This window comes from Streptomyces sp. NPDC020917 (assembly GCF_044333795.1).
Lineage (GTDB): Bacteria > Actinomycetota > Actinomycetes > Streptomycetales > Streptomycetaceae > Actinacidiphila.
Window position 1 is genome coordinate 73901 of sequence record NZ_JBIRRR010000019.1, and the last position, 55977, is coordinate 129877.

General features: G+C 74.1%; 46 protein-coding genes and 1 pseudogene (1 of these 47 running past the window's edge). 21 read left to right on the top strand and 26 right to left on the bottom strand.

The window, feature by feature from the left end:
• Window positions 1-118 precede the first annotated feature (118 nt).
• On the bottom strand, window positions 119-700 hold the full coding sequence (locus ACH4TG_RS31440) for a hypothetical protein (RefSeq protein WP_398245997.1): 582 nt from the start codon (window positions 698-700) through the stop codon (window positions 119-121).
• Window positions 701-840: 140 nt separating this feature from the next.
• Here ACH4TG_RS31440 and ACH4TG_RS31445 point away from each other — a divergent pair, with 140 nt between their 5' ends.
• On the top strand, window positions 841-1338 hold the full coding sequence (locus ACH4TG_RS31445; RefSeq protein WP_398246090.1) for an inorganic diphosphatase: 498 nt from the start codon (window positions 841-843) through the stop codon (window positions 1336-1338).
• 46 nt (window positions 1339-1384) lie between these two features.
• Here the strand turns inward: ACH4TG_RS31445 and ACH4TG_RS31450 are convergent, their stop codons facing one another.
• The 6 genes from ACH4TG_RS31450 to ACH4TG_RS31475 are packed head-to-tail and all read right to left on the bottom strand — an operon-like array spanning window position 1385 to window position 7851.
• The gene (locus ACH4TG_RS31450) at window positions 1385-2290 is read right to left on the bottom strand and encodes a hypothetical protein (RefSeq protein WP_398245998.1); all 906 of its coding nucleotides are present in this window, start codon (window positions 2288-2290) and stop codon (window positions 1385-1387) included.
• Between the two features lie 33 nt (window positions 2291-2323).
• Window positions 2324-3292: an SCO2521 family protein gene (locus ACH4TG_RS31455; protein ID WP_398245999.1), complete on the bottom strand. Its 969-nt coding sequence runs from the start codon at window positions 3290-3292 to the stop codon at window positions 2324-2326.
• Between the two features lie 3 nt (window positions 3293-3295).
• Window positions 3296-4258, bottom strand: coding sequence for an SCO2522 family protein (locus tag ACH4TG_RS31460; protein ID WP_398246000.1), 963 nt, complete (start codon window positions 4256-4258; stop codon window positions 3296-3298).
• On the bottom strand, window positions 4255-5172 hold the full coding sequence (locus ACH4TG_RS31465) for an SCO2523 family variant P-loop protein (RefSeq protein WP_398246001.1): 918 nt from the start codon (window positions 5170-5172) through the stop codon (window positions 4255-4257). Before ACH4TG_RS31465 ends, ACH4TG_RS31460 begins: the two co-directional genes overlap by 4 nt.
• Before the next feature lie 3 nt (window positions 5173-5175).
• The gene (locus ACH4TG_RS31470; protein WP_398246002.1) at window positions 5176-7020 is read right to left on the bottom strand and encodes an SCO2524 family protein; all 1845 of its coding nucleotides are present in this window, start codon (window positions 7018-7020) and stop codon (window positions 5176-5178) included.
• Window positions 7021-7077: 57 nt separating this feature from the next.
• Window positions 7078-7851, bottom strand: a complete 774-nt coding sequence (locus ACH4TG_RS31475) for an SCO2525 family SAM-dependent methyltransferase (RefSeq protein WP_398246003.1) — start codon at window positions 7849-7851, stop codon at window positions 7078-7080.
• A gap of 226 nt (window positions 7852-8077) precedes the next feature.
• Here ACH4TG_RS31475 and ACH4TG_RS31480 point away from each other — a divergent pair, with 226 nt between their 5' ends.
• From ACH4TG_RS31480 to ACH4TG_RS31505, 6 genes are all read left to right on the top strand, one after another.
• A complete protein-coding gene (locus tag ACH4TG_RS31480) occupies window positions 8078-8611 on the top strand; it encodes a GNAT family N-acetyltransferase (protein WP_398246004.1) in 534 nt (177 codons plus the stop codon).
• A 127-nt stretch (window positions 8612-8738) separates the two neighbouring features.
• Complete coding sequence (dxr, locus tag ACH4TG_RS31485) at window positions 8739-9947, top strand: 1-deoxy-D-xylulose-5-phosphate reductoisomerase (protein WP_398246005.1); 1209 nt, start codon at window positions 8739-8741, stop codon at window positions 9945-9947.
• 305 nt (window positions 9948-10252) lie between these two features.
• Window positions 10253-12139 carry a hypothetical protein gene (locus ACH4TG_RS31490; protein WP_398246006.1) on the top strand — a complete coding sequence of 629 codons (1887 nt, stop codon included), beginning with the start codon at window positions 10253-10255 and terminating at the stop codon, window positions 12137-12139.
• A 144-nt stretch (window positions 12140-12283) separates the two neighbouring features.
• On the top strand, window positions 12284-13231 hold the full coding sequence (locus ACH4TG_RS31495; RefSeq protein WP_398246007.1) for a helix-turn-helix domain-containing protein: 948 nt from the start codon (window positions 12284-12286) through the stop codon (window positions 13229-13231).
• A complete protein-coding gene (locus ACH4TG_RS31500; protein WP_398246008.1) occupies window positions 13218-14081 on the top strand; it encodes an oxidoreductase in 864 nt (287 codons plus the stop codon). Before ACH4TG_RS31495 ends, ACH4TG_RS31500 begins: the two co-directional genes overlap by 14 nt.
• A 363-nt stretch (window positions 14082-14444) precedes the next feature.
• Window positions 14445-16190: a SpoIIE family protein phosphatase gene (locus tag ACH4TG_RS31505; protein ID WP_398246009.1), complete on the top strand. Its 1746-nt coding sequence runs from the start codon at window positions 14445-14447 to the stop codon at window positions 16188-16190.
• A gap of 50 nt (window positions 16191-16240) precedes the next feature.
• Here ACH4TG_RS31505 and ACH4TG_RS31510 read toward each other — a convergent pair whose 3' ends face one another.
• Window positions 16241-17644, bottom strand: coding sequence for a DUF2254 domain-containing protein (locus ACH4TG_RS31510; protein ID WP_398246010.1), 1404 nt, complete (start codon window positions 17642-17644; stop codon window positions 16241-16243).
• 256 nt (window positions 17645-17900) lie between these two features.
• Between ACH4TG_RS31510 and ACH4TG_RS31515 the strand changes: the two genes are divergently transcribed.
• Window positions 17901-19808, top strand: a complete 1908-nt coding sequence (locus ACH4TG_RS31515) for an alkyl/aryl-sulfatase (RefSeq protein WP_398246091.1) — start codon at window positions 17901-17903, stop codon at window positions 19806-19808.
• 32 nt (window positions 19809-19840) lie between these two features.
• On the opposite strand, the gene ACH4TG_RS31520 is transcribed toward ACH4TG_RS31515, so the two are convergent.
• From ACH4TG_RS31520 to ACH4TG_RS31530, 3 genes are all read right to left on the bottom strand, one after another.
• A complete protein-coding gene (locus tag ACH4TG_RS31520) occupies window positions 19841-21499 on the bottom strand; it encodes an acyl-CoA dehydrogenase family protein (RefSeq protein ID WP_398246011.1) in 1659 nt (552 codons plus the stop codon).
• Window positions 21500-21521: 22 nt separating this feature from the next.
• Entirely contained in the window at window positions 21522-22136 is a 615-nt protein-coding gene (locus ACH4TG_RS31525; RefSeq protein WP_398246012.1) for a TetR/AcrR family transcriptional regulator, read from the bottom strand.
• Between the two features lie 113 nt (window positions 22137-22249).
• Window positions 22250-22840 carry a TetR/AcrR family transcriptional regulator gene (locus tag ACH4TG_RS31530; protein ID WP_398246013.1) on the bottom strand — a complete coding sequence of 197 codons (591 nt, stop codon included), beginning with the start codon at window positions 22838-22840 and terminating at the stop codon, window positions 22250-22252.
• A gap of 234 nt (window positions 22841-23074) precedes the next feature.
• On the opposite strand from ACH4TG_RS31530, the gene ACH4TG_RS31535 reads away from it, so the two are divergent.
• A complete protein-coding gene (locus ACH4TG_RS31535; RefSeq protein ID WP_398246014.1) occupies window positions 23075-24019 on the top strand; it encodes an alpha/beta hydrolase family protein in 945 nt (314 codons plus the stop codon).
• A gap of 7 nt (window positions 24020-24026) precedes the next feature.
• Here ACH4TG_RS31535 and ACH4TG_RS31540 read toward each other — a convergent pair whose 3' ends face one another.
• Window positions 24027-24521 carry a GNAT family N-acetyltransferase gene (locus tag ACH4TG_RS31540; RefSeq protein ID WP_398246015.1) on the bottom strand — a complete coding sequence of 165 codons (495 nt, stop codon included), beginning with the start codon at window positions 24519-24521 and terminating at the stop codon, window positions 24027-24029.
• 145 nt (window positions 24522-24666) lie between these two features.
• Here ACH4TG_RS31540 and ACH4TG_RS31545 point away from each other — a divergent pair, with 145 nt between their 5' ends.
• Window positions 24667-25941 carry an amidohydrolase family protein gene (locus tag ACH4TG_RS31545; RefSeq protein ID WP_398246016.1) on the top strand — a complete coding sequence of 425 codons (1275 nt, stop codon included), beginning with the start codon at window positions 24667-24669 and terminating at the stop codon, window positions 25939-25941.
• A gap of 18 nt (window positions 25942-25959) precedes the next feature.
• Here the strand turns inward: ACH4TG_RS31545 and ACH4TG_RS31550 are convergent, their stop codons facing one another.
• The 4 genes from ACH4TG_RS31550 to ACH4TG_RS31565 form a co-directional block, all read right to left on the bottom strand.
• The gene (locus ACH4TG_RS31550; protein ID WP_398246017.1) at window positions 25960-27279 is read right to left on the bottom strand and encodes a phospholipase D-like domain-containing protein; all 1320 of its coding nucleotides are present in this window, start codon (window positions 27277-27279) and stop codon (window positions 25960-25962) included.
• A 92-nt stretch (window positions 27280-27371) separates the two neighbouring features.
• Window positions 27372-28454, bottom strand: a complete 1083-nt coding sequence (locus tag ACH4TG_RS31555) for an LLM class flavin-dependent oxidoreductase (protein ID WP_398246018.1) — start codon at window positions 28452-28454, stop codon at window positions 27372-27374.
• A gap of 516 nt (window positions 28455-28970) precedes the next feature.
• The gene (locus ACH4TG_RS31560) at window positions 28971-30860 is read right to left on the bottom strand and encodes a protein kinase (protein WP_398246019.1); all 1890 of its coding nucleotides are present in this window, start codon (window positions 30858-30860) and stop codon (window positions 28971-28973) included.
• Window positions 30861-31191: 331 nt separating this feature from the next.
• Window positions 31192-31815, bottom strand: a complete 624-nt coding sequence (locus tag ACH4TG_RS31565; RefSeq protein WP_398246020.1) for a TetR/AcrR family transcriptional regulator — start codon at window positions 31813-31815, stop codon at window positions 31192-31194.
• A gap of 161 nt (window positions 31816-31976) precedes the next feature.
• On the opposite strand from ACH4TG_RS31565, the gene ACH4TG_RS31570 reads away from it, so the two are divergent.
• Window positions 31977-32960, top strand: a complete 984-nt coding sequence (locus tag ACH4TG_RS31570) for a zinc-binding dehydrogenase (protein WP_398246021.1) — start codon at window positions 31977-31979, stop codon at window positions 32958-32960.
• A 113-nt stretch (window positions 32961-33073) separates the two neighbouring features.
• On the opposite strand, the gene ACH4TG_RS31575 is transcribed toward ACH4TG_RS31570, so the two are convergent.
• The gene (locus tag ACH4TG_RS31575) at window positions 33074-36262 is read right to left on the bottom strand and encodes a lectin (protein ID WP_398246022.1); all 3189 of its coding nucleotides are present in this window, start codon (window positions 36260-36262) and stop codon (window positions 33074-33076) included.
• A 451-nt stretch (window positions 36263-36713) separates the two neighbouring features.
• On the opposite strand from ACH4TG_RS31575, the gene ACH4TG_RS31580 reads away from it, so the two are divergent.
• Entirely contained in the window at window positions 36714-38540 is a 1827-nt protein-coding gene (locus ACH4TG_RS31580) for an adenylyl cyclase (protein WP_398246023.1), read from the top strand.
• Window positions 38541-38627: 87 nt separating this feature from the next.
• On the opposite strand, the gene ACH4TG_RS31585 is transcribed toward ACH4TG_RS31580, so the two are convergent.
• The 3 genes from ACH4TG_RS31585 to ACH4TG_RS31595 form a co-directional block, all read right to left on the bottom strand.
• Entirely contained in the window at window positions 38628-39605 is a 978-nt protein-coding gene (locus ACH4TG_RS31585; RefSeq protein WP_398246024.1) for a LuxR C-terminal-related transcriptional regulator, read from the bottom strand.
• 146 nt (window positions 39606-39751) lie between these two features.
• Window positions 39752-40315: a PadR family transcriptional regulator gene (locus tag ACH4TG_RS31590; protein WP_398246025.1), complete on the bottom strand. Its 564-nt coding sequence runs from the start codon at window positions 40313-40315 to the stop codon at window positions 39752-39754.
• 40 nt (window positions 40316-40355) lie between these two features.
• Window positions 40356-42389, bottom strand: a complete 2034-nt coding sequence (locus ACH4TG_RS31595) for an FAD-dependent oxidoreductase (RefSeq protein WP_398246026.1) — start codon at window positions 42387-42389, stop codon at window positions 40356-40358.
• Window positions 42390-42559: 170 nt separating this feature from the next.
• On the opposite strand from ACH4TG_RS31595, the gene ACH4TG_RS31600 reads away from it, so the two are divergent.
• Entirely contained in the window at window positions 42560-43210 is a 651-nt protein-coding gene (locus ACH4TG_RS31600; RefSeq protein WP_398246027.1) for a TetR/AcrR family transcriptional regulator, read from the top strand.
• 106 nt (window positions 43211-43316) lie between these two features.
• On the opposite strand, the gene ACH4TG_RS31605 is transcribed toward ACH4TG_RS31600, so the two are convergent.
• Window positions 43317-45731, bottom strand: coding sequence for a SpoIIE family protein phosphatase (locus ACH4TG_RS31605; protein ID WP_398246028.1), 2415 nt, complete (start codon window positions 45729-45731; stop codon window positions 43317-43319).
• A gap of 234 nt (window positions 45732-45965) precedes the next feature.
• On the bottom strand, window positions 45966-46961 hold the full coding sequence (locus tag ACH4TG_RS31610) for a phosphotransferase (protein ID WP_398246029.1): 996 nt from the start codon (window positions 46959-46961) through the stop codon (window positions 45966-45968).
• Window positions 46962-47392: 431 nt separating this feature from the next.
• Between ACH4TG_RS31610 and ACH4TG_RS31615 the strand changes: the two genes are divergently transcribed.
• From ACH4TG_RS31615 to ACH4TG_RS31625, 3 genes are all read left to right on the top strand, one after another.
• Window positions 47393-48442 carry a family 2 encapsulin nanocompartment cargo protein terpene cyclase gene (locus ACH4TG_RS31615; protein ID WP_398246030.1) on the top strand — a complete coding sequence of 350 codons (1050 nt, stop codon included), beginning with the start codon at window positions 47393-47395 and terminating at the stop codon, window positions 48440-48442.
• Between the two features lie 138 nt (window positions 48443-48580).
• A complete protein-coding gene (locus tag ACH4TG_RS31620; RefSeq protein ID WP_398246031.1) occupies window positions 48581-49447 on the top strand; it encodes a geranyl diphosphate 2-C-methyltransferase in 867 nt (288 codons plus the stop codon).
• 118 nt (window positions 49448-49565) lie between these two features.
• Entirely contained in the window at window positions 49566-49754 is a 189-nt protein-coding gene (locus ACH4TG_RS31625) for a hypothetical protein (protein WP_398246032.1), read from the top strand.
• Between the two features lie 23 nt (window positions 49755-49777).
• On the opposite strand, the gene ACH4TG_RS31630 is transcribed toward ACH4TG_RS31625, so the two are convergent.
• Both ACH4TG_RS31630 and ACH4TG_RS31635 read right to left on the bottom strand, forming a co-directional pair.
• Window positions 49778-50116 (bottom strand): YciI family protein, encoded by a 339-nt coding sequence (locus ACH4TG_RS31630; protein ID WP_398246033.1) that lies wholly within the window; start codon window positions 50114-50116, stop codon window positions 49778-49780.
• A 77-nt stretch (window positions 50117-50193) separates the two neighbouring features.
• Window positions 50194-50655 (bottom strand): annotated as a pseudogene (locus ACH4TG_RS31635) (AAA family ATPase).
• Between ACH4TG_RS31635 and ACH4TG_RS31640 the strand changes: the two are divergent.
• Window positions 50578-51246, top strand: a complete 669-nt coding sequence (locus ACH4TG_RS31640) for a phosphotransferase (protein WP_398246034.1) — start codon at window positions 50578-50580, stop codon at window positions 51244-51246. The pseudogene ACH4TG_RS31635 and the gene ACH4TG_RS31640 overlap by 78 nt on opposite strands.
• 243 nt (window positions 51247-51489) lie before the next feature.
• Here the strand turns inward: ACH4TG_RS31640 and ACH4TG_RS31645 are convergent, their stop codons facing one another.
• Window positions 51490-52041, bottom strand: a complete 552-nt coding sequence (locus ACH4TG_RS31645) for a hypothetical protein (RefSeq protein WP_398246035.1) — start codon at window positions 52039-52041, stop codon at window positions 51490-51492.
• Window positions 52042-52275: 234 nt separating this feature from the next.
• On the opposite strand from ACH4TG_RS31645, the gene ACH4TG_RS31650 reads away from it, so the two are divergent.
• Both ACH4TG_RS31650 and ACH4TG_RS31655 read left to right on the top strand, forming a co-directional pair.
• A complete protein-coding gene (locus tag ACH4TG_RS31650; RefSeq protein WP_398246036.1) occupies window positions 52276-52662 on the top strand; it encodes a DoxX family protein in 387 nt (128 codons plus the stop codon).
• Between the two features lie 23 nt (window positions 52663-52685).
• Window positions 52686-53645, top strand: a complete 960-nt coding sequence (locus tag ACH4TG_RS31655; protein WP_398246037.1) for an RNA polymerase sigma-70 factor — start codon at window positions 52686-52688, stop codon at window positions 53643-53645.
• A gap of 193 nt (window positions 53646-53838) precedes the next feature.
• On the opposite strand, the gene ACH4TG_RS31660 is transcribed toward ACH4TG_RS31655, so the two are convergent.
• Window positions 53839-54666, bottom strand: a complete 828-nt coding sequence (locus ACH4TG_RS31660; protein WP_398246038.1) for a class I SAM-dependent methyltransferase — start codon at window positions 54664-54666, stop codon at window positions 53839-53841.
• 63 nt (window positions 54667-54729) lie between these two features.
• Between ACH4TG_RS31660 and ACH4TG_RS31665 the strand changes: the two genes are divergently transcribed.
• Both ACH4TG_RS31665 and ACH4TG_RS31670 read left to right on the top strand, forming a co-directional pair.
• Complete coding sequence (locus tag ACH4TG_RS31665) at window positions 54730-55314, top strand: TetR/AcrR family transcriptional regulator (RefSeq protein ID WP_398246039.1); 585 nt, start codon at window positions 54730-54732, stop codon at window positions 55312-55314.
• A gap of 341 nt (window positions 55315-55655) precedes the next feature.
• Window positions 55656-55977 carry the beginning of an SDR family NAD(P)-dependent oxidoreductase gene (locus tag ACH4TG_RS31670; RefSeq protein ID WP_398246040.1) on the top strand. It continues 443 nt past the right edge of the window, so 322 of the gene's 765 nt are visible here — the first part of the coding sequence; the start codon lies at window positions 55656-55658; its stop codon lies off the right edge, out of view.

A 55977-nucleotide genomic window follows, 5' to 3' on the forward strand; every position in this document is an offset into this window, starting at 1 on the left:
GGGGCGGGGGGGGGGGGGGGGGGGGGGGGGGGGGGGGGGGGGGGGGGGGGGGGGGGGGCCCCCCCCCCCCCCCCCCCCCCCCCCCGCGCCGCGTTCCGCGCCGCACGTGGCCCCGCGCTCACGCAGGGTGGTGCCCCCAGCGCGGCCCGACCCTGGCCCACTCCCGGTCCAGGGCCGCCGCCCGCCGGCGGTTGATCGCCATGACGATGAGGCCCTGCAGGCCGAGGGCGAGCAGGCCGAGCACTGTCGACGCCATCAGCCCGAAGACCACCGCGCGGGCCTGCGTCTGCGCCGGATCGGACGGGTTGTCGCGCAGCGTGTTGTGCCCGTCGAGCCACACCTGGACGTTCTGCCCGGCCATGGTGCCCGCCGGAACCGCCGCCTCACCGGTGTGCGCGGTGCCGCCCGGCGGGGTGTAGCGCACCTCCGTGCGCACCTGGGTGCTGTCCGTGGCCACCGCCGTCCAGCCGGTGGCCGGCGCGGTCGGTGCGTCCTGTACCGCGACCGCGGTCACCCGGTGCCAGTCCGCTCCCGGGCGCGGTGCGTGCGCGGTCAATGTCCAGCCGGCCACGGCCCCCGCGATCGGGGCACCGAGCCACAGCAGGACACCGGCGACGAGCACGACCCACGCTTCCACGCGGTCGCTGCGGCGCCTCAGCGTGTTGCGACGCCAGCGCCAGAACCTCACGGTAGTACGCATCGCCGCACTCCCTTCTCGGTACCCATTCCCCCTCGAGCGGTCGTGACACCGCCCGGTCCGGCCCGGTCCGCGCGCATCGGGCCGCCGGCGGGAGCACACTGGTGGTGGCGGGCGACGCGGTCGGCGGCGAGGAGGAACACGTGGAGTTCGAGGTCATCGTGGAGATCCCCCAGGGCTCCCGGAACAAGTACGAGATGGACCACACCATCCACCGCATCCGGCTCGACCGGATGCTCTTCACCTCGACCCGCTATCCCGCCGACTACGGCTTCGTCGACGGCACCCTGGGCCGCGACGGCGACCCGCTGGACGCGCTGGTGCTGGTGGGGGAGCCGACGTTCCCGGGCTGCGCGGTCCTGTGCCGCGCGATCGGCATGTTCGTCATGACCGACGAGAAGGGCCCCGACGACAAGGTGCTCTGCGTGCCCGCGCACGACCCCCGCTACGCACCGCTCCAGGACGTCACCGACGTGCCCGGGTTCGACCTGCTGGAGATCACGCACTTCTTCGAGGTGTACAAGGACCTCGAACCCGGCAAGTCCGTCGAGGGCTCGCACTGGGACGGACGCGACGCGGCCTACGCGGAGATCGAGGCGTCCCGCGCCCGGGCCCGCGTCGGCGCCCCCGCCGCGCACTGACCGGTCCCGCGCGCGCCGGGCCCCGGCACGCCGGGGCCCGCGGCCGTCACGACCCGACGGCCCACAGGTCGTTGAAGCGGCGGGTGCGGCGCGCCACCCGCTCGCCGCGCAGCACCAGCCGGGTGCTCGCGATCAGCTGGTGGTCCGCCGAGACCACGTCCGGGCTCACCTCGTAGCTCACCGCGTGGTCGTACACGATGAAGTCGTTGGTCGGGTCGAGCCGCACCGGCGGCGGCACCGCGGAGATCGCCACCACCCGGGCCTCCACGCCCAACGCCTCGTGGCTGCGCCGCAGTTCCTTGATGTCGTCGTCGATCTGCTCCGGGTGGTCCACGATGAACAGCCGGCGTACGTGCACCCCGCGGTCGATCGCCGCGCGCTGGGCCGCCAGGTACCGGCGGCCCAGCTCCGAGGACCACAACCCGGTGTCCACCGACGTGCTCGTCGCGTCGATGGAGGAGGTGCAGCAGTGCGTGAGCGTCACGATCCAGTCGTGGTCCTCGCCCTCGTACTCGACCTGGTCGGCCTTCAGGTCCTTGAGCAGCACCGCGAGCTTGGTGATCTCGGCCTCGGCGAAGGAGTGGATGATGTCCTGGTTGCTGGCCTCGAGCTGCGTGACGTGGTGCACCAGCGCGGTGACCGCCCGGGTGGGCACCGGGGAGCGCTCGACCTGACCGAAGAACCGTGTGGCCTCGTTCACCTGCTCGAAGCCGTTCTCCACCACCTCCCGCATGGCGGTGGCGTGCTGGGTGAAGGCGTTCTCCACGGTCTCCAGCCGGCGTTCGAAGTCGGTCAGGTACTGCACGATGAGCGTCGCCCCGCCGATGAACACCGAGACCGTCAGCCGCCATATCTCGGGCTGGTTGGTGATGTTGGTGATGAAGTACGCCAGAGCGCCGACAAAGCTGGTGACGATGACCTTCCAGACGACGGTCGGTATGCCTTGGTCCATCTTCCCCCCAGTGGTTGGTCCGGTGACGGCGTCTCAGGAGCTCGCCAGAACACGACGGGACAGCGGAGCGGTCTGTACGGCGACCTGGTCGCGGATGCGCTGCACCAGGGTCTGCCACTGACGGGAGAACCCGGGCTGCTTCTCCAGGGTCTCCCACACACCCGACAGGCCGTCCGGGACGCGAGCGCCGGGCATCCACAGGTGCAGCAGGTGGTCGACGAGCGGGCGCAGCGCCGCCAGCACCGCCTCGCCGTCGCCCGAGCCCAGCCGGCTGCGCTCGACCAGCGCCAGCAGCGTCGTCAGCAGCCAGTCGTGCAGGGCGAGGTCCTCGCAGAGCGCGGCGACGGCCGCCGGATCCGCGACCGGCGTGCGCAGCGCGACGGTGCGCAGCCCGTCGGCGGCGACGGTGAACCGCTCGATGGACGCGCCCGCGCCCTCGGCGGCCGGCAGCGCCGCCCACCGCAGCCTGGTGCGGCCGGACTTGAACGGCGCGCGCTGGTCCAGCAGCGGATGCCGCAGGACGTGGTCCAGCAGCCGCTCGGCCACCGCGCCGGGGTTGAGCACCCCGCCGGGCAGCGGTGCGGCGGCCAGGAAGCCGTCGACCACGTCGCGGGCCTGGTGGCGGGCCAGCGGCTCCACCACGCCCGGCCGCAGCAGGTAGTGGCCCCAGGCCCTGCGGTGGCTGCCTTCGCTGGGGACCAGCCGGGCGAACGCCGAGGTCTGCAGCACCCGCCCCTCGGTGAGCACCGCGCGCCCGGCCACCGTGCCCACCGCGCGGGGCCGGCTGCCGCCGGCCGCGGGCAGCCGGCAGTCCACGCCGGTCAGCAGATGCGGTGACACCACCCGCAGGTTGGGGCGCTCGGAGAGCAGCACGGGCTCGTCCGGCCGCAGGTTCAGCAGCTGGGCAGCGGTGCGGGCGGTCAGCGCCTCGGAGGTGCGCAGCACGCTGGTCCGCACCTCGCCGCACAGCACGGGCTGGAGGCCGGAGTCCGCGGGCGCCATCGGTCAGGGCCCCGGGTAGAAGACGTAGGCGGCCCGGTCGGGGATGTCCGCCGGGACCTGGATGCCCTCGCCGGCCGCCCGCTCGGCGACCTGCCGCAGGGCGGTGGCGTCGGCCTCCACCTGGCTGAGCACCACCCGCACCGCGTGCTCGATCGGCAGGAAGCGCGACGGCAGCACCGAGGTGGTGCGGTAGGCGGCGAACGGCGGTGCCGAGTCGTTCAGCCGCAGCAGCGGGGGTAACGCGCTCCAGGTCTCCGGGAGCGTCTGGTCCGGGCGCAGGCCGCGCGGTTCCAGTACCGGGTTGCCGCGGTGCCGCAGCAGCCCGAGCCGGGCCAGCTGCCACACCGCCGCCAGGAACGGGCAGGACCAGGTGCGCCGCGGGTCCTCGTTCCACAGCTCGACGTCGACGAAGATCGAGTGCCGGCGCGCGCCCGCCTCCGACGGGGGCGTCCACGGCACGACCCGGCCCATCGCCTCGCCGGCGCCGGAGGCCGGACTGCGCTGCCCGTTGGACAGCCAGCCCATCTCGCGCACCCCGGGCCGGGTGCCGTCGCTGCCCTCGGCCGGGCTCTCCACCAGGCGGCTCTCCACCGCCGCGGCCAGCGCCACACCGTCGGCCTGGGCGCAGGCGGACTCCCGCGCCAGGTAGTCGATCTCCAGGCCGGCCGCCTTCGCCTCGCCGAGCAGCAGCGGCACCAGCTCCCTGGGCGAGGAGAACTGGGTGAAGTAGTCGTCGATCAGGAAGCAGGTGCTCACCCGGGCCCGCCGGCCGCCGGACATCACCGCGGCCGCCTGGTGCGCCGCGTCCGCCCACGGCTTGACCCGGGCGAAGTGCTCACGCAGCCGGTCCGGCCCGTCCTCGAAGTCCTCCATGTACAAGTGGCCCAGTTCCAGGGAGACATGGGCCAGCGGGAGGGACTGCGTGCGGGGCTCGGCGGTGGTCTCGCGGAAGATCTGCTCGGTCACTGCCGCTCCCACGCCTCGTCGTCCACCAGGGCGGCGGCCAGTTCCTCCAGCGCCTGCCGGGTGGCCATGCCGGCGACCTTGCTCGCCAGCACGTCCTCGTCGGTGATCAGCTGCTCACGCCACTGCAGGACCGGTTCCAGCGGGATCTTCCCGAGCAACCGGGCGTAGCCGAGGTCGAGTTCGGCGGCCAGCTGGGTCAGGTCGCGGTCGCAGGTGCGCATCCACTCGGACTGGGCGAGCGGAACGTGCGACCACAGCGGGGACTCGGGATCGGGCACGGCGGCCCGCACGAACCGGATCGAGTCGCGCAGCGCGCCCTTGTCGTGGCCGCGCTCCACGCCGCCCGCCACGATCCCGCGTTCACCGAACACCAGGCCGTGGGCCGCGATGACGTGCTGGTGGGTCCAGCGGTGGAAGACCAGCCAGCGGCTCAGCGCCCCCTGCAACTCCGGCTGCGCGGTGGCCTCCAGCACCATGTCGACCGCGTACGAGCGGCCCGCGCTGAGGTCCACCACCACGACGTCGAACTCGGACTCCAGCTGCAGGAAGAGGTTCACGCAGCGGCGGACGGTGTCCTTGCCGATCGCGAACTCCCCGCCGTCCCGGTCGCCGGGCAGCAGGACCAGCCGCCCGGACCCGGTGGGCCGGTAGCGCAGCTCGTCGTGCTCGGACTCCGCCCACACGTCGATCCGGTGCGGTTCGGTGTGCCGGCCCTGCAGATGCGAGTGGAGGCCGCCGGCGGCCACGCCTCTGCTGGCGCCCGGCACGTCGAAGACCGCCGCCGCGGTGGGCGAGCCGAAGTCGAAGTCGAGGTAGCAGACGTCGTCGCCCGCCAGCGCACGGCGGTAGGCGACGTTGGAGCTGGTCACCGAGCGCCCGGTGCCGCCCTTGTCGGATGCCGCGAATACCAGCACGGTTCACATCCCCCGGGCTGCGGCACGGCGGCCCATGATCATGGCGTCCAGCTCGACGAGCACCTGAAGCGCCAGCGCGCAGGCGGTGCTCGGCCGTTCGTCCACCACCTCACGGGCCCTGCGCAAGGCCACCTCGATCGTCTTCAGCGCTATGGCGCGGGTCCCGTCGGCGGACGACGAGGGCACCAGCAGCTCCTTGCCGAACAGGTGACTCGCCTCGCTGATCAGCGAGTTGGCATGGAGGGTCAGCTCCGCGCTGCGCAGCGGCGGCTCCTGGTAGAGCGACCGCGCGGCCACCATGCACTCGACGAGACGCTCGGTGGCGCTCCAGGACACGACGGTGGCCTGCGGCAGCGGCGCCTCGGGGAAGACCGCGGTGACGTCGTCCCAGAGCTTGGAGCTGCGGCCGGAGCGCAGCCGCCGCAGCCACAGGTGCTCCAGCGAGGTCTCGCCCAGCCGCAGCATCCGGTCCCGGACCGGGATGGTGCGCGACAGGGTGCCCAGCTGGATGGTGCGCTTGAGGAGCTGGGCGGAGAAGTCGCGCATGGTCCACTGCATCGGCGGGCCGATCCGGTCAGAACCGTGCAGCGGCAGCCGGACGCCCGGGCTGTGCAGCGCGACCGCGCCGTCCCTGCCGGTCATCCGGCCGGTGATCCGGCCGCGTTCGGCCAGCCGCTCCAAAACGGTGGCCATCCGGGACAGGTCGTCCTCGGATCCCCGCCGGCGCTGGTGGTCCTGGGCCAGGATCGCGGTGACCAGGAGGGTGAAGTACTCCGACTCCAGCCGCTGGCCGGTGGTCCGCCAGGGGATGTCCTCCAGCGGCCAGCGGCCCTCGCCGAAGCGGGCCAGCAGGGACCAGTACCGCTGGGTGATCTCCCAGCGCAGCCGGAGTGCCTCGGCCAGGCTCTGCTGCTCGGGGGAGAGCAGGCCCAGGGTCAGGGTGCGGTCGGAGAACAGGTCGACGATGCCGTCGAGCGCGGAGACGGTGAAGTACAGGTAGGGCACCGGCTGGGCGACGCCGGCCGGCTGCTGGCCGATGGGCACGGTGGTGTCGACCGGGGGAGCGGTGTCCACCACGCTCCACGACCAGCCGCACTCGAACAGCTGGTTCTCGTCGTCCAGGTCGCCGACGATGTCCACGCCGATGGTGAAGCGGTCGCGGATGGTGGCCCGCAGCGGCTTGAGCCGCCGCTGCAACTGCTGGACGACGAGCCGGTCGGGGATCCGGCCCTGCCCCACCAGGCCCACCAGCGCCTCGCCCTGCGAGGACTCGGAGTCGAAGACGCTCACTGTGAACGCGCGCAGCAGGCTGACCATCGCGGCGGTCAGGCGTAACGAGGTGGCGGCCCGCAGCTCCTCGGCCAGCTCCCGGACCTCGGCCCGCCGCGGCTTGGTGGTGAAGACCTTCAGGAAGCCGAGCGTGGCCAGGCAGAGCGTCACCGACATCGAGTACGAGTCGACGACACCGACGGCCAGTTGCTCCGGCGTCGGCTCGTCCTTCTCGTCGGCCGAGCTGAAGTAGTGCCCGCCGGCGAACGTCGGGCTCTTCTTCTCGTCGGTGTGGGTGCGCATGTAGTCGTGCAGGACTTCCAGCAGCCGCACGGGGATGTCGCTGCGGCTGCCGACGGTGCGCAGCGCGGTGAGAACGTCGGCGTCAGTGGTGTCCGGGTCGTCGAGACGGAACTCGGGGATCTCCGTCGCGGGGTAGAGCAGGCACAGCAGGCGTTCGGAGTCGGCAACGCTGCTCTGCCGGCCGTCGTCGCCCCATTCCCATTCCCCGGCGGGAAAGGAATGGCGGCCGATGGCCTGCCAGATCTCCAGCAGTTGCTGACGTGGTTGGATCTGCATCCCCGAACCCCTTGCCCCTGTTGCTCCCCGATGGTCTCCGGACCCCTGAGCCGAGTGTCACACCGCGCCGCGTCTACCGCAGGCGACGATCATCCCCGTATATCCCTCGCGCACCGCATCCCCCTCCGGCGGGGCGATACGGACGATCTTCATGTCCTCGCTGTACGGCGCCAGTGTCGCTTCGATGTCGTCCCGGGTCACGGCACACGCCGGGAACCAGTGATCACCGACCTGGTAGCCCTCGGAATTCTCCATGAAGGCCGCGGCGAACGGTGACCCGGGTTCCAGCGCCTCGGCAAAGGAATTGACCGCCTTGCGGAATTCCAGGTGCGAGGTGGACATGGACTCGGCGACGAAGAACATCGTCCCCATACCCCACTGGCGCGACGGCAACCGGAAAAGGTCGCCCGCCTGCACGGTGGCCGCCTCGCGCAGCGCGGCCCGCGGATCGGACACCGCGGCGTAGCCGTCGCCGTGCAGCAGCAGATCCCAGAACTCGTCCCAGTTCGGCTCGTAGCCGACGACCTGGCGGCGCAGCCAGGCGACGTTGGCCGCCGACCGCTCGAACATCGTGATCTCCCGGCACCAGGGCAGCATCGCGAGTGCCGGATACAGGTTGGCGCCCGCACCGACGTCCACACCGGTCACGGGCTGGTCGGGCCGGCGGCCGTGGAAATGGGCGGCGAAGTGATCGCGCACGATTTCGATGATCTGCCGGTCATCCTGGCGCAGCGCGCGGTAGTTGTGCTCGCTGTAGGCGAGGGGGTCGAAGGCGTCCCAGGGGGCCTCGCGGTTGAGTCGCCCCGACGATGGGTCAGATGCGGGATCCATATGGCCAAGACTAGCGCCAACCGGCCTGCGGCTCTGTGCACGTGACACGATTTCAGGCCACGCCGCCACCGGTGAACGCGTAATCCGGCCAGAAGCGGGATCGCCCGCCCCTGTTCGGTGCGAGGCGCCCTGGACAGGGGGTCACGCACGCAAGTACACCAGCAGAGAAGGTGTACGAAATCACGTGCCGTGCGGAACCGGTATCCATCATTCCCCAGGGAGCAGCGTGAACTTCCTGTCCAACGCCCGGCGACCGAACTCCGGCGCCGGCGACCAGCACCCGCAGGAGGCCGTCATACGGCCCGTCACCGAAGCCGATCTCGCCGCCGTCGAACGCCTGGACCGGGCGGTGTTCGGGTCCGCCTGCTATCCGGCGTTCGTGGTGCGCCAGCTCTTCGACGCGCACGGCCACCACATGCTCGCCCTCGACACACCCACCGGTCTGCACGGCTACGTGCTGCTGGCCACCGCCCGCGGCTGGGACACCGGGTGGATCCTGAGCCTGGGCGTGGAGGAGCCCTGGCGGCAGAAGGGGTACGGGCGGCGGCTGCTGTCGCAGTGCCTGCGGGACCTGGTGGACCGCGACCTGCGGGAGGTCCGGCTGAGCGTCGAGGAGGGCAACGACGCGGCCGTGCAGCTCTACCGCTCGCTCGGGTTCGTCCCCATCGGGAACAGGGCCGACTACCTCGGGCCCGGCGAGGACCGGCTGATCATGGCGCTGCCTGTCGCCGGCACCGCCGGGACCGCCCCCGGCCGTTGACCCCCCGGCCGTTGCCCCCTCGGCGGCCGACCCGTGGCGCCTGACCTGCGGTCATCGGCCGCCGGCCGCCCGGGCAGGCGCCGCGCCGCGCCGGGGCGGCGCGGAGTCCCGCGGGTACCCTGCGCTGATGAGCTCTCACCCCAGCGAACCCCGCACCGTCGTCCTCCTGGGCTCCACCGGATCCATCGGGACGCAGGCCATCGACGTCATCATGCGCAACCCGGACCGCTTCCGGGTCAGGGCGCTGTCCGCGGGCGGCGGCAGCCTGCCCCTGCTGGTGCGCCAGGCGCTCGACCTCGGAGTGGAGACGGTCGGCGTGGCGGACAGCCGCGCCGCCGCGGAGTTCCGGACGCTGCTGCGCGCCGAGGCGGAGCGGCGTGGGGCGGAGGCGGGCCCGCTGCGGCTGCCCGAGGTGATCGACGGGCCGGGTGCCTCGACCGCGCTGGCCGGCATGGAGTGCGACGCGGTGCTCAACGGCATCACCGGCGCGGTCGGCCTGGAGCCGACGCTGGCGGCGCTGCGCGCGGGCAGCAGGCTCGTCCTCGCCAACAAGGAGTCGCTGATCGTCGGCGGTCCGCTGGTCAAGCGGCTCGCCGCGCCCGGCCAGATCCTGCCGGTCGACTCCGAGCACTCCGCGTTGTTCCAGTGCCTGCTGGGCGGCAGGGCGGAGGAGGTGCGGCGGCTGGTGATCACCGCGAGCGGCGGTCCGTTCCGCGGCCGCACCCGGGAGGAGATGGCTGCGGTCACCCCCGAGGAGGCGCTGGCGCACCCGGTCTGGAGCATGGGTCCTGTCATCACCATCAACTGCGCCAACCTGATCAACAAGGGGCTCGAGGTCATCGAGGCGCACCTGCTGTTCGACGTCCCCTTCGAGCGGATCGAGGTCGTCGTCCACCCCCAGGTGATGGTCCATTCCATGGTGGAGTTCACCGACGGCTCCACCCTGGCGCAGGTCGGGCCGCCCGACATCCGGGTGCCGCTGTCCCTGGGGCTCGGCTGGCCGGACCGCGTCCCGGACGCCGCGCCGGCCTGCGACTGGACGAAGGCGGCCACCTGGGAGTTCTTCCCCGTGGACCACGCCGCCTTCCCGGGCCTGCGGCTCGCCTACGAGGCCGGTGCCGCCGGCGGCACCATGCCGGCCGTGCTCAACGCGGCCAACGAGGAACTGGTCGCCGCGTTCACCGCGGGCCGCCTGCCGTTCCTGGGCATCGTCGACACCCTCAGCAAGATCGTCGGCGAGCACGACCTCGTGCCCGGCGACGCGATGACGCTGGAAGCCGTCGCCGACGCCGAGCGCTGGGCGCGGGCCCGGGCCCACGAACTCACCCTCGGCTGACGGCGGTACCCGGAAGGCGAGCGGTGGGTGCCCTGCCGGCGGCGCGGCCGGCAGAGAGACGGACTGACGATGCGTCTGAAATGACGACGTGTCAGAAGCTCGGCCGTTCGCCGGCAGAGGGTCGAGCGCGGGGTGTGGCCCGACCTGCCTCTGACGGGACGTCAATTCACGCGGACCGTCATGCGGAGCCACGCTCCCCGGCGGTCCGCCAGCTGGATGAAAGCCGGTGCGCAGGCACCGCCAGCCGGGCGAGAAGCCGGCCCACGTGCAGCCGGGCCCCGACGGCAGCCGTCTGTAATGCGCGTATGTTCTCTTCGAGATTCCTCCACCGGTCCGCCCGCGGCCGCGCCCGGCGTGCGCGTGCGGGGCTGCTCGGCGCGGTCGCGGCCACGGCCGTGCTGCTGCCCGCGACAGCCGCCCTGGCGGCACCGCATCCCGCCGGGCACCCAGCGGCGGCGGCACGTGCGACGCCGCCGCCGCTGGTGTCCGAGACGTTCACCGGTGCCACCGCCGACCCCGGGTTCGTCGGCACCGGCGCGGCCTGCCTGACGGGGGCGCCGCAGGCCGCCGCCCCCGGCCCCGGCAACCATCCGCTGGACGGCTGCCCGGCCGGCGCCGCCGGCCCCGTGCCGCCCGCCGGCGGGGCACCGCACGGCTACCTGCGGCTGACCGACGCCGCCAACGACCAGTCCGGCGCGGTCCTGTACGACCACGCGATCCCCGCCACCGCCGGTCTGAAGGTCAGCTTCGACCAGTGGCAGTACGGCTCCACCACGCCGAACACCCCGGCCGACGGGATCTCCTTCTTCCTGGTCGACGGCGCCGCGTCCCTGGACCACCCCGGGGCGTTCGGCGGCAGCCTCGGATACGCCCAGAAGCTGCCCGACGACAACCCGGCCAGCGCCTTCCTGCCCGGCGTGGACCGCGGCTACCTCGGCGTCGGCCTGGACGTGCTGGGCAACTACTTCGGCGACTGGGAGCACCGCGGCGACGGCTGCGCGCAGCGCTCGCCCGCGGGCACCGACTTCCGCGTGCCCGCGCCCGGTTCGAACATGGTCACCCTGCGCGGACCCGGTGACGGCACCACCGGGTACTGCTTCATGACCGCCACGTCCACCAACCTGGGGAGCACCAGCGGCCCCTGGCAGTCCACCCTGCCCGGGAAGCTCCAGGGCCCGACCACGGCGCTGCCCCCCGGCGCGACACCCGCGCAGGCCGAGGCGGCGCTGGAGGAGTCCCGGCGGACCGTCACCGTCACCGTCACCCCGGCGCCCGACCCGCAGGTCACCGTCGACGTCGACTTCCACGACGGTGCGGGCGAGCAGCAGGTGCTGTCCACGAAGGCGCCCGAACCCGTCCCGTCCTCCTACAAGTTCGGGTTCGCCGCCTCCACCGGGCTGTTCACCGACGTGCACCTGCTGCGCAACATCGTGATCGAACCGGACGCGGCCCTGCCGGAGCTGTCGCTGGTCAAGCAGGTCGCCGAGCACCCGCCGCTGCCCGAGCCGCTGACGCCCGGGACCAAGGTCCCGTTCGAGTACGTGGTGACCAACAGCGGCAGCACCGACATCGACGCGGTGTCGGTCGCCGACGACCGCGTCACCGGCGTCAAGTGCCGGGAGACCAGGCTGACACCGGGCGACTCCACGACGTGCACCGGCACCTATACGGTGACCGATGCCGACGCGGAGGCCGGAGCGGTGACCAACACCGCCATCGCGCACGGCAGTTCGGGTGGTGCGCCGGTCGAGTCGGCACCGGACGACGTCACCCTGCCGATCGCCCCGGGCGCGGGACTGACGCTGTCGAAGCAGGTCGACGACGCGCGGACGTACCACTCCGGCGACACGGTGGACTACACCTACCGCGTGACCAACTCCGGCGGCACGACCGTCACGGGCCTGCACATCGTCGACGACAGGGTCTCCGGGATCACCTGCGAGGACGTCACCCTGGCACCGGGCGCGTCCACCACGTGCAGCGGCACGTACGCGGTCACCGATGCGGACGCCCGGGCGGGCCGCGTGACGAACGTCGCGACCGCGGTCGGCGACGAAGGCGCCCTGCGCAGCAACGAGGCGGACGCGACCATCCGCGTCGCCTGCCCGCCCCCGCCGCCCAAGCCGTGCCCGCCCGACCACAAGAAGCCCCCGCAGCACAGGCCGCCGCACCACATGCACCCCATGAGCTAGACGCACGCACCACTCCCTGACGCCGGGCCGCCCCTCCGCGGGCGACCCGGCGTCGGCATGTCCCCACCCCCGGGCCCGGCCAGGCCCAAGGGTGGGTGCGGCAGGGCCACCCAGGTCAGCACGGTGCGCCGTACGTTGGAGGGCATGCAGACGACACGGCTGAACGGCTTCCTGCGGGCCCGCCGGGCCCTGGTGCGGCCCGAGGCGCACGGCATCCCGGCAGGGGAGCGGCGCACACCGGGGCTGCGGCGCGAGGAGGTGGCGCTGCTCGCCGGTGTGAGCACCGACTACTACGTCCGGCTGGAGCAGGGCCGCGAGCAGCACCCGTCGGCGCAGGTGCTGCGCGCGCTGGCGGGCGCACTGCTGCTGGAGGACGAGGAGGCCGCCTACCTGCGGGCCCTGGCCGACCCGCCGCGAGCGGCGGGCGGCGGCTCACGGCCGGCACGGGAGTACGCCGGGCCGCACCTGGTCTCCCTGCTGGACGCCTGGGCCGGCACCCCCGCCCTGGTCTACGGCCGGTACCTCGACCTGCTGGCGGTGAACTCGCTCGGCGAGGCGCTCTTCGACTGGCTCGGCGACGACACCAGCCTCATCACGGCGATGTTCCTCAACCCGGCCGCCCGCGACTTCTACCACGACTGGCCCCGGATCGCGCAGGGCTGCGTGGCCGCCTTGCGGGCCGCCAACCCCGCCCCCGACGACCGCAGGTTGCAGGAGCTGGTCGGCGAACTGTGCGTGCGCAGCGATGACTTCGCCCGGATGTGGGCGCGCCACGAGGTCCGCGCCAAGTCGGCCGCCACCAAGCGCTTCCACCACCACGCGGTCGGCGACCTGACCCTGGGCTTCGAGACGTTCTCCGTCAACAGCGCCCCCGGCCAGCACCTCGTGGTCTACCGGGCGGAGCCCGGCAGCGCCGCGGAGGACTCGCTGGCCCTGCTCGCCCGGACCACCGTCCCGCCCGCGGGCCCCGCCCCCGGCGCGGGGACCGCCCCGGCGGCAGCCCGGGGCGCCGGGCCGCGTCCGGGCGGAACACCCGCCGGCCCACCGGCATCCGACGACACCGAAGGACACGCACCGCATGAACTCCCCTGACACGCCTGCCTGGTTCATCACCGGCTGCTCCACCGGCCTCGGCCGAGCCCTGGCCCGCGCCGTGCTGGCGCGCGGCTGGCGGGCGGCGGTCACCGCCCGGGACCCCGGGCAGGTCGCCGACCTGGTCGCCGGCCACGAGGACCGCGCCCTCGCCCTGCCCCTGGACGTCACCGACGCCGACGCGATCGCCGCGGCAGTGGACCGGGCGCAGACCGCGTTCGGCGGGATCGACGTCCTGGTCAACAACGCCGGGTACGGCTATCTCGCCGCCGTCGAGGAGGGCGACGACCGCGAGGTCCGCGCCCTGTTCGACACCAACGTGTTCGGCCTGGCCGCCGTCACCCGGGCCGTCCTGCCCGGCATGCGGGCCCGCCGCCGCGGCCACGTCGTGAACGTCTCCTCGCTCGGCGGCCTCGCCGCCTTCGGCGCCACCGGCTACTACCACGCCACCAAGTTCGCCGTGGAGGGCCTGTCCGAGTCCCTGGCCGCCGAGGTCGCGCCGCTCGGAATCGGGGTGACGATCGTCGAACCCGCCGCGTTCCGCACCAACTGGTCCGGCCCGTCCATGCGGCAGTCGGCCACCGTCATCGACGACTACGCGGCCACCGCCGGCGCGCGCCGGGCCGGCACGCTGGCCACCTACGGGCACCAGCCCGGCGACCCGGCGCGCGCCGCCGAGGCGGTGATCGGCGCGGTCACGGCCGGTGAGCCCCCGCTGCGCCTGCTGCTCGGCAAGGCCGCGTACGACATCGCCGGCGCCCGGCTCGACACGCTCAGGACCGCGTTCGACACCTGGCGCGACGTGACGCTCAGCGCCGACTTCCCTGCGGAGGAGAAGCCGGCCGCCTGACGGGCGGCGCCGACGCCCCGAGGGTTCCCAGCGGGGGGCCGGCCGGTCCCGCGCACCGGGACGTGTCCTGGGGGTGGGGCGGCGTGCGCGACATGCCAGGGTGCGCGTGGCGCGTACCCGGGCGTGAGGGCCTGCCGTCGCCGCCGGCGCCGACCGCCCGGAAAGCAGGCGGCGCCGGGGCCGCGGGGCCGCCCGCGGGGCCGCGGATCAGCGGTTAGGCCGCCTGGCGGAGAGGTCCGATGCGCCAGTGTGGGCAAATATGGGCAAACATCGCATCTATGCTGGCCGGGATGCCGAAGGTGCCGCGCGGCTCGCCGTACCGCCGTGCCGCCGCAGCGCCGTCCCGTGTCAAGGAGGTCCGCGATGTCCGACGCCACGCACCGCCCCGGGGCGGACGACGGTGCGCCCCCGGCCGTTCCGGCGGGTCCCGGCGACCGCCTGCGCCTGCTGGAGCGCGCCGCGAGCCGGGTGGGCACCACCCTCGACCTGTTCCGCACCGCGGAGGAGCTCGCCTCCGTCGCGGTGACCGGCTTCGCCGACGTCGCCGTCGTGGAACTGCTCGACCCGGTGCTGCGCGGCGAGGCGCCGGCACCCGGCCCGGTCGACGCCCGGACCGCGGTCCGCCGGGCCGCCCTCGCCTGTGCCGAGGGCGTGGGCGTGCCCGGCCTGCGCCCCGCGGGCGCCGCCTGGGTGCCGCAGTTCGGGTCCCCGCACGCCCAGGCGCTGTCCGACCTGCGCCCCCGCCTCGTGCGCCGTCTCGTCACCGGCGCCGACTGGGTGGCCGGCGAACCCGAGCTCGCCGCGCTGACCGGCGACCACGGCGCGCACTCGATGATCGCCGTGCCGCTCACCGTCCGCGGCGTCCCGCTGGGCCTGGCCTCGTTCTACCGCCTCGGCGAGCACCGGGCCTTCGGGGACGAGGGGCTGGCGCAGGCCGCGGGCCTGGCCGCGTTCGCCGCCGTGTGCCTGGACAACGGCCGCCGCTACGCCCGGGAGAAGGCGCTCGCCCGGCTCGTCCAGCACACGCTCGTCCCGCACCGGCTGCCCGCCCACGTCGCCGCGGAGACGGCCTGGGCCTACCTGCCGGTGGCGGCGGGAGGCTCCTGGTTCGACGTCGTGCCGGTCTCCGGGGCGCGCATCGCGTGCGTGGTGGGCGAGGTCGCCGGGCACGGCATGCCCGCGGTGAGCCTCATGGGGCAGGTCAGCACCGCGGTCGCCGCGCTCTGCGCGGTGGACCTGGACCCGGTGGAGATCCTGCGGCGCGTGCACGACCTGGTCGTCACCTCCACGACCGGGCGCTCGACGCTGACCGCAGACGGGCCGCGGACCGAAGGGCTCACCGTCGGCTGCGTCCTCGCCTTCTACGATCCGGTGTCCGCGCAGTGCACGATCCTGCGAGCCGGCCAGCCCGCACCGACGGTGCTCCTCCCCGACGGGCGGGCGCTGGTGATCGACGCCCCGGCCGGGCCGGCGCTCGGCGGCCAGGGCGAACCGTCCTACCCGGTGACCCGGGTGACACTGCCCTCCGGCAGCGTGCTGGCCCTGCACACCGCGAGCCTGCCCGCGCCGGGGGACGCGCTGCGGCGCGCGCTCGACCTCGCGGGCGACGACCTCGACAAGGCGTGCGACAGCGTGCTCGCCGAGGTCTTCCCCGCCGGGCCGCTCGACGACGCCATCCTGTTCCTGGCCCGCACCCGGGTCCTGGGAGAGGACCGCACCCATGCCTGGCCGCTGCCCAACCGCGCGGAGAGCGCCGCGGAGGCGCGCCGCGTGACCGCCCGCCAGCTCGCGGTGTGGGGGCTGGACGAGCTGATCCCCAGCACCCAGCTCCTGGTCAGCGAGCTGGTCACCAACGGCGTGCGCTACTCCGCGGGCGACATCGAACTCCGGCTGATCGTGCGGGAGAACACCCTGGCGTGCGAGGTGACCGACTCCGGCAGCGCCGCGCCGACCCTGCGGCGGGCCCAGGACGACGACGAAGGGGGCCGCGGGCTCTTCCTCGTCGCGCAGTTCACCCTCGACTGGGGTGTGCGGCCGAACGCGCGCGGCAAGACGATCTGGACCGAGCAGCTGCTGCCCGGCCACGAGGAGGACGACGCCGAGGACTGAGGCGGCTGGGCCGCGGGACGCGAGGGCGGGGTGCCGGAGCCTTTCTGTGCTCAGCCCGGGCCGGGGCCCGCGTCGTCCGCCGGGGGACCCGGTGACCGGGGCGGTGCCGACGGTCCTGCCTCTCCGGCGGACGAACCCCCGAGCCCCTGCGCGTCGGGACGGCTCGCCACGTCGTGCAGCAGGACGTCGGGGAAGGCCGCCGCGGTGAGCCGGTCCAGGGCCGCCGCGCGCTCGGCGACCGGTGGCCGGCGCCGCGGGGGAGCGGCGGCCAGCACCCGGGCGAGCAGGGCCCGCAGCCGGCGGACGACCTGCGGGTTCGAGGTCCCGTAGAGCAGGATCTCGTCCAGGGCCAGGGAGACCAGGTCGGACCAGCGCGGTGCGGGGAACGACACCCGCGGCCGGCCGTCGGCGTCGACCAGCCACGCCGGGCCGAGCGGCCGCCCGGCGAGCCGGATCAGCCCGTCCTCGATCTGGTCCATCGCCTGGACCGCCGTGGTCGGGTCGTTGACCGCGGGTGACAGCGCCCTGACCGCGATGTCCGCCAGCAACCGGAACCCGTAGGCGCAGTCCTGCTCGACCGTGCGGCTCGGCCCGAAGCGCATGCAGCGGGCGACCTTGCGGAGCAGCCGAGGGTCCGCGGCGCCGGACGGCGCCTCGACCCGGGCGACCACCGCGCCCGTCGCGACGAAGTCGCCGACCGCCCGCACGAGCCGGACGCGTACGTCCTGCCGGGCGGCCAGCCGGGTCAGCCGGGGCTCGTCGACCCGGTAGACGACACCGGGACGACCGGGGTGCAGGACGGCGGCCCCGTCCGTGCGGGGCGGGAGATCGGCGGCGAAGGGCCCGGCCGGCGCGGGCCCGGAGGGCGGGGTGGCGGCGGCGGCCGGGTAGGTCTGGTCGATGACGGTCCGCAGCCGCTCCCCGACCGCCCGGGAGAGGCCGCCGCCGGTCACCGCGTTTCGCAGCGACGACAGCAGGTACAGCACCGCGACGGCGTCGAACAGCACGAGCAGGACGGCCAGCGTCACGCTGATCCGCGGCACCCGGTCCCCGCCGACCTGGCTGAGCGTCACCAGCGCGTACAGGGCGGTCCCGACCAGCATCCCGAACAGCACCAGGTAGCGGCTGAAGTGGCCGAGGGCGGCGACGAGCCGGGGGGACATCGCCTGCACGGTCTGGATGACCAGGGTGATGGCCGTGACGACGAAACCGGCCAGGGTGATCATGCTGCCGGCGATCGCGGCGAGCGTCGCCTGCGCGGTGGACGCGTCGAAGGACAGCCCCACCTTGGGCAGATGCCGCTCCACCCGCGGCAGCCCCCACCCCAGGACGGCGCCGCCTGCCACCAGGAGGAGGGCCGTCGCCAGGCTGCGGACCTGCCGGGCGCGCTGGGTGCCCCGGCCGCGCTGGGGCGGCCGGGCGCGCAGCGGCTCCTGCCCGGAGCGGTCCGTCATAGGCCGGCCTCCTCGCCGCGTGCTGCGCGGCACGGTGGCCTCCAGCCTCGACGGCGGCGCCCGCCCGGGCGAGCCGGACGGGCTGATCGAGTGCGGCACTCCCGCACGTCCGGGCCGCACCGCCCGGCCCCCGCCCGGTGCGCGCTGACCCGTACGGAGTACGCCCGCTCGTGGCGGTACCGCCCCCCGTGTGAGGTTGGCCGTGGCCGCGCCCACCGTCCAGGTGGCCGGCCGCGTCCACCGAGGGGAGACCGTGATGCCGCAGCACACCGGAGCCGAGCCCGCGCAGCCGGAGATCGCACGGGCCAACGAGGCGGTGCGGAAGCGGATGCCGTTCGACGACACGCAGGACCTGGACGACGTGCGCCGCGGGTTCCTCGGTACCGCCGCGGACAACCTGGTCAAGGACGCGGACGGTCGTGTGGTCTGGGACCTGGAGGCCTACGGCTTCCTCGACGGGGACTGCCCGGATTCCGCCAACCCCAGCCTGTGGCGGCAGAGCCGGCTGTGCGCCGACCACGGCCTGTTCGAGGTGACCGAGGGGATCTACCAGGTCCGCGGCTTCGACCTGTCGAACATGACGCTCGTCGAGGGCGAGCGCGGGGTGCTGGTGATCGACCCGCTCATCTCGTCCGAGACCGCGGCCGCGGGCCTGGCCCTGTACCGGGCCCACCGCGGTGACCGGCCGGTGACCGGCGTGCTCTACACCCACAGCCACGTCGACCACTTCGGCGGCGTGCGGGGCGTGGTGACCGCGGACGAGGTCCGCGGCGGGGTGCCGGTGCTGGCACCCGAGGGCTTCCTGGAGCACGCGGTGCGCGAGAACGTGTACGCGGGCACCGCGATGAGCCGCCGCGCCGCCTACATGTACGGGGCCGCGCTCCCCAAGGGCGGGCAGGGCCAGGTGGGCGCGGGACTCGGCCAGACCACCTCCACCGGGTCGGTGGGACTGGTCAACCCCACGGCCGACATCACCCGCACCGGCCAGGAGGAGACCGTCGACGGCATCCGCATGGTGTTCCAGATGACGCCGGGCACCGAGGCGCCGGCCGAGCTGAACATCCACTTCCCGGATCGCGCGGCCCTGTGCATGGCGGAGAACGCCACGCACAACCTGCACAATCTGCTGACCCTGCGCGGTGCGGAGGTCCGCGACCCGCGGGTGTGGGCGCAGTATCTGACCGAGGCGATCGACCTGTTCGCCGGATCGTGCGATGTGGCGTTCGCCTCGCACCACTGGCCGACCTGGGGACGTGAGAACATCCTCCACTTCCTGTCGGAGCAGCGGGACCTGTACGCGTACCTGCACGACCAGACGCTGCGGATGATCAACCAGGGCCTGACCGGGCCGGAGATCGCGGAGCAACTGGAGGCGCAGATGCCGCCCGCGCTGGAGCGGGCCTGGCACACCCACGGCTACTACGGTTCGGTGAGCCACAACAGCAAGGCGGTCTACCAGCGCTACCTGGGCTGGTTCGACGGCAACCCGGCCCACCTGTGGGAGCACCCGCCGGTCGAATCGGCCCGCAGGTACGTGGAGTTCATGGGCGGCGCCGACCGCGTACTCCAGCAGGCCCGCAAATCCTTCGCCGACGGCGACTTCCGCTGGGTCGCGCAGGTCGTCAACCATGTGGTGTTCGCCGATCCGGACAACGCCGACGCCCGCGCGCTGCAGGCCAACGCCCTGGAGCAGCTCGGCTACGGCAGCGAGAACGGGACCTGGCGCAACTTCTACCTCATGGGGGCCTGGGAGCTGCGCAACGGCTCGGTGGGCACCCCCACGGCCACCACGTCGCCGGACGTGCTCGCGGCGTTGACGCTGGACCAGCTCTTCGACGCCCTCGCCATCCGCGTCGACGGCCCGCGCAGCTGGGACGCCGACATCTGCGTCCGCTGGACCCTGCCGGGCACGCAGCCCGTCACCCTGCGGCTGCGCAACGGCGTCCTCACCCACGTCGCCGGGACCGGGCCTGCCGCGGGCAGGGCGGACGTGGAGATCGCCCTGGACGAGGACACGCTGCGCGCCGTCCTGCTCGGCGCCGTCCCGCCGTCGGATCTCCCCGGCCGTGCCGGCGTCACCGTCACCGGCGACATCGCCAGGCTGGCCGAGCTCCTGGGCCATCTCGCCGACCCCGACCCGGACTTCGCCATCGTCACACCCTGACGGCGGCGGAGGCCCGGCCGCCCCGACGGGCGTCAGACAGGGAGCCGCTCCAGGAGCGCCGCGAAGTCCGTGCCCGGCGGGAGCGTGCCGAAGGCCAGGCCCCGGTCCCCGGCGAGCCGCGACGCGCAGAACGCGTCGGCCACCGGGGCCGGCGCGTACCGGACCAGCAGCGAGCCCTGGAGCACCAGCGCGGCGCGTTCGATGACCCGGCGGGCCCGCAGCGGCGCGTCCTCGCTCGGCACCAGCTCGTCCTGGAGCTCGCGCCACGCGCCGTCCAGCCGCCGGTCGGCGCCGGCGGCCGCCTCGACCTCGGCCCGGAACGCGTCCAGCGAGGCAGGCTCGCGCACCATCGCCCGCAGCATGTCCAGGGCGTTGACGTTGCCCGAGCCCTCCCAGATGCCGTTCAGCGGTGCCTCGCGGTACAGCCGGGGCATGCCGGACGCCTCGTCGTAGCCGTTGCCGCCCAGGCACTCCAGCGCCTCGGCGACCGCGGCCGGCTGCCGCTTGCACACCCAGTACTTGCCGACCGCCGTGGCCAGCCGCAGGAACGCGCGCTCCGCCTCGTCGCCGCGCTGCGCGCGGTCGGCCGCGCCGGCCAGCCGCAGCGCCAGCGTGGTGGCCGCCTCCGACTCCAGGGCCAGGTCGCCGATCACGTTGCGCATCAGCGGCTGGTCCACGAGCCTCGCGCCGAACACCTCGCGGTGGCGCACGTGGTGGGCGGCCTCGGCCAGGGCCGCGCGGGTCCCTGCCGCCGAGCCCAGCACGCAGTCCAGCCGCGTCATGGTCACCATGTCGATGATGGTCCGCACCCCCCGGCCCTCCGCGCCGACCAGCCAGGCCACCGTGTCGTCGAACTCCGGCTCGCTGCTGGCGTTGGAGCGGTTGCCGAGCTTGTCCTTCAGGCGCTGGATGCGGAAGGTGTTGCGGCTGCCGTCGGGCAGGATCCGCGGCACCAGGAAGCAGGACAGCCCGCCGGGCGCCTGCGCCAGCACGAGGAACAGGTCGTTCATCGGGGCGCTGGTGAACCACTTGTGGCCGCGCAGCCGCCAGGTGCCGTCGGGCTGCGCGGTGGCCGCGGTGGTGTTGGCGCGGACGTCCGTGCCGCCCTGCTTCTCCGTCATGCCCATCCCGGCGAGCAGCCCGCGCTTGCCGGCCGGGGCGCGCAGCCCGGGGTCGTAGACGCGGCCGGTCAGCAGCGGCTCGTGGACCTTGGCCAGGTCGGGGGAGTGGCGCAGCGCCGGGACGACCGCGTACGTCATCGACACCGGGCACAGGTGGCCCGCCTCCAGCATGCTGACGACCATGAAGCCCGCGGCGCGCGCCACATGGGCGCCCGGGCGCGCGTCGGCCCACGCGGCCCCGGCCAGGCCCGCGCTCACCGAGACGTCCATCAGGCGGTGGTAGGCGGGGTGGAACTCGACCTCGTCGATGCGGTGGCCGTAGCGGTCGTGGGTGCGCAGTTCGGGCTCGTGGCGGTTGGCCTGGTCCGCCCAGTGCCGCGCCTCCTCGCTGCCGGCCAGCCGGCCGAGGCGGTGCAGCTCGTCCAGGTGCCACCCGGCGCCCTCGCGCCGCACACCCTCCAGCAGCACCGGGTCGGCCGCGGTGTCGTGACCGGTCAACGGCGGGGGCTGGTTGGTCACTTCGTGCGTCACGGCGGTGGGCCGGCTGTGCGGTGCGGTGGGCGTGCTCACGGGTACCTCCGGGGCGGACGGGTCAGGCGGTGGCCGGGGCGGCGCCCGCGCAGCGCAGGGCCATGGCGGTGAGTTCGGTGATCAGCGCGCCGGTCGCGGTCTCGTCGGGGGTGCCCAGCGGGTCGACGAGCACCTCGCCGATCGCCCCGGTCAGCGCGGCCGCGGTGATCTCCCCGTCCTGCTCGGGCAGCAGGCCGGCCGCGATGCCCTCGTGCACCACCTCGGCGAACAGCGCGCGGTAGCGGCGGCGGAAGTCGAGCCGTTCGGCGCCGACCGCGGGCTCGGCCGGTGCGGCGAGCAGGGCGTAGGCGAGTCCGCGGTTCTCCAGGGCGCGGCGGGCGAACACCTCGACGCCCCGGCTGAGCCGCTCGACGGGGTCGCCGGGCCCGTGCAGGACCTCGCCCAGCACCTCCACCTCGCGCCCCGCGGCGCGCCGGAACACCTCCACCGCCAGCGCCGCCTTGGACGGGAAGTGCTGGTAGACCGAGCCGGCGGCGATCCCGGCGGAGTCGGCGACCGCGGTCACTGACGCCTGCGACCAGCCCACCTCGGCGACGACCGAGGTGGCGCGGGCGACCAGGTGCTCCCTGGCGGCTTCGAGCCGCCGGAGCTCGGCGGGCGTCTTGCGATAGGCCATAGAAGAAGTGAAGCACTGTTCAGAGTTTCAGGCCATCGTCTGGCCCGCACTCGTCGCCACGGATGCCCGCGCGCGGATGCCCGCGCGCGGATGCGCGCCGCGGCGGGCGTACCTCACTCCGGCCGGCGCAGCCCCGCGACGAGCAGGGCCACCAGGCGGCGGGCGTCCTCGTGCGCCTCGCCCTCGGCGCCGATGCAGAGGTTGCCCACGCCGCGCATGAGCGCGAGCGCGGTGACGTCCGCGCGGATCTCGCCGGCGGCCGCCGCCGCGTCGAGCAACTGCCCGCAGACGGGTACCAGCCGGTCCAGGAAGTAGGCGTGCAGCGCCTCGAAGCCGGCCGCGTCGGCCTGCATCACCGCGGCCAGGCCGTGCTTGGTGACCAGGAAGTCGACGAACAGGTCGATCCACCGGCCGAGCGCGGCGTACGGCGTGGGGCCCGCCGCCAGCAGCTCGGGGCCGGCCGCGGCGAGCGCTTCGACCTGGTGCCGGTAGACGGCGATGATCAGGTCCGCGCGGGTCGGGAAGTGCCGGTAGATGGTGGCCGTGCCGACACCCGCCCTGGCCGCGATGTCGCGCACGGGCGCCTCCACGCCCGCGGCCGTGAAGGCGGCCGCCGCCGCGTCCAGCAGTGCCTCCTCGTTGCGCCGGGCGTCCGCCCGCTTGGGCCGGTCCACGCGTGCCGCGCGGCGCTCGCCGTCCGTCACCCTGCCACTCCTCCGCTGCCGTGATTGCTAAACGGGACAGCGTTCCGTATTGTTAATCGGGACGCCGTTCCGTTTGTGCCCATGATGCCAGAGCGGACGGCCCGCGGCCACGCACGCCGTCGCGCGTGCGTCCCGCGGGCGCCGCGGGCGTCGTACGGCACGCCCGCCGAGGTGCTCGGCGGTACGCGCCGGCGCCCTTGCCCTGCCTGACCCTCCTGTGAAGGACGTTGCCCCATGAATGCCTCACCCCTGCCGAGCGCGGACCAGCTGCTCGGCGCACCCGCCCCCGTCGTCTCGGTGCAGCCGGTCGTGCTGCCTGCGCCGGGCCGCGGCACGGATCTGCACGTGCGCGTGTCCGCCCCCGCGACCGGGCGCGACCTGCCCGTCGTCGTCTTCTCGCACGGCTTCGGCTCGTCGCTGGACGGCTACGCCCCGCTCGCCGACTTCTGGGCCGCGCACGGCTTCGTCGTCGTCCAGCCCACCCACCTCGACTCGCGCACGCTGGGCCTGGCCCCCGACGACCCCCGCACCCCGCGGATCTGGCGGATCCGCGTCGAGGACCTGATACGGGTCCTGGACGGGCTCGACGCCCTGGAGGCGGCCGTTCCCGGACTCGGCGGGCGCGTCGACCGCGGCCGGATCGCCGTCGCGGGACACTCGTGGGGCGGCCAGACGGCGAGCATGCTGCTCGGCGCGCGGGTGCTGGACGCCGCCGGCGAACCCGGCGAGGACCTGACCGATCCGCGGGTCACCGCGGGCGTCCTGCTGGCCACCACCGGCCGCGGCGGCGCCGACCTGTCGCCGTTCGCGGCCGAGCACTTCCCGTTCATGAGCCCGGACTTCGCGGGGATGACCACACCGGCCCTGGTGGTCGCCGGCGACCACGACCAGTCGGCGCTGTCGGTGCGCGGCCCCGACTGGTTCACCGACCCCTACTACCTGAGCCCCGGCCCGAAGAGCCTGCTCACGCTCTTCGGCGGCGAGCACTCGCTGGGCGGCATCACCGGGTACGGCGTCACCGAGACGACGGACGAGAGCCCCGCACGGGTCGCCCTGATCCAGCAGCTCAGCACGGCCTACCTCCGCCACGCCTTCCACCCGGGCGACCCGGCCTGGGCCGCGGCCCGCGCCGCGCTGGCCAAGGCCGCCGAGCCGGTGGGCAGGGTCGAGGGCGAGTGACGCCCGGTCAGCCCCGCCGCCGGTGCGGCGCGGGGGCGCCGGACCGCTCGGGCGCGGCGGGCGGATCCGGCGGCGCGGCCGGCCACTTGAGATAGGCGGCCGTCTCCTGGAAGCCCAGGCCGACGTAGAAGGCGGCCGCGCGCCGCGTCGGCACCGTCACCTCGGCGTCCCCCGCGTGCGCGGCCCCGGCCTGCACGGCGCGGACCAGCGCGGAGCCGGTCCCGTGGCCGCGCAGCGGGGCGTCCACGCACAGCTCCAGCAACTCCAGGACGGTGCCGCCCGCGAAGAGCGTCGGCATGCGGGCGGCGAGCGCGTACCCGGCCACCCGGCCGTCCACCTCGGCGACCAGGAGTTCGGCGCGGCCGTCGGCGGCGTCCCGGAGCACCCGGGGGTACGTCACCGTGTCGAAGACCGCGCGGTCCGGCCGGTAGCTCGTGACGAAGCCGCACAGCAGCCGGAACACCGCGTCGCCGTCCGCCGCGGTCGCCGCGCGGACGCTCATGCGCACCACCCCCCGTCCTCCGGGCCCGAGCCTACCCGGCCGGTCCGTGCGGGCCCGGTGCCCGCGGGCGGGACCGGGGCGAGGGGTGTCCGCCGGACGGCGCAGCCGCGCTGCCGACCGGGACGACCTCGGCTACAACCGAGCCATGAGCCCCTCAGCGGTCCCGCCCCCGGTGCTGATCGAGAACGTGCGGGTCTTCGACGGCGTGGGCGACCGGGTCGGCGAGGCGCGGTCGGTGTACCTGAAGGACGGCCTGATCGCCGCGGAGGGCGAGCCGGCCGCCCCGGACGCGATCGTCGTCGACGGCGGCGGGCGGGTGCTCATGCCGGGGCTCACCGACGCGCACGTCCACCTGTTCGCCGCCGGTGCCACGATGGAGCAGCTGATGCTGGCGCCCACCGGACTGGTCTACTACCAGGCGCTGGCCGAGGCGCGGCGCATGCTGATGCGCGGCTTCACCACCGTGCGGGACATGGGCGGCGACACCACCCCGCTGCGGCAGGCGATCGACGCCGGGCTGTTCCCCGGCCCGCGGATCTACCCCAGCCAGGCCGCGATCTCCCAGACCAGCGGGCACGGCGACTTCTCCGAGGTCTACCAGGCGGCCACCCTCTTCGGTGGCGCGCCCTCGCGCGCCGAGGCGGTCGGCTTCATGCGCGTCGTCGACGGCCGGGACCGCGTGCTGACCGCCGTGCGCGAGCAGCTCAAGAAGGGCGCCACCCAGATCAAGGTGATGGCCGGCGGCGGTGTCACCTCCGCCCACGACCCGCTGGACACGCTGCAGTTCACCCCGGACGAGCTGCGGGCCGCGGTCGAGGCTGCGGCGGACTGGGGCACCTATGTGTCCGTGCACGTCTTCACCCCGCGGGGCATCCACCGGGCGGTGGCCGCCGGCGTGCGGTCCATCGAGCACGGGCTGCTCGCCGACGAGGAGTCCGTCGCCCTGCTCGCCGAGAAGGACGTCTGGCTGAGCACCCAGCCCCTGATCGAGAGCGACCACGTCTACGCGTCGGCCGACTCGAACATGAAGAATCGCCGGGTCTGCGCGGGCGTCGCCGACACGCTGGGCTGGGCCCGCGCCCACGGCGTGAAGCTCGCCGTCGGCACCGACATGCTGCTCAACCCCGCCGAGGCCCACAAGCAGGGCGAGATGCTCACCCGGCTCACCACCCGGTTCGGCTTCAGCGCCGCCGAGACGCTGCGGATCGCCACCTCCGGCAACGCCGAACTCTTCCGGCTCGCCGGCGAGCGCGACCCCTACCGGCAGGCGCCGCTGGGCGTGGTCAGGCCCGGCGCCTGGGCCGACGTCCTGGTCGTCGACGGCGACCCGACCCGCGACATCACGCTCCTCGCCGACCCCGACCGGAACCTCTCGCTGATCGTCAAGGGCGGCCGGATCCACAAGAACACCCTCGGCTGACCACCGCGGCGCCGGTCGTCAACTGCAGCTGGCCTTGCCGCCGTTGGCGACCGGGTAGATGGTCGGCGAGGTACGGATGGCGGTGAAGTTGGAGCGGTAGGCGGCGAACACCGAGCCGGCCGCGGCCGGGCTGGTGTCCTCGTACTGCAGGATCGTCTCGTCGCTCTGCCGCAGCGAGTTGGTGCTGAAGTTGGCGCTGCCGGTCCAGGTGACCGAGCGGTCCGGAACGCCGTAGTAGTCGCCCTCCACCTGAAGGTACTTGGAGTGGATCCAGATGTCGGTGTGGTCGTTCTGCGAGCCGCCCGCCGCGTTGTTCGCGCAGTAGTACCAGACCGCGACGCCGTTGTAGGCGCTGCTGGTGGCCTTCAGCAGGGTGTTCATCACCGTCTGCTGGCTGGAGTCGGCCGAGTCGTAGGTCTCGGCGACCTCGACGTAGCAGCCCTGGGCGTCCAGGTCGACGAGCTTCTGCGCCAGGTAGGACCGGCTGAAGATGTCCATCGCCACCCGGATGATGGTGCGGTGGGTGCCGTCCTGGGTGCCGACCACGCTGTTGCCCTTGCACGCGACGTGGTCCAGCACCGTCTCGACGGTGTCCGCGGTGGGGTCGTTGTAGGGGCTGGTCGCCGAGGACGACTCGTGCCGCGGATAGAAGTGGATCTTGGCGTTGCCCGACGCCACCGGCGTCCGGCCGGTGTTGTAGTAGTCGTTGTTCGCCACCCGGGCCTCGAGGTCGCCGAAGTAGCCGCTGTACGCGTCGTAGACGGCGGTGTTGCCGACCAGCACCAGCGCGTTGTTCCAGCCCCCGAGCCCGTCCCGGCCGGTGTGCAGGTTCGCCGAGGACTGCACCACCACGTCGGCGGCGCCCCCGGTGCTGGAGAACAGGAAGAACTTGTTGTGGTTGATCGCGTCGACGGTGCCGAGCGCCCGGGTGCCGACGCAGCCGCGGCCGGCCGGGCAGGCCAGCACCCACGACGAGGCGGTGAGCGTGGTGCCCAGCGCCGACACCAGGGTCTGGTACGGCGCGAGCGCCGTCTCCTTGCTGTCGAACACCACCTGCACGTTCACCCCGCGGCTCCTGGCCGCGACCAGCGCGTTCGGGATCGTCGGGTCGTCGGCGTAGAACATCGCCATCCGCACCAGCGATCCGGCGGGAGCGCCGTCGATCAGACTGACGACGCGGTCCTGGATCGCGCTCCTGGAGCCGGCGGCGGTCGGGTCGTTGAAGACGGCGCCGGTGGCCGGTGCCGCGGCCTGCGCCGGGGAAGCGGGCAGCAGGACGCAGGTGGTCGTCAGTGCGGCGGTGACCGCGACGAGGAGGCGGCGGAGCGCGCGACGCATGTCTCTCCCAGGGGGGCGGAGCCGGGCGGGGTGCATGACGGCGGAGCCATCCCGACCGGGGCGCGCGGCCCTCGGTTGAGATGGCCCTGACACTAGCCAATGCGGGTGCCCGCCAGGGCCGGCTTCGGCAGGAGCCGGTCGCCGATCCGGGCGATCTCCTGCCGGTAGGGGGTGTCGGACAGCACGAAGTGCGTGATGCCGAGCCGGCGGTAGGCGTCCAGCGCCGCCGCGACGTCGTCCGGGGAACCGACCAGCCAGGTCGTGCCGGCACCGCCGCCGCCGAACCGGCCGGGCGCGGTGTACAGGCAGGTGTCGAGCACGTCGCCACGGGCGGCCAGGTCGAGCAGCCGCTGCTGCCCGACGGCCGTCCTGCGGTTGCCGGTCCAGGAGCGTTCGACGTCGCGCCCGGCCATTTGCGCGACCTTCGCCTCCGCGGCGTGCCACGCCTCCTCGGTGGTGTCCCGGACCACGGTGGTGATCCGCAGCCCGAACTCCAGCGGCTTGTGCCGGCGGTCGAGCCGGCCGCTCAACGTGCGGAGCCGGTCGATGCGTTCGGCCAGCCCGTCCAACGGCTCGCCCCAGAACAGCTGGACGTCCGCCTCGGCCGCGGAGACCCGCTCGGCGGCCTCGGACGCGCCGCCGAAGTACAGCGTCGGATGGGCGCGTTCGCCCGTCGGGTAGGGGCGCGGCGCCACCGTCGAGCCGGTCACCCGGAAGTGCTCGCCGTGGAACGTCACGTCCTCCTCGGTCCACAACCGGCGTACGAGGTGCAGGAATTCGCGGGTGCGGTCGTAGCGCTTCGCCGGATCGAGGGTGGTGTCGCCGTACGCGGCGAGGTTGTCGAGGCCGCTGACGATGTTGACCAGGACCCGGCCGCGGCTGAGCTGGTCGAGGGTCGCGGCGGCGCCGGCGAAGTGCGCCGGCTGCCAGTAGCCGGGCCGGATCGCGATCAGCGGCCGGAACGTGGTGGTCCTGGCGGCGAGCGCGGTCGCCAGGGCGAAGGTGTCCGGACGCCCCCAGCCCGTGCCCAGCAGGGCCCCGCCCCAGCCGTGCCGTTCGGCGGCGAGCGCCAGCTCGGTGGAGTACTCCAGCGACCCCCAGCCGCTGGTCGTGTCGTCACCGCGGTGACCGGGCTCGACGGTGTTGGGGATGTACCAGAGGAAGGTCAGGCTCATGGCGTGTCCGATCAGGGCGTGGTGAGGTGGCGGCGTGACGGAGTGATGGCGTGACGGAGCGGTGACGCGACCAAGTGGCGGCGCGACCAAGTGGTGGCGTGACGACGGCGGAATCGCCGCCCGGGAGAGGGACGGCGGATCCGCGGCAGCGGCTCGCGGAGCGGTGAAGTCCCGGGATACGCAGGGGACATGCGGGACCGGGGCGAACCGCGCCCGCTCTGGCGTCAGGCAGGCGGCGGCGGTTGAAGGGCCGTCAGGCCGAACCCGCCGCGGGCCGAAGCCCGACCGGCCGGTCAGCCGTCCAGTCCGGTCAGCCGCTCAGCCGCTCAGACCGCGTGCGCCGTGGGGCGACAGGGGCGGCGAAGGGCGCGGCGACACCGGAACTCCGCGGAGTGGCACGGACAGCGGTGCGCCGGTGGCGGCGTGGTGTGCGTGCTGCGCGTCCGGTCGGCCATGGACCGATTGTCCGAGCGCGGTTCTTCGCGGGTCAACAATGCAACCCGGTGAATTAAGTCCTCACCGGACGTAGTGGTAGCCCTGGCCCTCCGACGGGTCGTCCAGGTGGTAGATGCCGCCCTGGCTGCCGACGTACAGCTCCGCGGCCTTCATCGTCTGGCAGAGCACCCCCGAGGAGCGCGCGGTGTCCACCGCGGCGGACGTCACGTTGATGCTGCTGCCGCCGTTGCCGACGGAGTCGAGGCGGGCGACGTTCTCGCAGTGGCTCATGTACAGCTCGGTGGTGTAGCGGACGACGGTGCCGCCGACCGGGCCGCGCGAGATGACGATGGTGCCCGGCTGGTTGCCGGACGCGCCGTCGAACTTCCAGGTGCCGACGAAGTAGGACGGGACCGCGCTCGACGGGGCCGAGGTGCGGGTGGGCGCGGAGCCGCCGCCGGACGTGGACGAGCCCTTGGAGCCGCCCGACCCGCCGCCGGAGGTCCCTCCCGAGGTGCCGCCGCCCGATCCGCTGCCCGATCCGCCGGCCGTACCGCCCCCTGACGTGCCCGAGCCGCCGGTGCCGCCGCCGGGCGGGCTGGCCGTCGGCTTCTTCTTCCCGGCGGCCGTCGTGGTCGGCGTCGCGCTCGGTGTCGCGCTCGTCGAGGGGGTCGGCGTGCCGGACGGGGTGCCGCCGGAGCCGGGGGCCGAACTGCTGCCCTGCGAGACGGAACCGCCGGCCTGAGCCCCGGAGTCGTGCCCGCTGCCGTGCCACGGGCTGAGCATGTACGCCGTGCCGCCGCCGACCGTCAGCACGGCGACCACGGGAAGCGCGACGATCCAGTTGCGGCGTTTGCGCCCGCCCTCGCCGGTCCCGCTCTTCCCACCCCCCACCGGGGCCTCCGCGCCCACCTGCTGCAGCCCCTGGCTCTGCGCCGACTCCGGCAGCACTCCGGTGCCCGTCCCGCGTCCGGGCGGGGGCAGCAGGCCGACGGTGTTCCGGTCGGCCGGCTCCTCCCGGAGCGGGGTGGCGTCGACGTCCAGCAGGCGGGCGGTGTGCCGGGCGAGCCGGTCGAGGAGGTCCGCGGGAAGCCAGGCCGTGCCGCTGTCCGGGGCGGGCGCGACCGCGGCGTCGGCCAGCAGGTCCGCCACGGCGGGGCGTTCGTCGAGGTCCTTGGCGAGGCAGCGGGCGACCAGGCCGCGCAGCTCCGGATCGGCGATCCCGTCGAGGTCCGGATCGCCTTCGACCGTGCGGTAGTTGATGGCGTGCTGGTTCGTCGCGCCGTGCCCGAAGGCCAGCTTGCCGGTGGCCGCGTAGGTCAGCACGCAGCCGACCGCGAACACGTCGCTGCCCGGCCCGAGGTCACCGCCCAGGACCTGCTCGGGCGACATGAAGCCGGGCGAGCCGATCACCATGCCGGTGCTGGTGAGCAGCGACTCGACCGAGGGCTCCAGGGCGCGCGCGATGCCGAAGTCGATGACCTTCGCGCCCTCGGCGGTCAGCATCACGTTCGACGGCTTGAGGTCGCGGTGCACGATCCCCGTGGCGTGGATGTCGGCCAGCGCCCGCAGCAGGAAGCCGGCGAGCGCCCGCACCGTCGCGGTGGGCAGCGGCCCGTGCTCGCGCACCACCTGCTCCAGGGACAGCCCGGGGACGTACCCGGTCGCGACCCAGGGGCGGACGTCGTCGGGCCCGGCGTCCAGGACGGGCGCGGTGTAGCGCTCGCCCACCTTCCTGGCCGCGCTGATCTCCCGCCGGAACCGCTCGCGGAACTGCGTGTCCGACACCAGCTCCTCGTGCACGACCTTCACGGCGACCGTGCGCCCGCCCTCGGTCCTGGCCAGGTACACCCGTCCCATACCGCCCGCACCGAGCCGGCCGAGCAACTGGTAGGGACCGACCCGGGCGGGATCGGTGGCCGTCAGCGGCCGGATGCCGCCACCTTCGACGTCGTCGGCCGAGCTGGTCATCGTGGGGTGAACTCCCGCGGGCTGAGGCGTGGATGAGGCACCTGACGGAGGTCAGGACGCATGGTGCGGCTGGTGCGGTTCTGCCGAGCGGGACGAGATTACCGGTCGCGGCGCCGTTCGGCGGCCCTGGAGGAGGTTCCGTGTGGCCCCGGGAGGGGTCCCGTGAAGGTGGCGCGATGCCCGGGACACCGTGTCCGTCCGCCACTTGACGGGGTGAGCTCCCGTGCCGTCGAGAAGGGTCGTGCTGATCGTCTGCGGGCCGGCGCTGATGCTGGTGAACGTCACGATGGGCGACGGAGCGCGCCGCCACCGACCGGACCGCCCGCGGCGATCAGCGCCCGGGACGCGCGGGCCCGGCCCAGCCGTTGGCCACCGCGATGACCGCGCCCGCCAGTTGCGCCGACTGCCCGGCGATCTCCCGCGGCGGGCAGGGCCGGCCCTGCTCCAGCCACCAGGTGATGGACTCGGTGAACATCGCCCCCAGCACGGTCGCGGCGAGACCGTCCCGTGCGGCCGCCGCTGCGGGACCGGCCGTGCCACCCGGCCGCCCCGGACCGGGCGTCGGCAGGTGCTCCGTGACCATGTCCGTCAGCGACGCCCGCATCCTCGCCGCGAACCAGTCCCCGCCCCGGCGGCCCAGCAGCACCCCGTAGAAGCGGTGGTAGGCGTCGACGTGCTCGAAGAACGCCACCCACCGCTCGGCCGGCGGCCGGCCGTCCTCGCCGCCCGCGACCGTGCCCAGCAGTTCGGCCATCGCCTCGTCGAAGATCTGCCCGGCCAGCTCGAACTTGTCGCGGTAGGTGCGGTAGAAGGCGGACCGGCTGACCATCGCCCGCTCGGTGATCTCGCCCACCGTGAGAGTTGCGAAGCCGCGCTCCTCGGTGAGGTCGACGAGTGCGTCGCGCAGCAGCCTGCGCGTCCGCCGGACCCGCAGGTTCTCCACCGGCTGGGACACTTCGCGCTCCCTGTCTCGAACGGGACACCGCGGGCGCTCTGTTGCTTGTCCCGCCGCACGGCACCCGGCGAGGCTGGACGGCGAACGGATCGCCCCGTCCGGGACACGGTGTCCCGTTCGCACAACGGTGTCAACCGATCCGCCGGTGAGGAGCCCGTGTCATGAGAGCCGTACGCGTCACCGCGTTCGGAGCACCCGACGTGCTGCGGACCGAAGAGGTCCCGGACCCCCGACCCGACGCGGGCGAGGTGCTGATCGACGTCGAACGTGCCGGGGTCGGCTACGGCGACGTCATCGTCCGGACCGGCCGCTACCCCTTCCCGCTGCCGTACGTGCCCGGCCTCGAGGCGGGCGGCACCGTCGCGGCCGTCGGCGCCGGCGTGGATCCGGACCTCGTCGGCCGGCGGGTGGTCGCCGCCACCACGGGCATGACCGGCGGCTACGCGGAACGCGCGGTCGCCGCGGCCGGCGCCGTCCACGAGGTGCCGGCCGGCCTGCCGCTGGACCGCGCCGTCGCCGTGTTCCAGTCCGGCGCCGTGGCCGTCGGCCTGCTGTCGGCGATCGGGCTGCGGCGCGGGGAGACGGTGCTGGTCACCGCGGCGGCCGGGCGCATCGGCTCGCTGCTCGTGCAGCGTGCCAGGACCGCGGGGGCCGGGCTCGTCGTCGCGGCCGTCGGCGGCGCGCGGAAGGCCGCCGCGGCCCGGGAGTTCGGCGCGGACGTGGTGGTGGACCACACCGCCCCGGGCTGGGCCGGGCAGGTGCGGCAGGCCACCGGCGGCCGCGGCACGGACGTGACGCTGGACGCGGTCGGCGGACCCGTCGGCGCCGGCGCCCTGGCGGCCACCGCAGACGGGGGCGGCAGGTTCGCCCTCTACGGGTTCACCTCGGGGACCTGGGTCGAGCTGGACGCGCACCGGATCGGGCGTCGCGGCATCAGCGTCGTGGGCGCCCTCGGCATCGCCTTCGCCAAGCCCGCCGAGGAGCAGCACGCCGACGCCGCCGAGGCCCTCCGGGCCGCCGCCGCAGGCGAGTTGGTGCCGCGCATCCACGCCACCTTCCCCCTCGAACGGGCCGCGGCGGCGCACGCCGCCCTGGAGGACCGCAGCAGCATCGGCGCCGTGCAGCTCACCACGGCACGGCACTGAGCCGCGCCGCCCGCCCGCACACCGCCGCCCGCACACCGCCGCCCCTCCCCGGCGCGCGGTGGGGAGGGGCGGCGGTCATCCGCGGACGGCCCAGGAGGCCGTCACCCGGCCGGTCAGGACGGCAGCGTCCACTTCTGGGCGGCACTGCCGTTGCACGTGTACAGCTGGAGCTGCGTGCCGGCCGCCGTCGAGGAGTTGGGGTCGTCCAGGCACAACCCCGCGTGCCGGTTGACGAGTTGGCCTGAGGACGTGGCCTGCCACTGCTGGGCGCCGGTGCCGTTGCACGTCCACAGCTGGATGAGCGTGCCGTTGGAGGTACCGGACTTGGCCGCGTCCAGGCACTTGCCGACGGCGCGCAGGGTCCCGTCCGGCGACACCGTCCACTTCTGCGCGTCGCTGGTGTTGCAGCCCCAGATCTGCACCGGGTTGCCGTCCGTGGTCGCGTTCGAGGCGTCGTCCAGGCACAGCGACGACGACACGCCGGCCACGACCGCGCCCGAACGCGTCGCCGCGGCCGGCAGCGTCCAGTTCTGCGCGGCGCTGCCGTTGCAGGTGTACAGCTGGAGCTGGGTCCGCTCGGCCGTGGCCGCGTTCGGGTCGTCCAGGCACAGCGAGGACTGGGGGTTGACCAGCGAGCCGTTGGCGCCCGGCTGCCACTGCTGGGCGCCGGTGCCGTTGCACGTCCACAGCTGGACGAGCGTGCCGTTGGAGGTGCCCGAGTCGGCCGCGTCCAGGCACTTCCCCAGCGTGCGCACCGTGCCGTCGGCGGCGATCGTCCAGTCCTGCGCGGCCGTCCCGTCGCAGCCGTAGAGCTGGACGTGGCTGCCGTCGCTCGTCGAGGAGTCCGCGTCGTCCACGCACAGGCTCGCCGAGACGCCCGAGGTGACCGGGCCGGTGCGCGGCGCCGGCGGGGCGACCGTGTCACCGCCGTACGACGGCGGGGCGGCGGAAGAGCCCGACGCCCAGGAGGTGTTGGCGCTGGTGCCCAGCGAGAAGCTCAGCGTGCCGCCCGCGGTGAGCGAACCGGCCGGCGCGTAGGCGTTGTTCCAGGCAGCGCCGTTCCACGTCGCCGACTGCACGTACGGGGCGTTGTCCGCGGCGCCGCTGCCGTCGACGGTGAGCGTCTTCCCGGACGGGAGGGTGACCACGGCCTGGGTGAACACCGGCGACCCCAGGGCCAGGTCGGAGGTGCCGGGCGTCTCGGGGAACATCCCCAGCGCCGACCACACGTACCAGGCGCTCATCGCGCCCAGGTCGTCGTTGCCGTCGGCCAGGCCGTCCGGCGCGTTGCGCCAGATCTGGTCCTGGACCGCCCGCACCGTCGCCTGGGTCTTGTACGGCGCGCCGGTGTAGTCGTACTCCCACGGCAGTTCGATGCTCGGCTCGTTGCCGACCCACGCGTAGCCCTTGTCGCCGGTGAAGCTGCGCAGCACCGTGTCGAGGTAGTGGTTCATCGCCGTGCTGCCGCCCTTGGCCTGCGCCAGGCCGGCCAGGTCGAACGGCACCATGCCGGTGTAGATGAACGAGTCGCCCTCGACCATGTCGTTCCCGCTGGTCGGGTCGAAGCCGCCGGCCCAGGTGCCGTCGGCGTTGCGCGACTGCAGCAGGCCCGACGCGGGGTTGACGACGTTGCGCCAGTCCTGGGCGCGGTCGAGGTACGCGGTGTGGTTCGCGTCGTCGCCCAGCGCCTTGGCCAGCGCGGACACCGCGAAGTCCGCCGTGGCGTACTCCAGCGTGGTGGCCGCGGGCCCGTAGAAGTTGCAGCAGCCATACGAGCCGTCGTGCGGCAGATAGCCGGGCGCGCCCAGGTAGTTCAGGCCCGGCCGGTCGTTGTTGGCCTTCGACGCCTGCGCGACCAGGCCGGCCAGCGCGGTCGCGCTGTCGAAGCCGGTGGCGCCGAACGCGTAGTAGTCGGCGATGATCGGCGCGGCCGGATCGCCCACCATCACATACGACTCGCCGTTGTTCTCCGACCACTTGGGGAACAGACCGGTCTGCCGGTACGAGTCGACCATCGACTGCGCGGTGTCCGAGGCGATGTCGGGTGCGACCAGCGCCTCCAACTGCGCCTGGGAGCGGTAGATGTCCCAGCCGGAGTAGTTGGCGTAGACGGCGTGGTGACCGGAGTCGACGCTGTGCACCGCCCCGTCGAAGCCGGGGTACTGGCCGTTGGTGTCGCTGATCACGTTCGGGTGCAGCAGCGAGTGGTACAGCGCGGTGTAGAACATCGTCTGCTGCGCGGCGGTCCCGCCGCCCACCTGCATCCTGCCCAGCAGCGTGTTCCAGCTGGCGTGCGCGGCGTCCCGTGTGCCGTTGAAGTCCCAGCCGCCGTTCTCCGCCGTCCGGTTGGCGACCGCGTTCGCCGCCGACACGTAGGACACGCCGACCTTGGCCTGGACGACCGGGTTGGACGTGGTGTCGAACGTGACGTAGCCGCTGGACGCGGCGGCGGCCGGTGCGGCGCCGCCCGCACTGCTCCTCGCCGCCGGCGCGGCCTTCGGCATCGTGCCGTGCAGCACCGGCTTGTTGGGCTTCTCCGCCGCGTTCTTCCCGGCCCTCCCGGCCTGCGCGCCGGTACCGCCGCCGGAGGTCGCCGCGGGAGTCGCCGCCGCCGTCCCCTGCGAGGTGAACGGCCGGTCGAAGACCATGTCGAAGTACAGCGTGTAGGTGTTCCCCGCGCCGCAGAAGTGCCCGCTGGTGATCTGGCCGCTCACCTCCGTGCTGGACACCTTGGTGAACTGCGTCGCGCTGGCGCCGTTCTGGCTGCCCGCCAGCTTGAAGACCAGATCGGCCTGGCTGGTGGACGGGAAGGTGAAGCGCGCCATGCCGCTGCGGGTCGTGGTGGTCAGCTCGGTGCCGATCCCGTTGTTGAACGTGACCTTGTACGAGCCCGCCGACGCCGACTCGTTGGCGTGCGAGAACGCCGCGGTCGCCGAGGCGCTGGTGCTGCCGACCGTCGGCAGCACCGGCACGTCACCGCCGGCGCCGCAGCCGGGCCCGGCGATGTGGCTGAGGCTGAAGCCGGTGATGCTGGAGTCGTTGTACTCGTAGCCGCCGCCGTCGGGGCGGGAGGGCGTGTCCGGGCTCCACTGGACCATGCCGAACGGCACGTCCGCCCCGGGGAAGTCGTCCGCCTGGTTCGACGTGCCGATGAACGGGTTGACCAGGCTTGCCGGATCGGTCACCAGGGCCGCGCGGCTTGCGGCGTGCGCGGGAGCGCACAGCCCGGCGACGGCCAGCGCCGCCGCGGTCATCAGCGCGCCGACCGTGCCCGGCCGGCGCAGCGATGCGGGTCTTGTCATCGCGAACCTTCTCCTCGTGTGTCCGTGGGGGGTGGGGCCGGCGCCGGCCGACGGACGGCATGACCGTCTGACAACGTTGTCGGTTCGTGCCGGACCCCACGGGGTCACGTGCTGTGCGATGTGCGGCAGGACAAGGGGCATGGCCGGAACGGCAGAAGCGGCCGGTGGAGCGGCTGCGTCCGCGATTCCGCCCCGCGCATGGGCGGGAACGCCCAGAGAGCGCTCTCACGCACCGTAGCGACGGGTCATGGCCGCGTCAATACGACAGGCGAGCCGAGGACGGCCCGCCGGACCCGGTCCGGATTCACGGTCCTTATGAAAGGGGTGAGTTCAAGCCGTCCGCTTTATTGACGCTGTATGGCGCCGGTGATTCACTCTCTCCCTGAGAGCGCTCTCTGGCGGTTGAGGACCAGCCGCAATCTCCTCCCCATCCATCACTTCAGGGAGAGCCGTGTCCGTCATTCCCTCTCGTCGTACCGTGCTCCGCGGGGCGGCCGCTGCCGCGGCGGTGCCGCTGGCCGGTGCCGTGTCCAGCGGTTCGGCCTTCGCCGCGCCGGCCCCGTCCCCGGGATCCGCGACGTCCTCGCCGGCCGGGCAGAACGCCGCAGGACTGGGCCCGAACGTCCTCGTCTTCGACCCGTCCATGGGCGACGCGGCGATCCAGGCGCAGGTCGACGCCGTGTTCGCCGTCCAGGAGTCCAACCAGTTCGGCAGCGAGCGGTACGCGCTGGCCTTCATGCCGGGCACCTACACCGTGGACATCAACGTCGGGTTCTACACCCATGTCCTCGGCCTCGGCGGCAGCCCGGACGACGTGGTCATCAACGGCCATGTCACCGTCGACGCCCAGTGGTTCGACGGCAACGGCACGCAGAACTTCTGGCGGGCCGCCGAGAACCTGACGATCGTTCCGCCGGACGGCCTGAACCGCTGGGCCGTCGCGCAGGCCGGCCCGATGCGCCGGGTACACGTCAAGGGCAACATGACGCTGTGGCCGAGCCCGCCCGGCAACCGCTGGTCCAGCGGCGGCTTCCTGGTCGACAGCGTGGTGGACGGCTACGTGGAGTCCGGCTCGCAGCAGCAGTGGATCTCGCGCAACGACACCTTCGGCAGCTGGACCGGCTCCAACTGGAACATGGTCTTCGTCGGCACCCAGGGCGCGCCCGCCCAGAGCTTCCCCACGCCGCCGTTCACCACCATCGACCGCACCCCGGTCGTCCGCGAGAAGCCGTTCCTGACCGTGGACAAGCACGGCGCCTACCAGGTGTTCGTGCCCGCGCTGCGCCGCGACAGCACCGGTACCACCTGGGCGGGCGGCAGGGCGGCGGGCCACAGCATCGCGCTGTCCCGCTTCCACGTGGCCCGGCCGGGCGACTCGGCGACCGCCATCAACCGGGCGCTGGCCACCGGCAGGCACCTGCTGTTCACCCCCGGCGTCTACGAGCTGTCCGCGCCGATCCAGGTCACGCGCCCGGGCACGGTCGTGCTGGGCCTGGGCTACACGACGCTGCGCTCCACCCACGGCAACACCCTGATCGACGTCGCGGACGTCGACGGCGTCACCGTCGCCGGCGTGCTCATCGAGGCGGCCTCGGCGAACACCCCGGTGCTGCTGAAGGTCGGCGACGGCTGCGGCCGGAAGCGCCACGACAACGACCCCACCGTGCTGTTCGACGTGTTCGCCAGGATCGGCGGCGCGATCGCCGGCGGCGCGGGCGTGAGCGTGCAGATCGACAGCAACGACGTCATCTGCGACCACCTGTGGCTGTGGCGCGCCGACCACGGCCTGGACGGCACGGTCGGCTGGTCGGTCAACCCGGCCGACACCGGCATCGTCGTCAACGGCGACCACGTCACCACCTACGGGCTGTTCGTCGAGCACTACCAGAAGTACGAGGTGCTCTGGAACGGCGAGCACGGCCGCACCTACTTCTTCCAGAACGAGAACCCGTACGACGTCCCCACCCAGTCGGCATGGGTGCACGGCTCGACCAACGGCTACGCCTCCTACAAGGTCGCCGACGACGTCCGCGACCACCTGGCGTGGGGCCTGGGCAGCTACTGCTTCTTCAACCTCAACGCCGACATCTACACCGACCGGACCTACGAGGTCCCGGACACCCCGGGCGTGGTCTTCACCGACCTGATGACCGTCTGCCTCAACGGCGCGGGCGGCGGCGGCATGCTGCACTGCATCAACGGCTCCGGTGACCCGGTGCAGAACGGCTTCGCCGTGTACAACATGAAGCGCTACTCCAACGGCGCGGCCACCGTCTGACCGTCGCCGGACCGCAGCGGCCCGGGCGCGCCTCAGCGCCGCCCGGGCCCCTGCGGCGGCCTCATCGGCCTTCCGCGCCGGGGGTGTTCACAGCCAGCCGCGCCGGACGGCCTGCGCGCCGGCCTGGAAGCGGCTGGTGGCGCCGAGCCGGGCGGTCAGGTCGGTGACCCGGCGGCGCAGCGTCCGCTCGCTGATGCTGAGCTGGCGGACGATCGCCTCGTCCTTCAGACCGGCGTTCAGCAGGTGGAGCAGGGCGCGCTCGGCGGCGGACAGGTCGGGGTGGGCGTGGCCCGGCGCGGTGGTGCGGGAGAAGACCGGGACGGCCTGCGCCCAGTGCGCCTCGAACAGCTCGACCAGGGCGTCGCACAGCCGCGAGCGGCGGACCAGCGCCGCCGTGGTGCGGGTGCCCTCGGCGCTCGCGGTCAGCGGGATCACCGCGTCGCGCCCGTCGATCAGGACCATCTTGAGAGGGACCCGGGGGACCACCCGCGCCTGCTCCCCGAGATCCACCAGCCCGCGCAGCCGGTCGGCGCGCTCCGGGATCTCCAGCACCTCGGAGGCGTACAGGGCGCGCACGCCGATGTTCCGCCGCAGCAGGTCGAGTTCGGACTCGGACGCGGTCCGGTCGACGGTCACGTACGGCGGGGCGTCGAACGCCAGGACCTCGCGTTCGGCGCCCGCCATCAGCTCCGACAGCCGTGCGGTGATGGCCGCGGGCCCCTCGATGATCTCGATCAGCCGGTGCATGTCGGTGCGCAGCATGCGCTCGTGGTACTCGGCGGCGTAGACCTCCAGGGCGGAGGCCGTGCGGTCCAGCGCGTCGCGGCGGGAGCGGATCAGCGCGGCCAGGCCGAGCCGCGGGTCGACCGCCCCGTAGCGCGCCGGGCGTCCGGCCAGCTGCTCCACCAACTCGGCCTGCACCAGTATCTCCAGGGCCCTGCGGAGGGCGGCGGCGGTCAGGTCGGGGAGCAGCCCGGTCAGCTCCGGCACGCTGACCGGCGAGCGGGCCAGCACGACGCGGTAGACGCGTTCGGCCGGCTCGTCGAGACCCACGGACTCCAGCACGGCACCCCTCCTCGGTCACGGCGTGCGGCGACGCGCGCGGAGCGGCAGTGTAACCACTGGCCAGTACCGGCAGTTGACCGAACCCGGTCAACCCGACTTTCCCTCGGCGGCCCCTGCACCGGCAGGTCCCGGCCCCCGCTCTGGGGTCACTGCGCCGGGCCGCTCCCGCCGCCGGGGTCCTCCGGGGCCGCGACGTCGGCCAGGGTGCGGGTCAGCCAGCCGATCCAGAACGTCTCCAACTCCAGCCCGGCGCGCAGGATGTGGTGCTGGAGGCGGTTCTCGCCGGCCGCCGCCTCCGGCGGGAAGTCGTGCGCCTCGATCCGCTCGTACAGCGCCAACTGCTGCCGGTGCAGCTCCAGATGGCGGTGCAGCTCGGCGGCCAGGCCGCCGGTGCCGACCACGGTCGCGGCCCGCAGCCGCAGCAGCAGCGGGTCGCGGATCGGCCGCGGGTCCTGCTCCTCGGCGACCCAGCGCGCCAGTTCGGCCCGGCCGGCGGGCAGCACCTCGTACTCCTTGCGCTTCCCGCGGCTGGGCGGCTGCGGCAGCGGGTGGATCAGGCCGTCGCGCTCCAGCCGGTTCAGCTCGCGGTAGATCTGCTGGTGGGTCGCCGACCAGAAGAACCCGATGGACCTGTCGAACCGCCGGGTCAGCTCCAGGCCCGAAGAGGGCTTCTCCAGCAGCGCGGTGAGGATGGCGTGCGGCAGCGACATGGGCCGATCCTAGGGTTCGCCCCGCGCCGGGGGCGTCCTCCTAGAGCCGCGCCGCCAGCCGGGTGCCCTGGTCGATCGCCCGCTTGGCGTCCAGCTCCGCGGCCCGCTCGGCGCCGCCGATGACATGCGGGGCCAGCGACCGGGCGCGCAACTCGGCCTCCAGCGGCCGGTACGGCTCCTGCCCGGTGCACAGCACCACCGTGTCGACGGGCAGCAGCCGGTGCTCGCCGCCGACGGTGAAGTGGAGCCCCTCGTCGTCGATCCGCCGGTACGCCACGCCGGCGACCATCGTGACGCCGCGGTGCCGCAGCTCGGCGCGGTGGATCCACCCGGTGGTGGTGCCCAGGCCCGCGCCGACCTTGGCGGCCTTGCGCTGCAGCAGGTGGACCGTGCGCGGGGCGGCGGCGGACGCGGGCGCGGCCAGCCCGCCGGGGGAGCGGTGGTCCCGGTCCACGCCCCACCGTGCGAGGAACACGTCCGGGTGCTCCGCGGCCTTGTCGCCGGGGTCGGTGAGGTACGCGGCGACGTCGAAGCCGATGCCGCCGGCGCCGAGCACCGCGACCCGCGGGCCGGTCTGCACGGTGCCGCGCAGGACGTCCACGTAGCCGGCGACGCTGGGATGGCCGGTGCCGGGGATGCCCGGGTCGCGCGGGACGACACCGGTGGCCAGCACGATCTCGTCGTGGCCCTCGGCGCCGAGCTGCCCGGCGGTGGCGCGGGTGCCGAGCCGCAGCTCGACGCCCAGCGCGCGCAGCCGGTGGCCGTAGTAGCGCAGGGTCTCGTCGAACTCCTGCTTGCCGGGCACCCGCCGTGCGAGGTCGAGCTGCCCGCCGATCACGGGCGCGGCGTCGTACAGCGTGACGGCGTGGCCGCGTTCGGCGGCGGACACCGCGCAGGCCAGCCCGGCCGGTCCCGCGCCGACCACGGCGATCCGCTTGCGCCGCCGGGTGGGGGAGAGGACCAGCTCGGTCTCGTGGCACGCCCGCGGGTTCACCAGGCAGGAGGTGATCCGGCGGCTGAAGGTGTGGTCGAGGCACGCCTGGTTGCACCCGATGCAGGTGTTGACGGCCTCCGGCGTGCCGGCCGCCGCCTTGGCCACGAAGTCCGGGTCGGCGAGCAGGGGCCTGGCCAGCGACACCAGGTCGGCGCAGCCGTCGGCGAGCACCTGCTCGGCGACCTCGGGGGTGTTGATGCGGTTGCTCGTCACCAGCGGCACCGAGACCGCGCCCATCAGGCGCTTGGTGACCCAGGTGAACGCGGCGCGCGGCACCGGGGCGGCGATGGTGGGGATCCGGGCCTCGTGCCAGCCGATGCCCGTGCTGATCACGCTCGCACCGGCCGCCTCGACCGCCTTGGCCAGCGCGGTCACCTCGTCGAGGGTGGAGCCGCCGGGGACGAGGTCGAGCATCGACAGCCGGTACATCACGATGAAGTCGGGTCCGACCCGCTCGCGGACCCGGCGCACGATCTCGACCGGGAACCGCATGCGGTTCGCGTAGGCGCCGCCCCATTCGTCGGTGCGCCGGTTGGTGGGCGCGGCGACGAACTCGTTGACCAGGTAGCCCTCCGATCCCATGATCTCGACGCCGTCGTACCCGGCGAGCGCGGCCAGCTCGGCGCAGCGGGCGAAGTCCTCGATGGTGCGCTCCACCTGCTCGCCCGTCAGCTCGTGCGGGACGTAGGGGCTGATGGGCGCCTGCAGCGCGCTGGGCGCGACCAGGTCCGGGTGGTAGGCGTACCGGCCGAAGTGCAGGATCTGCAGCGCGATCCGGCCGCCGGCGGCGTGCACCGCCCCGGTGACCGTGCGGTGGGCGGCGGCCTCCTCCTCGGTGGTGAGCTTCGCGCCGTCCTCGAACGGCCGGCCCTCGGCGTTGGGCGCGATGCCGCCGGTCACGACGAGACCGACGCCGCCGCGGGCCCGCTCGGCGTAGAACGCGGCCATCCGCCGGAACCCGTCGGGGGCCTCCTCCAGGCCCACGTGCATCGAGCCCATGATCACGCGGTTGGGCAGCGTGACGGAGCCCAGGGTCAGCGGGCTGAGCAGATGCGGGTACGCGGTCGCGGCCTGGGCCATGGCGGGCCTCCTCCTCGGGGTGCGGCACGGGCGTGCGGCATCGCCGCCCCGCCATTATGCAACTAGGTGCAAAACAGTGGAAGACCCGGCGCCGCCGTCCCGGGACGTTCGCCCGGCCCGGCCCGATGGCCTAGGGTTCACTGGACCCTTCACTTCCGGGATGCACGCAGATGAGCCGACCGAGCGAGCCGAAGCGGCGGGGCGAGCAGCGCCGCGGCGAGGAGCTGCGCCGCCACGTCCTGTTCGTGGCCAAGGACGTGTTCCTGGAGTCGGGCTTCGAACGGGCATCGATGGACACGGTGGCCGCCCGGGCCGGCACCTCCAAGCGGTCCCTGTACGCGCACTTCGAGAGCAAGGACCGGCTGTTCCTCGCGGTCCTCGACCTCGTCCGCGAGCTGTACCTCGACCGGCTGCGGACCCCGGACGCCTACGCCGACGAGCCCGCCGAGGCCGTCGCGCGGTTCTGCGGGCGGTTCCTGCAGCTGATGGTGTGGGAGCCCCAGGTGCGGACCTGCCGGCTGGCGATCGCCGAGGCCGAGCGGCTGCCCGAGAGCTCCCGCGGCTACTACGACGCCATCGTCACCGGCGCCCGCGACCGGCTGGCCGCCCATGTCGCCGAGCACTGGGGCACCGATCCGGAGCGGGCCGCCGCGCTGGCCGAGGACCTGCTCGTCCGCTGCGTGCTGCCGCGGGTCTTCCGCACCCTGCTCGGCGTCGACCAGGCGGTCAAGGAACCCCCGCAGGACACCGCCCTGGCCGCGGACGTGGACCTCGACGCGATCCGCCGCGCGGTCGGCGAGGCGCTGCCCGGCCCGCGGTGAGCCCGGACGGCCGGAAGTGAGCCCGGACGGCCGGGAGTGAGCCTGCTCGGCACGCGGTGAGGGCCCGGCCCGGAGCGAGGCCGCGCCCGTCCGCCGGGTTCGCGCTTCAGATCTGCGGCATGGGCTGCTCGGCCCAGATCGTCTTGCCGTCGCGGCCGTAGCGGCAGCCCCAGCGGGAGGAGAGCTGGGCGACGATGAACAGGCCGCGGCCGCCCTCGTCCGTCGAGCGGGCGCGCCGCATCCGCGGCTGGGTGGGGCTGGAGTCGCCGACCTCGCAGACCAGCACGCCGTCCCGGATCAGCCGCAGCCAGATCGGCGGACGGGCGTGCCGTACCGCGTTCGTCACCAGCTCGCTGACGATCAGTTCGGTGGTGAACGCCAGCTCGTCCAGGCCCCACGACGCGAGCTGGCGGGCGGTCGCCTCGCGCGCGCCGGCCACCGCCTCCAGGTCCGCCGGGAACTCCCAACTGGCCATGTGGTCCTCGGGGATGGCGCGGGCGCGGGCCAGCATCAGGGCCACGTCGTCGCGCGGCGCGTCGATGCCGAGCTCGGCGAGCACCGCGTGCCCGGTCTCGGCCAGGGTCCGCCCGGGGCGGCACACCGAGGTGAGCGCGGCGGCCAGCCGCTGCGTGCCCTGGTCGATGTCCGCCACCTCGTGCTCGTCCCGGTCCTGCTCGATCAGCCCGTCGGTGTAGAGGGCGAGGATGCTGCCGGGCGCGAAGTCGATGGTGGTCGACTCGTACGGCGTCCCGCCGACCGGGAACGGCGGCCCGGGGGAGACGTCCACCACCTCGGCCGGCTGTCCCGGCCGGACGAGGATCGGCGGCGGGTGGCCCGCGCTGGCGATCGTGCAGTGCCCCGAGACCGGGTCGTGGACCGCGTACAGGCACGTCGCCCCCACCACGACGTCGTGGTAGTACGGCTCGGACTCGTTCGCGAGGCGCTGGACCAGGTCGCCGACCCGGGTCAGCAGTTCCTCGGGGTCCAGTTCGAGGTCGGCGAGGGTCTGGATGGCGGTGCGCAGCCGCCCCATCGTGGCGCTCGCGTGGATGCCGTGCCCGACCACGTCGCCGGCGACCAGCGCGAGCCGGAACGACGGCAGCGGGATGGCGTCGAACCAGTCCCCACCGATCGCCTCGCCGCCGCCGGCCGGCAGGTACACGCCCGCTGTCTCGGCGGCCGGGGTGTCCGTGGTCGAGGGCGGCAGCAGCCGCTGCTGCAGCACGCCGGCCGCCCGGTGCTCGTGGGTGTAGCGGCGCGCGTTGTCGAGGGCCAGCGCGCCGCGCGCGGCGGCCGCCTCCAGGAGGGCCGCGTCGGCCGCGGTGAACGGCTCGGCGTCGCCCACCCGCCACGCCGACAGGACGCCCAGCGCGAGGCCGCGGGCGGTCAGCGGCGCCACCGCCACGGAACGGAAGTCCTCCGGCAGCGGCACCTTCCCCATCCGCGGGCCGAGCGCGGCCGCCACCTGCTCGCGGCCGAGGACGGCCGCCTCCCCGCGCCGGCAGTGCGTCATACCGAAGTCGGCGGGCTGCCGCAGCACCGGCTCCTCGCCGCCGGGCGAGCGGGGCGTCCACACCGCGTCCGGCGGGGCCGTGGCGGCGGCGCGCAGCAGCTCGCCGTCGTGGGACCAGGGCGGCGGCTCCTCACCGTCGAAGACGGCCTGCGCGAGGTCGACGGCGGCGAGGTCGGCGAAGCCGGGCGCCAGCACGGACGCGAGTTCCTGGGCGGTGCGCAGCACGTCCAGCGAGTCCCCGACGTGCTCGGCCGTCTCGCGGGCCAGGTCCACGTGCCTGCCGGCCGGCGGGGTCCGGTCCGGGTCCACGAACACCGAGGCCACGCCCGTGGGCCGGCCCCCCTCGTCCTCCAGGCGGACCGCCGACCAGCACGTCACCCATTCCCGCCGCGGATCGCCCGGCACGGCCAGCCGCTCGGTGCTGCGGACCACCGGCACGCCCGTGGTGAGCACCTGCCGCAGCAGCGCCTCCACCCGCGCGGCGTCCTCGGGGGCCGTCACGTCGCTCAGCCGGCAGCCGGGGGACAGGTGGGGGCCGTGCGCGGCGCCCGCCGAGGTGGTGCCGGTCTGCACGACGGCGAGATCGGTGTCGTGCAGCGCGATCCGGATCCGGCCGTGCCCGGACAGCGCGCCCAGCAGGTCGCCGCTCCGCTCCGGTCCGCTCACCCGCTGTGCCGGTGCGGCCAGGATCACCGAGCCGCCGGGGCCGTCCATCGGGGTCGCCCGGTACACGGCGTCGATCGTCCCCTGCGGGCGGTGCCGCAGCGGCACCCGCCCGGCCAGGGGGATCGGGGCCTCCTCGGCGTCCGCCGCGGCGCCCGGTCCGCCGCGGTCCTCGGCGAGCAGGTCGGACACGTGCCGCCCGCAGACCTCACCGGCGGTGAACCCCGTGAGGGCCTGGGCGGTGGCGGTCCAGCGCAGCACGGTGCCGCGGTTGTCGACCACGGCGGCGGCCAGGCCGTCCAACGCGAACGGCAGCGCACCGTCGTGAGGGCTGGACACGGTCATCGCGCCTCCACGGAATACCCTCCTCACTTCACCGTACGGGCTATCGGGGTGGGCCGCTTCTGCTGTGCCGCGGGCTCTGTGTCCGCTGTGCGTGCCGGCGCGTGCGTGCCGCGTGCCGTGCCTCAGGCGGTGTCGTGCGTCGTGCCCGGTGCGGCGCGGACCCGCGGACGGGCCGGCGCGGCGCATGCGGCCGGGAGGCTCCCCAGCGGCCCGTTCTGCCGGAGCGCGCCCGGGTCAGGGGGCGGCCGGCTCCGTCGCGCCGGGGTTCAGGCAGCCGGCGAGGTAGGTCAGCGACGCGGTGGTGTCGTCGGTACGGCGATGGCGGTGGCGCAGGGTGGCGACGTAGTTGGCGATGTCGGCCAGGTCCCACCACAGGCGGTACAGCGACAGGGCGGCGGCGGACACCGGGCGGCCGGTGGCGCGGGTGTAGGCGTCGAGCAGCCCGTCGTCGGCGGTGCCGCCGCGGCGGACGCCGTCGCCGGCGACCATCCACAAGTCCCGCTCGGGCGGGGCGAGGAGGACGGTGTCCCAGTCGATGAGGCGCGGGCCGGCGGGGCCGCGGAGCACGTTGCCCGGGTGCGGCTCGCCGTGGGTGACGACCCAGGGTGCGGACTCCGCCGCCACCAGACCTGCCAGCCGGTCGAACTCGCCGAGCAGGCCGCGGACATGGGCCGCCCGGCCGGCCAGCAGCAGCCGGGCCGGCTCGGAGTACGGCCCGCCGTTCCACGGCCGGTCCACGGCGGAGAGGGCGTCCTCCAGGGCGCCCCGTCCCGGCAGCACCAGCTCCGCCCGCGGCGCCTCGACACCGGCCGCGTGCAGGCGCACCAGCAGGTCCAGCACCTGGGGCCGGTCCTCGGGCCGGTGCACGCCGAAGTCCCCGGCCTCGCCCTCCACCAGCGGGAACACCGCCACCGCGTGCCGGTCGCCCAGCGGCCGGACGACCGCGCCGCCGCGGGACGACAGCGGCGCCACCACGAAGTCCAGGCCCGCGTCGCGGCGCAGCGCCAGCGCGGTACGAAAGGCCAGGTCCAGGCGGCGCAGGGCGGCGGCCGGGTCGTCCTGGAGGGCGTCCACGGTCACGAACAGCCCGCCCGAGCCGGTCCGCACCGCCCAGTGGTAGCTGCCGAAGCCCACCGGCCGGTACTCCACCGCCCGCACGTCGAGCCCCCAGCCGTCCGCCAGGGCCGCCCCGAGATCCTCGTCCGATACGCCCTCGGGCCTGTCCTTCATGGCCGGTGAGTATCCCCGTCCGGTGCGCTCCGGGACGAGGCTTTTTCCGCGCCGCGGCGTCGGGGCCACCGGACGCGCGGATTCCGGATCGTGTGCCGAAGACGCTCGCGTGTGCGGGTTTCGGACGCCCCCCGTCATCCGTCCGGAGGGCGCGTGCCAGGGCGTGCCGGCCCGCGCGCGCCCGTGTTCTGCCTCATGGCGAAGGTTTGCGCCTCGCGTGCCCGACGCCCACCTCCGTGCGCCATACCGGGCGGAGCCGGGCGCTGGTTCGCTGGTCGTGCGCCACCCGCCGATCCGCCGACCGGCGGGACCGCACTGCCGAAACGTCACGACGACGGTCGCGACCCGCCGACCGCCCGACCACCGACCGCCCGACCGAAGGCCGGCGGCCGACTCGACCGTCCGACCGACCGACCGTCTGGAGTACGCACATGAGCGCACCCCCGAGCGCCGACGCCACGCGCCGGCTGCCAGGGCCGACGACTCTCGCCCCCGCCCGGCGCACGGGCGCGATCCCCGGGCTCCGGTACCGGCCCGTCGCCCCCGCCGACCCGGAGAAGGCCGCGGAGGTGGACCGCAGGCTGGAGGAGTGGGCGCGCGGCCTGGACCTGTTCCCGCCGGCCTGGAACGGGGACTTCGCCGGATTCCAGTTCGGACGGGCCGTGGTGCTGCAGCATCCCGGCGCGGTGGACCTGGAACGCCTCACGCTGGCCGGCAAGCTGCTGCTCGCCGAGAACCTCGTCGACAGCTGCTACTGCGAGGAGGACGAGGGCCGGGGCGGCTCGCACCGGGGCCTCGGCGGCCCGCTGGTCATGGCGCAGTCGGCGATCGACCCGTACCACGGCACGCCCGAGCTGGAGGCGGAGTGGGCGGAGGGCATGCAGGCAGACGGGCCGCTGCGCTCCTACCGCGGCGCGATGCAGGACTACTCGGGGTTCGCCACCCCCAGCCAGACCACCCGCTTCGTGCACGACATCGCCCGCCTGCACCTCGGCTACCTCGCCGAGGCCGCCTGGGCGGAGACCCGGTACGTGCCGCGGGTGTGGGAGTACCTGGTCATGCGGCAGTTCAACAACTTCCGCCCCTGCCTGTCGATCGTCGACGCGGTCGACGGCTACGAGCTGCCCGAGGCGCTGTACGCCCGTCCGGAGATCCAGCGGATCACCGCGCTCGCCTGCAACGCGACGACGATCGTCAACGACCTGTACTCCTTCACCAAGGAGCTGGCGAGCGACCCCGACCACCTCAACCTGCCGAAGGTTGTCGCCGCCAACGAGGGACGCGGGCTGAAGGCCGCCTACCTGGAGAGCGTCGAGATCCACAACCGGATCATGGCGGCCTTCGAGGAGGAGGCCGCCGCGCTGGCCGCGACCTCGCCGATCGTGGAGCGCTACGCCCAGGGCCTGTCCGACTGGGTGGCCGGCAACCACGAGTGGCACGCGACCAACTCCCACCGCTACCACCTGCCCAACTACTGGTGAGCCGCCCGCCGTCGGCCCCGCAGCGCGCCCCGCCGGCCCCCGCCGCCTCCCCACTCCCACCCCGCGGGCCGGTCCGCCGGCGTCCGCACCCCACCGCACCAGTGCACGCAACAGCACCACGAGGAGCCCCCGTTGGCCATGCCCCAGTCCGGAGCGACCGTTTCCCTCCCCACCCAGTCCACGTACCAGAACCGGGTCGCGGACTACTGGAACGCTGAGAAGAACCCGGTCAACCTCGAACTCGGCAAGATCGACGACCTGTACCACCACCACTACGGCATCGGCGACGCCCAGTGGTCCGTACTCGAGGAGACCGACCCCGACCGGCGCCGGCACCGGCTCACGGAGGAACTGCACCGTCTGGAGCACGCCCAGGCCGAGATGCTCGCCTCCCACCTGGGCCCGCTGGACGCCACCGACCGGGTCTTCGACGCGGGCTGCGGCCGCGGTGGCGGGAGCGTGGTGGCGCACCTGCGCTACGGCTGCCACGCGGACGGCGTGACGCTCTCCACCACGCAGGCCCAGTTCGCCAACGAGCAGGCCCGCGCCCGGGGCATCGACGCCAAGGTGCGCTACCACCACCGCAACATGCTGGACACCGGCTTCCCCTCGGGCGCGTACGCGGCCTCGTGGAACAACGAGTCCACGATGTACGTCGAACTCGACCTGCTCTTCGCCGAGCACGCGCGGCTGCTGCGCCGCGGGGGCCGGTACGTGGTGATCACCGGCTGCTACAACGACACGTACGGCCAGGCGTCGCGCGAGGTCTCCCTGATCAACGCGCACTACATCTGCGACATCCACCCCAGGTCCGCGTACTTCCGCGCGATGGCCCGCAACCGGCTGGTCCCGGTCCACGTCGAGGACCTGACCCAGGCCGCCATCCCGTACTGGGAGCTGCGCAAGCAGGCCGAGCACCTCGTCACCGGTATCGAGGACACGTTCCTGAACGCGTACAAGAACGGCAGCTTCCAGTACCTGCTGATCGCCGCCGACCGGGTCTGAGGCGCGGGCGGCCGGCGGGGCGGGTCCCCGCCGGCCGCACGCGGCTCCGCCGCCGGTTGTCCACAGGCTCGCGGCGACCGGGCGGCACGGTGGCGGCGGGGTGTGCCAGAGTCGTCACATGGTCGAGATCGTGGTGGAGAGCGTGGTGGAGATCGTGGTGGAGACGGAGAACGGCGAGCGGCATGTGCGGGTGTCCGCCGAGGAGTTGGCCGGGCTCACCCGCTGGGCCGGCGGCCGGGCCGGCTGGGACCCCGGCCGGGCCATCAGCGTCACACCGCTCGACTGGCGGCGCCGCCTGGTCGGCTAGGGCCTGTTCCGGGGCGTCCCCGATCAGACGTCGGGGTCGTCCATGATCTCCCGGACCTCCTGCGCGCAGCGGCACGAAGCAGCGAACTTGGCAGCCCACTTCAGCGCGTCCTCACGTGAGGGCACGTCGATGATGGAGAACCCGCCGACGACCGCCTTGGTCTCCGGGTACGGGCCGTCGGTGACGGCCCCGTCCGTGGCCACGACACTCGCCTGCTGCCGTTCCACCCCACCACCGAAGACCCACACACCGGCGTCCTGAGCCTCCCGCACCACCGCGTGGGTGGCGTCGGCCACCTCGGGCAGATCCTCCTCGGGGAAGGTCATCGAGCCGTCGTCGAACGAGATCAGGTAACGGGTCATCCCAGGGCTCCCTCGGGCCGTCGGCCTCCATCGGCCGCCTCTCACCCTAGGACGAACACGCCCTCCGTGACCGGGACTCACCCGAACGAGGGCCACCGGTCGGCGGCCCACTGCCGCCAGTCCGTCCAGCCGGCCGGCGGCGGGCCGGCGGACCCGGACCCTCCCAGTTCCGCGGCGTCGGGCTCCTGGAAGTGCGCCCACCCGTGCCGGATGTCGGCCTCGGCCATCGGGAACGTCTCTTCGGGAGCGGTCGCCCAGCGGTGGGCGATCCGGGCGCGCTGGGTCTGCTCGCTCACCGGCAGGTAGACCATGCGGAAGCCCGCGTGCTCGGCCTCCACCAGTCAGCGGATCGCCGACCGTTCGTCCCGGGACCAGCAGCCGTAGTCCACCACCACGTCGGTGCCCACCCTGACCGCCTCCAGGGCGAGCCAGAGCATGCGCCCCTGGGCAGACTGCTCTCCATGGAGTTGATCGGGCGGGGGCGGGAAGCCGACGTGTACGCGCTGGACGGGGCCAGGGTGCTGCGGCGTTACCGGCAGGGCGGGCCGACGGAGTGGGAAGCCCGGGTGATGGCACATGTGGCGGCCGGTGGGTATCCGGTGCCGGAGGTCTACGAGGTCACGGCCACGGACATGGTCATGGAGCGGCTGACCGGGCCGACGATGCTGGACGTGCTGTCCCGGCGCCCCTGGCAGGTCGGCTCCCTCGGCCGGATGCTGGGCCGCCTCCACGACCGGTTGCACGCTTTCCCGGCGCCGGCATGGCTGCCCCGGCGGTTCGCGACGGCAGGCGACGACCGGGTGCTGCATCTGGACCTGCATCCGGGCAACGTCCTCCTGACCCCGCGCGGTCCCGTGGTGATCGACTGGCGCAACGCCGCCGCCGGCGATCCCGCCGCGGATCTGGCGATGACCATGGTCACCGTCGGCAGCGTGGACATCCCCGGAGTGGCCGTCCGCCTGGGGCGGAATCTCCTGGTGCACAGCGTGCGCAGGGGTTCCCGGACCGATCCCGCGGGACGCATCCGGGAAGCGGCCGAAGCCAAGCTGGCCGACCCGCACCTCACCCCCGCGGAGACGGCGTGGCTGCGGCGTCGTACCAGCGGCCCGGCCCGGCAGCCAGGTCGCTGATCGCCGTCGAGGGGTGCCGCGGGCCGTGCGGGCGGCCAGGTCGAGAAGCAGATGAGGCAGTTCCCGCAGGGCCTGCAGGAGGCCGTCGACACGGTGCGCGGCGGAGAGCTCGAACCGGCCCCGCCGGACGCCCCGTTGCAGCAGGCCGACACCGCGCGCAGCCTGTCCCTCAGGGTCCCCTGCGTGGCGCCGGCGAGGTCTGATCCAGGCGGTTGATCCAGGGCACGACCGGCCGGAGGAGCCCTATTCCCCCTGGGCGGCGTCCTTGCCGATCCGGGCGCGCAGCTCGCGGACCAGCACCTCGCCGGCCGCCACCGCGGCGCGCGGGAACTCCAGCCGGGCCACGCGCCCGTCGGCCAGGGCGACGTCCACCCGGAGCGCCTTGGCCACGCCCGCGACCAGCTGCGGCTTCGGCACCTGCGCCACGTCGGACAGGGCTATGTCCCACAGCAGTTTCTTCGGCAGCGGCGTGAACGCACCGCCCATCGTGAACAGCAGCAGGCGCCCGGTCGTCAGCGCCATCATGTTGCGCTCCCCGACCGGCAGATCCGCTCCCCCGGAACGGTCCAGCGCGGCGTCCGTCCGCTTCCTGCTGGCGTCCGTTGCCATCTGCTTGCCCACGACGGCGCCCGCCGCGCCGCCCGCGGCCGCCCCGATCACCTCGCCCTTCAGCCCGGCGAACAACCGGGTCACCCGCCCGGCGGGATAGGCCAGCGCGACCTCCAGCACCTGCTCCTCACCGGCCCCGGCCGACTCCAGGTACGCGCGCACCCGCTTCTCCTGAGAGGGCTTCATCTGCCGTGTCTCCTCCGGAAGTTCACCGTCGTCGGCGTCCCGCACGGGCACACCGTGTCCACCTCGCGCATCGTACGTCCCAGCTCTGACAGTGCCCGCGGCGTCCGGTGGGCGACGCCGCGACGGGACGGCGCGGCACCGCCGAGTGATCCGCGCCACGCTCCGTCACAGGAAACGGAGTTGCGGTGTCTTGGGGGTGAACCCGCGGGAGTGAAGGAAGCGAAGGAGACGCCGATGGACACCGCACTGTGGATCGCGGCAGGACTGCTCGCCGTCGTGGCCCTCTCAGGAGGCGCCACCAAGGCGTTCGTGGCCAAGGAGAGACTCGCCAGGTTCCCGGGCGGCGAGTGGACCGGGAGCGCCGCCACCGGCTTCGTGAAGGGCCTCGGCGTCCTCGAGATCCTCGCCGCGGCCGGCCTGATCCTGCCCGCGGTGGCGGGAGTCGCCCCTGTCCTGGTGCCCGTGACCGCTGCCTGCTGGGTGCTGCTGATGATCGGCGCGATGATCACCCATGTCCGGTACGGCGGCGTCAGCGCCGTCCTGCTCGTCAACCTGTTCTACCTGGGCCTCGCGGTGTTCGTCGCCGCCGGCAGGTTCGGCCCCCACCCCTTCACCGCGTGACCGGCCCCGGCGAGGATCGCACCATGAACGACACGGCCAGGGACGGCGCAGCCACGGACACGGCGGCCAGGGACGGCGCGGCCAGGGGCGAGGCAGGCCGGAACGACGCAGCGACCGAGGCGTTCGTCGCGTACCGCAACCTGCTGTTCACCGTCGCCTACGAGATGCTCGGCTCCGCCGCCGACGCCGAGGACGTCCTGCAGGAGACGTGGCTTCGCTGGGCGGACGTCGACCTGGAGCAGGTGCGCGACCAGCGGGCGTACCTGGTGAGGATCGCCACCCGGCAGTCGCTCAACCGGCTGCGCACCCTGGTGCGCCGCAAGGAGGCGTACGTGGGTCCCTGGCTGCCGGAACCGGTGCTCACCGCGCCCGACGTGGCCGAGGACGTCGAACTGGCCGAGACCGTCTCGATGGCGCTGATGCTGGTGCTGGAGACGCTGTCGCCAACCGAGCGCGCCGTGTTCGTCCTGCGGGAGGCGTTCGCCGTCGACTACGACGAGATCGCGGCCGCCGTCGACAAGACCCCGGCGGCGGTACGCCAGATCGCGCACCGCGCCCGCCGCCACGTCGAGGCGCGCCGCCCGCGGCAGAAGGTGTCGACCAGCACGACCCAGGCGGTCCTGGAATCCTTTCAGCGCGCGCATTCCACCGGGGACCTGCAGGGGTTCCTCGACCTGCTGGCCCCCGACGTGGTGCTGCTGAGCGACGGCGGCGGGGTCAAGCAGGCCGCGCTGCGCCCGGTCATCGGCGCCGGCAAGGTGGCCCGGTTCGTCCTGGGCGGCTCGTCCAGGACCGACCAGGCGATCACCACCGAGCAGGTCACGGCCAACGGCAGCCCGGCGCTGATCCTCCGGCTGGACGGCGTCCTCGACGGCGTCATGGCGTTCCGCGTCGAGGACGACGGCATCGCCGGCCTCTACTACGTGCGGAACCCCGCGAAGCTGACCCGCGCCGAGGCACCGACCGCGCTGACCCTGCGGTGACCACCCGCCCGGCACCGTCCGCCGGGCACCGTCCGCCCGGCGGGGGGCGTCGAAGGCGGCTCGACGAACGCGGGCCGCCGGTGGGGCGGTTCGCCACCCGTCCCCCAGGGCCGGCCGGCCTGCGCCGGAGAGCCGGCCCCGAGCGGCCCCGGCCCCCCGCTCGGCCCCGGGTGGGCGCCTGTGGCGTCAGGCGTCAGGCGTCCGCGATCCGCGTGGCGCTGACCGCGACGGTCGCGTACCGCATCGTGAAGCGGCCCCCCAGGGCGTCGACGGCGGCCCCGACCTCGCCGAGCACGTAGGCGAGTTGCTCCGCGGGGAGCCGGGTGAGGCCGCCGGTGGTGGGCATCTGGTCGAGCCACTCCTCGCGCGTGTAACTCCGCTCCCAGTCGAACCGGTCCCGCTCGGGATCGCCCAGACCGTCCGCCTGCCGGATGCCGTCGGCGGCGGGGCCGAGCAGCGCGTCGAACGAGTCGAAGGCGCGCCGCATCGACGCGATGCGGAACGGGGAGTCCGGTGCCACCCGCCGGAAGGCCGCGTCCCAGGCGTCGAGCACCTCCTCCGGCAGCTGGAAGACGTGCCAGAACAGGGCCAGCCGGCCGCCCGGGCGCAGCACCCCGGCCGCCTTGGCGGCGCCCGCGACCGGGTCCACCCAGTGCCAGGCCTGCCCGGCGACGACCGCGTCGAACACCCGGTCCGCGGGATCCCACGCCTCGAAGGTCGCCACCTCGGCGGCCACGCCGCTGCGGCGCGCGAACTCGGCCATCCGCGCGTCGGGTTCGACACCGAGCACCGTGCAGCCGGCCGCCTGGAACTGCCGCGCGGCGATGCCGGTCCCGCAGCCGACGTCGAGGACCTCGGGGCCGGTGCTGCGGGCGACCACCGCGGCCACCAGGTCGTCGGGGTAGGGCGGGCGTGTCCGGTCGTAGCGTGCGGAGTCGGTGCCGAACGACTCGGCCACCCCGCGGTCCTGATGCAGCCGGTAGGGGGCGGGGCGGGCGGGCTCGGGCGGTAGAGTGGGCATGCGCCCACTATGAGTGGGCGTATGCCCACTCGTCAACCTTTGGATGACGCCAGGAGGAACGCGGTGCCGACAGGAGTGGCCCTGCAGGATGTGCGCGCCCAGTTGTTCGACGCCGCCGAGCGCATCCTGTTCCGGGACGGCCCCAACGCGCTGACCAGCCGCGCGGTCACCGCGGAGGCCGGCTGTGCCAAGGGCGTCCTGCACCGGCACTTCGCCGACTTCGACGACTTCCTGGCGCAGTTGGTGCTGGACCGCATCGGGCGGATCGGCGCCCAGGCGGAGGCGCTGCGCGCGTCGGCCGGCACGGGAACCGTCGCCGGGAACCTCACCGAGGCGCTCACCGCGCTGCTCGGGCCTGTCGCCGTCGCGATCCTGGCCCTGATCACGTTCCGCAACGAACTGCGGGCCCGGCTCCGCGAGGCCCGGCCGTCCGGTGGCATCCCCCTCGCGACCGAGGGTGCGGCCATGATCGCCTCCTACCTCGGCGCCGAGCGCGACCTGGGCCGCCTCCCGGCGGACGCCGACATCGACACCCTGGCGCCCACCCTGGTCGGCGCCGGGCACCTGCTGTTCGCCGACCGGACGAGCGGCCCGCCGCAACCCACCGACGTGGAGCGGATGGTGACCGCGGTCCTGGCAGGCGCCTGACAGCCGGGGCGTGACGGCGTGCCGGGGCGCGCGGGGGCGGGTTCGGAGCGCGCACGTCCGCGCGACGATCCGCCGGGCGGGCGGCGCGAAGCCGCCGTGCCGCAGCGCCCAACGAGCCCTCCCTGCCCTGCTGCGGCGACCGCGGCAGAAGTGTGTCGCTCAACCAGCACGCTGACTCAAGGGCGTGGCAAGGCGGGCCGGCACCAGACTGGACTTGTGGGTCCATTTTCTGGGTTGCACAGTGGCGGTGTGCCCCGCAGGGACGGGGCGCCCCGCTCGGCCCGGCCACAGCCGGGACCTGTGGCGGTGCGGATTCCTCATGGTCAAGTAGTGGAGGAGACATGTCGACACGCCTGGAAGGCAAGGCCGCCCTGGTGACCGGCGCGACCAGCAACATCGGCCGGGCGATCGCCGAGGCGTTCGCGGCCGAGGGGGCGCACGTCGCCGTCTCGGGCCGCAGTGCGGAACGGGGGCGGGAGGTGGTCGACGGCATCCGCGCCCGCGGCGGCCGCGCCGACTTCGTCCCCGCCGACCTGGACGGGAGCGCCGCGGCCTCGCAGGCGCTGGCCGCCGAGGCCGCGGCCGTGCTGGGCGGCCGGATCGACGTCCTGGTCAACAACGCGGGCATCTACCCCGGCGACGCCACGGCGGCCACCGACGAGA

Bases quoted from the DNA above. Each gene is read 5' to 3' on its own strand.
- ACH4TG_RS31440 (WP_398245997.1), bottom strand. From the start codon at position 700: ATGCGTACTACCGTGAGGTTCTGGCGCTGGCGTCGCAACACGCTGAGG.
- ACH4TG_RS31450 (WP_398245998.1), bottom strand. From the start codon at position 2,290: ATGGACCAAGGCATACCGACCGTCGTCTGGAAGGTCATCGTCACCAGC.
- ACH4TG_RS31455 (WP_398245999.1), bottom strand. From the start codon at position 3,292: ATGGCGCCCGCGGACTCCGGCCTCCAGCCCGTGCTGTGCGGCGAGGTG.
- ACH4TG_RS31470 (WP_398246002.1), bottom strand. From the start codon at position 7,020: ATGCAGATCCAACCACGTCAGCAACTGCTGGAGATCTGGCAGGCCATC.
- ACH4TG_RS31475 (WP_398246003.1), bottom strand. From the start codon at position 7,851: ATGGATCCCGCATCTGACCCATCGTCGGGGCGACTCAACCGCGAGGCC.
- dxr (WP_398246005.1), top strand. From the start codon at position 8,739: ATGAGCTCTCACCCCAGCGAACCCCGCACCGTCGTCCTCCTGGGCTCC.
- ACH4TG_RS31490 (WP_398246006.1), top strand. From the start codon at position 10,253: ATGTTCTCTTCGAGATTCCTCCACCGGTCCGCCCGCGGCCGCGCCCGG.
- ACH4TG_RS31495 (WP_398246007.1), top strand. From the start codon at position 12,284: ATGCAGACGACACGGCTGAACGGCTTCCTGCGGGCCCGCCGGGCCCTG.
- ACH4TG_RS31500 (WP_398246008.1), top strand. From the start codon at position 13,218: ATGAACTCCCCTGACACGCCTGCCTGGTTCATCACCGGCTGCTCCACC.
- ACH4TG_RS31505 (WP_398246009.1), top strand. From the start codon at position 14,445: ATGTCCGACGCCACGCACCGCCCCGGGGCGGACGACGGTGCGCCCCCG.
- ACH4TG_RS31510 (WP_398246010.1), bottom strand. From the start codon at position 17,644: ATGACGGACCGCTCCGGGCAGGAGCCGCTGCGCGCCCGGCCGCCCCAG.
- ACH4TG_RS31515 (WP_398246091.1), top strand. From the start codon at position 17,901: ATGCCGCAGCACACCGGAGCCGAGCCCGCGCAGCCGGAGATCGCACGG.
- ACH4TG_RS31525 (WP_398246012.1), bottom strand. From the start codon at position 22,136: ATGGCCTATCGCAAGACGCCCGCCGAGCTCCGGCGGCTCGAAGCCGCC.
- ACH4TG_RS31535 (WP_398246014.1), top strand. From the start codon at position 23,075: ATGAATGCCTCACCCCTGCCGAGCGCGGACCAGCTGCTCGGCGCACCC.
- ACH4TG_RS31540 (WP_398246015.1), bottom strand. From the start codon at position 24,521: ATGAGCGTCCGCGCGGCGACCGCGGCGGACGGCGACGCGGTGTTCCGG.
- ACH4TG_RS31545 (WP_398246016.1), top strand. From the start codon at position 24,667: ATGAGCCCCTCAGCGGTCCCGCCCCCGGTGCTGATCGAGAACGTGCGG.
- ACH4TG_RS31550 (WP_398246017.1), bottom strand. From the start codon at position 27,279: ATGCGTCGCGCGCTCCGCCGCCTCCTCGTCGCGGTCACCGCCGCACTG.
- ACH4TG_RS31555 (WP_398246018.1), bottom strand. From the start codon at position 28,454: ATGAGCCTGACCTTCCTCTGGTACATCCCCAACACCGTCGAGCCCGGT.
- ACH4TG_RS31560 (WP_398246019.1), bottom strand. From the start codon at position 30,860: ATGACCAGCTCGGCCGACGACGTCGAAGGTGGCGGCATCCGGCCGCTG.
- ACH4TG_RS31570 (WP_398246021.1), top strand. From the start codon at position 31,977: ATGAGAGCCGTACGCGTCACCGCGTTCGGAGCACCCGACGTGCTGCGG.
- ACH4TG_RS31575 (WP_398246022.1), bottom strand. From the start codon at position 36,262: ATGACAAGACCCGCATCGCTGCGCCGGCCGGGCACGGTCGGCGCGCTG.
- ACH4TG_RS31590 (WP_398246025.1), bottom strand. From the start codon at position 40,315: ATGTCGCTGCCGCACGCCATCCTCACCGCGCTGCTGGAGAAGCCCTCT.
- ACH4TG_RS31595 (WP_398246026.1), bottom strand. From the start codon at position 42,389: ATGGCCCAGGCCGCGACCGCGTACCCGCATCTGCTCAGCCCGCTGACC.
- ACH4TG_RS31600 (WP_398246027.1), top strand. From the start codon at position 42,560: ATGAGCCGACCGAGCGAGCCGAAGCGGCGGGGCGAGCAGCGCCGCGGC.
- ACH4TG_RS31605 (WP_398246028.1), bottom strand. From the start codon at position 45,731: ATGACCGTGTCCAGCCCTCACGACGGTGCGCTGCCGTTCGCGTTGGAC.
- ACH4TG_RS31610 (WP_398246029.1), bottom strand. From the start codon at position 46,961: ATGAAGGACAGGCCCGAGGGCGTATCGGACGAGGATCTCGGGGCGGCC.
- ACH4TG_RS31615 (WP_398246030.1), top strand. From the start codon at position 47,393: ATGAGCGCACCCCCGAGCGCCGACGCCACGCGCCGGCTGCCAGGGCCG.
- ACH4TG_RS31620 (WP_398246031.1), top strand. From the start codon at position 48,581: ATGCCCCAGTCCGGAGCGACCGTTTCCCTCCCCACCCAGTCCACGTAC.
- ACH4TG_RS31625 (WP_398246032.1), top strand. From the start codon at position 49,566: ATGGTCGAGATCGTGGTGGAGAGCGTGGTGGAGATCGTGGTGGAGACG.
- ACH4TG_RS31630 (WP_398246033.1), bottom strand. From the start codon at position 50,116: ATGACCCGTTACCTGATCTCGTTCGACGACGGCTCGATGACCTTCCCC.
- ACH4TG_RS31640 (WP_398246034.1), top strand. From the start codon at position 50,578: ATGGAGTTGATCGGGCGGGGGCGGGAAGCCGACGTGTACGCGCTGGAC.
- ACH4TG_RS31645 (WP_398246035.1), bottom strand. From the start codon at position 52,041: ATGAAGCCCTCTCAGGAGAAGCGGGTGCGCGCGTACCTGGAGTCGGCC.
- ACH4TG_RS31650 (WP_398246036.1), top strand. From the start codon at position 52,276: ATGGACACCGCACTGTGGATCGCGGCAGGACTGCTCGCCGTCGTGGCC.
- ACH4TG_RS31655 (WP_398246037.1), top strand. From the start codon at position 52,686: ATGAACGACACGGCCAGGGACGGCGCAGCCACGGACACGGCGGCCAGG.
- ACH4TG_RS31660 (WP_398246038.1), bottom strand. From the start codon at position 54,666: ATGCCCACTCTACCGCCCGAGCCCGCCCGCCCCGCCCCCTACCGGCTG.